General features: G+C 73.9%; 38 protein-coding genes. 26 read left to right on the top strand and 12 right to left on the bottom strand.

Annotation, left to right across the window (positions count from 1 at the left end; genetic code table 11):
• Window positions 1–1,499 (top strand): DUF11 domain-containing protein (locus G6553_RS16375; protein ID WP_166195347.1); only part of this gene is annotated, 1,499 nt, incomplete at its 5' end.
• 18 nt (window positions 1,500–1,517) lie between these two features.
• Here the strand turns inward: G6553_RS16375 and G6553_RS16370 are convergent.
• Both G6553_RS16370 and G6553_RS16365 read right to left on the bottom strand, forming a co-directional pair.
• Window positions 1,518–2,189 (bottom strand): HAD family phosphatase, encoded by a 672-nt coding sequence (locus G6553_RS16370; RefSeq protein WP_347565763.1) that lies wholly within the window; start codon window positions 2,187–2,189, stop codon window positions 1,518–1,520.
• Window positions 2,180–3,469, bottom strand: coding sequence for a citrate synthase (locus G6553_RS16365; protein ID WP_166195344.1), 1,290 nt, complete (start codon window positions 3,467–3,469; stop codon window positions 2,180–2,182). The genes G6553_RS16370 and G6553_RS16365 overlap by 10 nt, the downstream gene beginning before the upstream one ends.
• A gap of 297 nt (window positions 3,470–3,766) precedes the next feature.
• On the opposite strand from G6553_RS16365, the gene rplM reads away from it, so the two are divergent.
• Genes rplM through G6553_RS16345 form a run of 4 tightly spaced genes read left to right on the top strand, consistent with a single transcriptional unit; the run spans window position 3,767 to window position 7,152 of the window.
• Complete coding sequence (gene rplM, locus G6553_RS16360; RefSeq protein ID WP_166195341.1) at window positions 3,767–4,210, top strand: 50S ribosomal protein L13; 444 nt, start codon at window positions 3,767–3,769, stop codon at window positions 4,208–4,210.
• 36 nt (window positions 4,211–4,246) lie between these two features.
• Entirely contained in the window at window positions 4,247–4,756 is a 510-nt protein-coding gene (rpsI, locus tag G6553_RS16355; protein WP_229707102.1) for a 30S ribosomal protein S9, read from the top strand.
• Window positions 4,757–4,764: 8 nt separating this feature from the next.
• Complete coding sequence (gene glmM / locus G6553_RS16350; protein WP_166195338.1) at window positions 4,765–6,108, top strand: phosphoglucosamine mutase; 1,344 nt, start codon at window positions 4,765–4,767, stop codon at window positions 6,106–6,108.
• A gap of 9 nt (window positions 6,109–6,117) precedes the next feature.
• The gene (locus G6553_RS16345) at window positions 6,118–7,152 is read left to right on the top strand and encodes a GNAT family N-acetyltransferase (RefSeq protein ID WP_166195335.1); all 1,035 of its coding nucleotides are present in this window, start codon (window positions 6,118–6,120) and stop codon (window positions 7,150–7,152) included.
• On the opposite strand, the gene coaA is transcribed toward G6553_RS16345, so the two are convergent.
• Window positions 7,139–8,149, bottom strand: coding sequence for a type I pantothenate kinase (gene coaA / locus G6553_RS16340; protein WP_166195332.1), 1,011 nt, complete (start codon window positions 8,147–8,149; stop codon window positions 7,139–7,141). The genes G6553_RS16345 and coaA overlap by 14 nt on opposite strands.
• Before the next feature lie 65 nt (window positions 8,150–8,214).
• Between coaA and glmS the strand changes: the two genes are divergently transcribed.
• Together glmS and G6553_RS16330 are read left to right on the top strand one after the other, a co-directional pair.
• A complete protein-coding gene (glmS, locus tag G6553_RS16335) occupies window positions 8,215–10,059 on the top strand; it encodes a glutamine--fructose-6-phosphate transaminase (isomerizing) (RefSeq protein ID WP_166195329.1) in 1,845 nt (614 codons plus the stop codon).
• A 40-nt stretch (window positions 10,060–10,099) separates the two neighbouring features.
• Complete coding sequence (locus tag G6553_RS16330; RefSeq protein ID WP_166195326.1) at window positions 10,100–10,453, top strand: holo-ACP synthase; 354 nt, start codon at window positions 10,100–10,102, stop codon at window positions 10,451–10,453.
• A gap of 186 nt (window positions 10,454–10,639) precedes the next feature.
• Here the strand turns inward: G6553_RS16330 and G6553_RS16325 are convergent, their stop codons facing one another.
• Window positions 10,640–11,566, bottom strand: coding sequence for a hypothetical protein (locus G6553_RS16325; RefSeq protein ID WP_166195323.1), 927 nt, complete (start codon window positions 11,564–11,566; stop codon window positions 10,640–10,642).
• 376 nt (window positions 11,567–11,942) lie between these two features.
• Here G6553_RS16325 and G6553_RS16320 point away from each other — a divergent pair, with 376 nt between their 5' ends.
• Genes G6553_RS16320 through G6553_RS16295 form a run of 6 tightly spaced genes read left to right on the top strand, consistent with a single transcriptional unit; the run spans window position 11,943 to window position 17,652 of the window.
• Window positions 11,943–13,319, top strand: coding sequence for an NAD(P)H-hydrate dehydratase (locus G6553_RS16320; protein WP_166195320.1), 1,377 nt, complete (start codon window positions 11,943–11,945; stop codon window positions 13,317–13,319).
• 39 nt (window positions 13,320–13,358) lie between these two features.
• Window positions 13,359–14,504 (top strand): alanine racemase, encoded by a 1,146-nt coding sequence (gene alr, locus G6553_RS16315; protein ID WP_166195317.1) that lies wholly within the window; start codon window positions 13,359–13,361, stop codon window positions 14,502–14,504.
• Entirely contained in the window at window positions 14,501–15,583 is a 1,083-nt protein-coding gene (locus G6553_RS16310; protein ID WP_166195314.1) for an alpha/beta hydrolase, read from the top strand. Before alr ends, G6553_RS16310 begins: the two co-directional genes overlap by 4 nt.
• Window positions 15,580–16,542 (top strand): tRNA (adenosine(37)-N6)-threonylcarbamoyltransferase complex ATPase subunit type 1 TsaE, encoded by a 963-nt coding sequence (tsaE, locus tag G6553_RS16305; protein WP_166195312.1) that lies wholly within the window; start codon window positions 15,580–15,582, stop codon window positions 16,540–16,542. The genes G6553_RS16310 and tsaE overlap by 4 nt, the downstream gene beginning before the upstream one ends.
• Window positions 16,539–17,180 (top strand): tRNA (adenosine(37)-N6)-threonylcarbamoyltransferase complex dimerization subunit type 1 TsaB, encoded by a 642-nt coding sequence (gene tsaB, locus G6553_RS16300; RefSeq protein WP_166195309.1) that lies wholly within the window; start codon window positions 16,539–16,541, stop codon window positions 17,178–17,180. Before tsaE ends, tsaB begins: the two co-directional genes overlap by 4 nt.
• Before the next feature lie 10 nt (window positions 17,181–17,190).
• Complete coding sequence (locus G6553_RS16295; RefSeq protein WP_166195306.1) at window positions 17,191–17,652, top strand: N-acetyltransferase; 462 nt, start codon at window positions 17,191–17,193, stop codon at window positions 17,650–17,652.
• Here G6553_RS16295 and G6553_RS22250 read toward each other — a convergent pair.
• A complete protein-coding gene (locus G6553_RS22250; protein WP_166195303.1) occupies window positions 17,636–18,349 on the bottom strand; it encodes a GNAT family N-acetyltransferase in 714 nt (237 codons plus the stop codon). The genes G6553_RS16295 and G6553_RS22250 overlap by 17 nt on opposite strands.
• 32 nt (window positions 18,350–18,381) lie before the next feature.
• Between G6553_RS22250 and tsaD the strand changes: the two genes are divergently transcribed.
• On the top strand, window positions 18,382–19,437 hold the full coding sequence (tsaD, locus tag G6553_RS16285) for a tRNA (adenosine(37)-N6)-threonylcarbamoyltransferase complex transferase subunit TsaD (RefSeq protein WP_166195300.1): 1,056 nt from the start codon (window positions 18,382–18,384) through the stop codon (window positions 19,435–19,437).
• A gap of 169 nt (window positions 19,438–19,606) precedes the next feature.
• Here the strand turns inward: tsaD and G6553_RS16280 are convergent, their stop codons facing one another.
• The 3 genes from G6553_RS16280 to G6553_RS16270 form a co-directional block, all read right to left on the bottom strand.
• Window positions 19,607–21,799, bottom strand: coding sequence for an MMPL family transporter (locus tag G6553_RS16280; protein ID WP_166195297.1), 2,193 nt, complete (start codon window positions 21,797–21,799; stop codon window positions 19,607–19,609).
• A gap of 94 nt (window positions 21,800–21,893) precedes the next feature.
• Window positions 21,894–23,042: a hypothetical protein gene (locus G6553_RS16275; protein ID WP_166195294.1), complete on the bottom strand. Its 1,149-nt coding sequence runs from the start codon at window positions 23,040–23,042 to the stop codon at window positions 21,894–21,896.
• On the bottom strand, window positions 23,039–23,644 hold the full coding sequence (locus G6553_RS16270) for a SigE family RNA polymerase sigma factor (RefSeq protein WP_242680549.1): 606 nt from the start codon (window positions 23,642–23,644) through the stop codon (window positions 23,039–23,041). Before G6553_RS16270 ends, G6553_RS16275 begins: the two co-directional genes overlap by 4 nt.
• Window positions 23,645–23,756: 112 nt before the next feature.
• On the opposite strand from G6553_RS16270, the gene G6553_RS16265 reads away from it, so the two are divergent.
• The 3 genes from G6553_RS16265 to G6553_RS16255 all read left to right on the top strand — a co-directional run bounded on the left by G6553_RS16265 (window position 23,757) and on the right by G6553_RS16255 (window position 26,619).
• Window positions 23,757–24,857: an S-(hydroxymethyl)mycothiol dehydrogenase gene (locus G6553_RS16265; RefSeq protein ID WP_166195291.1), complete on the top strand. Its 1,101-nt coding sequence runs from the start codon at window positions 23,757–23,759 to the stop codon at window positions 24,855–24,857.
• Window positions 24,854–25,477 (top strand): MBL fold metallo-hydrolase, encoded by a 624-nt coding sequence (locus tag G6553_RS16260; RefSeq protein WP_166195288.1) that lies wholly within the window; start codon window positions 24,854–24,856, stop codon window positions 25,475–25,477. Before G6553_RS16265 ends, G6553_RS16260 begins: the two co-directional genes overlap by 4 nt.
• A 77-nt stretch (window positions 25,478–25,554) precedes the next feature.
• A complete protein-coding gene (locus tag G6553_RS16255) occupies window positions 25,555–26,619 on the top strand; it encodes a B12-binding domain-containing protein (RefSeq protein ID WP_278249622.1) in 1,065 nt (354 codons plus the stop codon).
• A 12-nt stretch (window positions 26,620–26,631) separates the two neighbouring features.
• Here G6553_RS16255 and G6553_RS16250 read toward each other — a convergent pair whose 3' ends face one another.
• Window positions 26,632–27,807, bottom strand: coding sequence for a methyltransferase domain-containing protein (locus G6553_RS16250; RefSeq protein ID WP_166195282.1), 1,176 nt, complete (start codon window positions 27,805–27,807; stop codon window positions 26,632–26,634).
• 196 nt (window positions 27,808–28,003) lie between these two features.
• Here G6553_RS16250 and groES point away from each other — a divergent pair, with 196 nt between their 5' ends.
• Both groES and groL read left to right on the top strand, forming a co-directional pair.
• Window positions 28,004–28,300: a co-chaperone GroES gene (gene groES / locus G6553_RS16245; protein ID WP_166195350.1), complete on the top strand. Its 297-nt coding sequence runs from the start codon at window positions 28,004–28,006 to the stop codon at window positions 28,298–28,300.
• A gap of 92 nt (window positions 28,301–28,392) precedes the next feature.
• Window positions 28,393–30,015 (top strand): chaperonin GroEL, encoded by a 1,623-nt coding sequence (gene groL / locus G6553_RS16240; RefSeq protein WP_166195279.1) that lies wholly within the window; start codon window positions 28,393–28,395, stop codon window positions 30,013–30,015.
• A 267-nt stretch (window positions 30,016–30,282) separates the two neighbouring features.
• Here groL and G6553_RS16235 read toward each other — a convergent pair whose 3' ends face one another.
• The gene (locus G6553_RS16235) at window positions 30,283–31,794 is read right to left on the bottom strand and encodes a glycosyltransferase family 39 protein (RefSeq protein WP_166195276.1); all 1,512 of its coding nucleotides are present in this window, start codon (window positions 31,792–31,794) and stop codon (window positions 30,283–30,285) included.
• 109 nt (window positions 31,795–31,903) lie between these two features.
• Between G6553_RS16235 and G6553_RS16230 the strand changes: the two genes are divergently transcribed.
• Complete coding sequence (locus tag G6553_RS16230; RefSeq protein WP_347565762.1) at window positions 31,904–32,794, top strand: GNAT family N-acetyltransferase; 891 nt, start codon at window positions 31,904–31,906, stop codon at window positions 32,792–32,794.
• A 382-nt stretch (window positions 32,795–33,176) separates the two neighbouring features.
• Window positions 33,177–34,679, top strand: a complete 1,503-nt coding sequence (gene guaB, locus G6553_RS16225) for an IMP dehydrogenase (RefSeq protein WP_166195270.1) — start codon at window positions 33,177–33,179, stop codon at window positions 34,677–34,679.
• On the opposite strand, the gene G6553_RS16220 is transcribed toward guaB, so the two are convergent.
• Both G6553_RS16220 and G6553_RS16215 read right to left on the bottom strand, forming a co-directional pair.
• Entirely contained in the window at window positions 34,664–35,941 is a 1,278-nt protein-coding gene (locus G6553_RS16220) for a hypothetical protein (protein ID WP_166195267.1), read from the bottom strand. The two genes, guaB and G6553_RS16220, sit on opposite strands and share 16 nt — an antisense overlap.
• The gene (locus G6553_RS16215) at window positions 35,938–36,516 is read right to left on the bottom strand and encodes a SigE family RNA polymerase sigma factor (protein ID WP_166195264.1); all 579 of its coding nucleotides are present in this window, start codon (window positions 36,514–36,516) and stop codon (window positions 35,938–35,940) included. The genes G6553_RS16220 and G6553_RS16215 overlap by 4 nt, the downstream gene beginning before the upstream one ends.
• Before the next feature lie 70 nt (window positions 36,517–36,586).
• Here G6553_RS16215 and G6553_RS16210 point away from each other — a divergent pair, with 70 nt between their 5' ends.
• From G6553_RS16210 to G6553_RS16190, 5 genes are all read left to right on the top strand, one after another.
• Window positions 36,587–37,693 carry a GuaB3 family IMP dehydrogenase-related protein gene (locus tag G6553_RS16210; RefSeq protein WP_166195261.1) on the top strand — a complete coding sequence of 369 codons (1,107 nt, stop codon included), beginning with the start codon at window positions 36,587–36,589 and terminating at the stop codon, window positions 37,691–37,693.
• A gap of 26 nt (window positions 37,694–37,719) precedes the next feature.
• Complete coding sequence (gene rnhA, locus G6553_RS16205) at window positions 37,720–38,178, top strand: ribonuclease HI (protein ID WP_166195259.1); 459 nt, start codon at window positions 37,720–37,722, stop codon at window positions 38,176–38,178.
• Window positions 38,175–38,987 (top strand): carbon-nitrogen hydrolase family protein, encoded by an 813-nt coding sequence (locus tag G6553_RS16200; RefSeq protein ID WP_166195256.1) that lies wholly within the window; start codon window positions 38,175–38,177, stop codon window positions 38,985–38,987. Before rnhA ends, G6553_RS16200 begins: the two co-directional genes overlap by 4 nt.
• A gap of 105 nt (window positions 38,988–39,092) precedes the next feature.
• Window positions 39,093–41,867, top strand: coding sequence for an alpha-amylase family glycosyl hydrolase (locus tag G6553_RS16195; protein WP_166195253.1), 2,775 nt, complete (start codon window positions 39,093–39,095; stop codon window positions 41,865–41,867).
• Window positions 41,864–43,606, top strand: a 1,743-nt coding sequence (locus G6553_RS16190) for a glycerol-3-phosphate dehydrogenase/oxidase (protein ID WP_166195250.1), incomplete at its 3' end; no start/stop codon positions are given. The genes G6553_RS16195 and G6553_RS16190, both read left to right, overlap by 4 nt.

Here is a 43,606-nt window from a genome sequence, read left to right as displayed (position 1 = left end):
TGCCCCGCCGGGTTGACCTCGACCGCCCCGCCGCGCGCGGTGGCGACGAGCTGGCCTACACCCTCACCGCGCGCAACGTCGGCGCCGCTCCGGCCACCGGCGTGACCGTCACCGACCCGCTCCCGGCCGGCGTCACGCTCGCGCCGCTGCCGACCGGCTGCACCGCAGCCGCGCGGGTCGTCACCTGCACGGCCGGGACGCTCGCGCCCGGTGCCTCCAGGTCCTGGACCGTGCGCGTCACCGTCGACCCGGTCGCGGGCGCCGGCGCGCCCGCGGACCGCTGGCTCCTGCACGAGCTCACCCCGACCAAGCAGGAGGTCCACATCGACCTCGAACCGGGGGAGACCCGCACCGTCAACGTCGCCTGCGCCGCGCCCGACGCCCTGCTCAGCGACGGCCAGGTGCGCATCGACCACGTCGACCAGGACACCGGCGAGCTGACCGACGTGCGGGTCCTGCGCTCGGAGTCGACCGGACCGGGCTCGTGGAAGGCCGTGCTCCGCAACGAGGCGACCGGCCGCGCGCAGGCCAAGGCCTTCGCGGTCTGCCTGCCCGGCTCCACCGAGGTGACCGAGGGCCACCGCCACGCGTTGTCGCTCGACCCGGCCCCGGTCACCACGACCCAGGCCTGGGGCGTCGGCCGGCAGGCCGCCACCCTCGCCTGCCCGACGGGCACCGTGCCCGTCGTGCCGGGCTTCGCGCTCGCCGGCGGCGCCGCCCGCTGGTCCGGCTCCGAGCCGGTGGCCGACGGGGGGACCGGCTGGCGGTTCACCGTCGACGTCACCGACCCCGCCACCGTCTCGCTGTCGCTGCGGTGCCTGCGCCGCGAGGTCGCCTCGGCCGGTGGGCACACCCACCTGCTCCGGCTCGACCACGTGGTCCGCACCGTCACGCTCCCGCCGGGCGACGTCGTCGAGGAGCAGGTCAGCTGCGCCGACGACGCCAAGGGCATCACCGCCACCTGGTCGCTGCCGCCCGGCGTCGTCCACCTCGGCAACGACCCGCGGCTCAAGGCCCGCGCGTTCCGCCTGCTCAACACCACCACCACGCCCGTCGACGCCGTCGTCGACCTCGAGTGCCTGGCGGACCGGCCCGGCGAGGAGGTCCGCGGGCACGCGCAGCCCGTCGCGGTCACCAACACCGCGACCGTCGGCTCGACCTCGGTCGACGCCGACCCGACCAACAACAGCGCGACCGCCACGGTGACGGTGACCCCCGGCAGCACCACCGCGGTGCCCGCCGCGGCCGCCGGCCTCGCCGGACGCACGCTCACGCTGCCGGTCGTCTCCTCGATGCCCGGCACCGCCCGCGTGGTGCTCCGGGCCGGCGGCAAGGCGGTCGGCCGCGCGCAGGTCTCGCTCCGCCCCGGCGGCGTCACCACCGCGCGCGTCACCCTGACGAAGGCCGGTCGCACGGCCGTCCGCCGCGCCGGCCGGGCCGTCGTCGTGGTCGACCCGGCCCGCGGGCCCGCCACGCGGCGTACCGTCCGGGTGCGGTGAAGCGGCGCCTGACCGGGGTCAGACGGGCAGGCCGAGCGACCGGAGCCGCAGGCGGGTGTCGTCTGCGCCGGTGAAGAGGACGCCGGCCATGCCGAGCGCGTCGGCGGCCTCGATGTTGGTGGCCCGGTCGTCGACGAAGGCCAGCGACCCCAGGGGCAGGCCCATCCGCTCCGCGACCAGCTCGTAGGCGCGTCGGTCGGGCTTGGCGACCCGCTCGGTGCCGGAGACGACCACGCCGTCGAGGAGGGCGACGACCTCGAAGCGCTCGGGCGCGTGCGGGTAGAGCTCGTCGGACCAGTTGGTCAGCCCCCACTGCGGCACGCCGGCGGCGCGCAGCTCACGGACCAGGTCGGCGGTGCCGGGCACCTCGCCGAGCAGCGAGGCGGCGAAGTTCGCGCGGTACGCCAGCGCGTGCTCCAGCCAGTGCGGGTGCGTGCGGCGTACCTCCGCCTCGGCGTCCTCCCACGTCCCGCCCGAGTCGGGCCCGTGGTTCCAGGCCAGGAAGTCGAAGTCGCTCGCGGCCAGGAACCGGCGCGCCTCGTCCTCGCCGACCCCCGCGGCGATCGCGGCGAGCGGGTCCCAGTCGATGAGGACGTTCCCGAAGTCCCACACCACGCCCCGGACGCGCACGACCCCGGACGGCGAGCCGTCCGGGGTCGTGATCGGGTCCGGGTCCTGCGTCAGGCCCACCGCTCGGAGGCCGGGGTGAACGTGAGGCCCCGGTCGCCGGTGTAGATCTGCTTGGGACGGGCGATCTTCTGCTCCTTGTCCTGGGTCAGCTCCAGCCACTGGGCCAGCCAGCCCGGGGTGCGGCCGATCGCGAACAGGACGGTGAACATCTCCGGCGGGAACTGGAAGGCCTCGTAGATCAGGCCGGAGTAGAAGTCGACGTTGGGGTAGAGCTTGCGCTTGACGAAGTACTCGTCCTCGAGCGCGATCTTCTCCAGCTCCAGCGCGATGTCGAGCAGCGGGTTGGTGCCGGTGACCTCGAAGACGTCGGTCGCGGCCTTCTTGATGATCCGGGCGCGCGGGTCGTAGTTCTTGTAGACCCGGTGGCCGAAGCCCATGAGCCGCTCGTTGCCGTTCTTCACGCCCTCGATGAAGGCGGGGATGTTCTCCTTCGAGCCGATCCGGCGCAGCATCCGCAGGACCGCCTCGTTGGCGCCGCCGTGCAGCGGGCCGAAGAGCGCGCCCACGCCGGCCGAGACCGCCGAGTAGGGGTCGACCTGCGTCGAGCCGACCGAGCGCACGGCGTTGGTCGAGGCGTTCTGCTCGTGGTCGGCGTGGAGGATGAACAGCACGTCGAGGGCCTTGACCAGCCGCTCGTCGGCCTCGTACTTCGACTCGCTCATCTTGAAGAGCATCGAGAGGAAGTTGGCGGTGTAGCCGAGGTCGTTGTCGGGGTAGACGTACGGCTTGCCCTGCGCGTGGCGGAACGCCCAGGCGCCGAGCGTCGGCATCTTCGCGATCATCCGGACGATCTGCATGTGCCGGTTGTCGCCGTCGCTGATGTTGCGCGCGTCGGGGTAGAACGTCGACAGGGCCCCCACCGACGCCATCAGCATCCCCATCGGGTGCGCGTCGTACCGGAAGCCCTGCATGAAGCTCTTGACGTTCTCGTGCACGAACGTGTGGTAGGTGATCTCGTGCACCCAGGCGTCGTACTGCGCCTTGTCGGGCAGCGAGCCGTGGATGAGCAGGTAGGCCACCTCGAGGAAGGTCGACTTCTCGGCCAGCTGCTCGATCGGGTACCCGCGGTACTCCAGGATCCCCTCGTCACCGTCGATGTAGGTGACGGAGCTGCGGCACGAGGCGGTGTTGACGAAGCCGGGGTCGTAGACGGCCAGGCCCGGAGCATCCTCCCCGGACTTGATCTTCCCGAGATCCGCGGCCTTGATGGTGCCGTCGGTGATCGGGACGTCGTACTCCTGTCCGGTGCGGTTGTCGCGGACGGTGAGAGAGTCAGTCACGTCACCAACCTAGACCGGGGACGGGAGCCGCGTTAACCCGGTGTCCCGCGACCCGGTACGGGAGGCGGTGCCGGAGCCGGGCCAGCGGCCGCGTTTTGACCCTCGGGTCCGCGCCGCCGTAGTCTTGCCGGTCGCGACTCCTGCCGCGCTCGTCCCCTCTCGTGGGGTGGGTGCAGATCCGGACGCCGAGGCCCTCCGCGGGGCTCGGGCGAGCCGGGCCGTGTTCGTCAGAAGCCGCAGCAGCATCACCCGCGCGGGACCGCCGTGCGGGCACCACGAACGAAGAGAGCCTCAGCCGTGCGTACGTACGCCCCGAAGCCCGCTGACATCCAGCGCGAGTGGCACGTCATCGACGCGACCGACATCGTCCTCGGTCGCCTTGCCGTGCAGTCCGCCAACCTCCTGCGCGGCAAGCACAAGCCGATCTTCGCGCCCAACACCGACACCGGCGACTTCGTCATCGTCATCAACGCCGAGAAGGTCGCGCTGTCGAGCAACAAGAAGACCACCAAGATGGCCTACCGCCACTCCGGCTACCCGGGCGGCCTCTCGGCCACCCCGGTCGGTGAGCTCCTCGAGAAGGACGCGCGCAAGGTCATCGAGAAGGCCGTCTGGGGCATGCTCCCCAAGAACCGCCTCGGCCGGCAGATGCTGAAGAAGCTCAAGGTCTACAGCGGCCCGAACCACCCGCACCAGGCCCAGCAGGCCGTCCCGTTCGAGATCACCCAGATCTCCCAGTAATCGACTGCCCTACCGAAAGTCTGAGTGAGGATCACCGTGGCTGAGACCACCGACACCAACACCGAGGTCGAGGAGACCTACGAGGTCAACGAGCAGGGCGTCGCCTACAGCTCGGAGAGCGCGCCGTCCGCCGACGCGCCGGCCCGTCCCGCGACCATCGCCCCCGGCGCGGCCACCGGCCGTCGCAAGGAGGCCGTCGCCCGCGTCCGCATCGTCCCCGGCACCGGCCAGTGGACCGTGAACGGCCGGACCCTGGACTCCTACTTCCCCAACAAGCTGCACCAGCAGGTCGTGAACGAGCCGTTCGCCGCCTTGCAGCTCGAGGGTCGCTTCGACGTCATCGCCCGCATCCACGGCGGCGGCATCACCGGCCAGGCCGGCGCGCTGCGTCTCGGCGTCTCGCGTGCGCTGAACGCGATCGACGTCGAGGCCAACCGCCCGACCCTGAAGAAGGCGGGCCTGCTGACCCGCGACGCTCGTGTCATCGAGCGCAAGAAGGCCGGTCTGAAGAAGGCGCGCAAGGCGCCGCAGTTCAGCAAGCGCTGACGTCCCACGTGGGTCGTCTGTTCGGCACGGACGGGGTCCGGGGCCAGGCGAACGGTGTCCTCACCGCTTCGCTGGCCCTGGACCTCTCCGTTTCTGCCGCCCGGGTCCTGGTCGACCACGGTGAGTACAAGGGTTCGCGCCCGCTCGCTGTCGTCGGTCGCGACACCCGGATCTCGGGCCAGTTCCTCGAGCACGCCGTCGTCGCCGGGCTCGCCTCGGCCGGCGTCGACGTGGTGCGCGTCCGCGTCGTGCCGACGCCCGGCGTGGCGTACCTGACCGACGCGCTCGGCGCCGACGTCGGCGTCGTGATCAGCGCCTCGCACAACCCGATGCCCGACAACGGCATCAAGTTCCTCGCCCGCGGCGGCATCAAGCTCGACGACGCGCTCGAGCGCGAGATCGAGTCGCTCATGGGCCAGCCGTGGCAGCCCCCGGTGGGCGGCGACGTCGGCCGCGTGACGCCGTACGCCACGCCCATCGAGGAGTACGTCGACCACCTGGTCGCCACCGTGCAGCCGCTCCGCGGGCTGAAGGTCGTCCTCGACTGCGCCCACGGCGCCGCCTCGGTCGCGGGCCCGCGCGCCCTCGAGGCCGCCGGTGCGACCGTCGTCGCGATCAACGCCTCGCCCGACGGGCTCAACATCAACGACGGCGTCGGCTCCACCCACCTCGGCCCGCTCCAGGCGGCTGTCGTGGAGCACGGCGCCGACGCCGGCTTCGCGCTCGACGGCGACGCGGACCGCTGCCTGGCGGTCGACGCCTCGGGGCAGGTCGTCGACGGCGACCAGATCCTGGCGATCCTCGCCCTCGGCCTGCGCACCGCCGGCCAGCTCAAGGACGACACCGTCGTCGCGACCGTGATGAGCAACCTCGGCTTCGTCAACGCGATGCGCGACGCGGGGATCGAGGTGCGCCAGACCGCGGTGGGGGACCGGTACGTCCTCGAGGAGATGAACGCCCACCACTTCTCCCTCGGCGGCGAGCAGTCCGGCCACGTGATCATGCGCGACCACGCCACCACCGGCGACGGCATCCTCACCGCGCTGCACGTGCTGGAGCAGATGTCGTCGACCGGACGGTCGCTGGCCGACCTCGCGTCGGTGATGACCCGCTTCCCGCAGGTGCTCGTCAACGTGCCGGGCGTCGACAAGACCCGCACCGACGACGAGGTGCTCACGGACGCGGTGGCCAAGGAGGAGGCCGCGCTCGGCGACTCCGGCCGCGTCCTGCTGCGGCCGTCGGGCACCGAACCGCTGGTCCGCGTGATGGTCGAGGCCGCGACCGAGCAGGGCGCCCGCGACGTGGCCGACCGGCTCGCAAATGTGGTGCGGGAGCGGCTGGCGCTCTCGTAGCGTCGTTGCGTGTCCTCCTCCGCCGGCCCCGCCGTCGTCGTACGCCCGATCGATCCCACCGACGAGCGCGCCCTGCGCGCCTGGTGGGAGGTCGGCGACGCCGCGTCGCGCGAGCGTGCGTACGACGCGTGGCCGGCCTGGGACGTCGCCCGGCTCTCGCTCCCGCGCGCCCGCCCCGACCTCGACGTCACGTTCCTGGTCGCGGTCGACGACGACGGCCGGGCCGTCGGCGCCGGACGGCTCACGCTGTTCCGCTCCGACCACCTGTACCTGGCCGAGCTGGAGGTGTACGTCGTGCCCGAGGCGCGCCGGCAGGGCGTCGGGTCGGCAGTGCTCGCCGACCTCGAGGCCCGCGCGGTCGCCGACGGGCGCACGGCGCTGTTCGGCACGGCGTACGCACCGGTCGGGGCGGAGAGCGCCGGCTCGCTCTTCTGCGCCGCCCGCGGCTATCCCGTGGCCAGCCACGAGGAGACCAAGCTCCTCGACCTGCGGACCGCTCCCGCCTCGTGGGCCGCGCTCGACGCCGACGTGGCGGCCGGCCTCGGCGACTACACGGTGGTGGGCTTCGAGCGGCACGTGCCCGAGGAGCACGTCGAGGCGTTCTGCGCGATGCTCTCGGTCTTCTCCTCGATGGTCCCCACCGGCGACCTGGAGCTGGGGCGCGCCTCCTGGACTCCCGAGCGCCTGCACGAGACCGAGCAGCGGACGCTCGAGAGCGGGCACACCTGGATCGGCGCCCTCGGCGTCGCGCCCGGCGGCACGGCCTGCGCCTTCTCCGAGCTCGACGTGCCCGACGCCGACCCGCGCACCGCCTCCGTCGGCGGCACGCTCGTGCTGCCCGAGCACCGGGGTCACCGGCTCGGCCTGGCGATGAAGCTGCACACCCACCGCCGCGTGCTCGAGCTCTACCCGGGCTGCGAGCACGTCGAGACCGGCAACGCCGGCGTCAACGCGCCCATGAACGCCGTCAACGAGGCGATGGGCTACCGCGTCGTCGAGCGGGCGCTGGACGTGCAGAAGAGGGTCGGGGCTACAGCTTCCTGAGCCGCACGTAGCGCACGGAGTGGTCGCGGTCCTTGCGCATCACGAGGGTGGCGCGGGAGCGGGTGGGCAGGATGTTCTGCACCAGGTTGGGGCCGTTGATGGTGTCCCAGATCCGCTCGGCCTCGGCGACGGCCTCGTCGTGGGTCAAGGTGGCGTACTTGCCGAAGTACGAGCCCGGGTCGCGGAACGCGGTCTCGCGCAGGCGCAGGAACCGCTCGACGTACCAGGCCCGGATCTTGTCGCGACCGGCGTCGACATACACGCTGAAGTCGAAGAAGTCGCTGACCGCGAGGCCGGTGCGGCCGTCGTCGCGGACGCGTGCCGGCTGGAGGACGTTGAGGCCCTCGACGATGACCACGTCGGGGCGCTTGACGACGACCTTCTCGTCCTCGACGACGTCGTAGACGAGGTGGGAGTAGACCGGCGCCTCGACCTCGTCCTTGCCGGACTTGATGTCGACCACGAAGCGGAGCAGCGCGCGGCGGTCGTAGGACTCGGGGAAGCCCTTGCGGTGCAGGATGCCGCGGCGCTCGAGCTCGGCGTTCGGGTAGAGGAAGCCGTCGGTGGTCACGAGCGCGACGTTCGGGTGCTCGGGCCAGTGGGCCAGCATCTGCTGGAGGACGCGGGCGGTGGTCGACTTCCCGACCGCCACCGAGCCGGCCACGCCGATGACGAACGGCGTGCGCGGCGGCGTACGCCGGTGGAGGAAGTCCTCCTGCTTGCGGTGCAGGCGGCCGGCCGACTCGACGTACAGGCTCAGCAGCCGGCTCAGCGGCAGGTAGACATCGCGCACCTCGTCGAGGTCGAGGGAGTCACCGAGGCCGCGGAGCGTGCGGATCTCCTGCGCGCTGAGCGGGCTCTCCGCGCCGGTGCCGAGGGCGGCCCAGGCGCTGCGATCGAGCTCGATGTACGGCGAGGACTCCTTGGGGTGCTCGTCGGCGGAGACGGGACCGGCCCCGGTCACGGGACCGGTCGAGCCGGACGACCCAGGCGACATGGCGCGATTGTTGCAGCCGCGCGAGGAAGCGGGGCGCGCGGTCCCACGTCGTTAGAGTGACCCCCATGTGCGGGATCGTCGGGTACGTCGGGGACAAGCAGGCCCAGGGCGTCGTCATCGAGGGCCTGCGCAGGCTGGAGTACCGCGGGTACGACTCCGCCGGGATCGCCCTCGTCGACGGCGGCACCATCGCGTCGGCGAAGAAGGCCGGGAAGCTGGCCAACCTGGAGAAGGTGATCGGCGAGGCGCCGCTGCCGGCGTCGACGACCGGCATCGGGCACACCCGGTGGGCGACGCACGGTGCGCCGAACGACGTGAACGCGCACCCGCACCTGGGCTCGACCGGGCGGGTGGCGCTGGTGCACAACGGGATCATCGAGAACTTCGCGGACCTGCGGGCCCGGCTCGAGGCCGACGACCACGTGCTCGTCTCCGAGACCGACACCGAGGTCGCCGCGCACCTGCTGGAGCTCCAGGTGGAGTCGGGCGTGGACCTGACCACCGCGATGCAGCGGGTCTGCCAGCAGCTCGAGGGTGCGTTCACCCTCGTGGCGGTCGACGGGCAGGACCCCTCGCGGGTGGTCGCCGCGCGTCGCAACTCGCCGCTGGTGGTGGGTCTGGGGGAGGGGGAGAACTTCCTGGGCTCGGACGTGGCCGCGTTCATCGAGCACACCCGTGAGGCGCTCGAGCTCGGTCAGGACCAGGTCGTGACGATCACGCGTGAGGGCGTGGAGGTGACGACGTTCGACGGTGCGCCGGCCGAGGGAACGCGCTACCACGTGGACTGGGACCTGTCGGCGGCGGAGAAGGACGGCCACGACTGGTTCATGCGCAAGGAGATCTTCGAGCAGCCCCGCGCGGTCGCGGACTCGCTGCTGGGGCGCCACGCGCGCGACGGGCTGCTGCAGCTGGACGAGATGCGCCTCTCGGACCAGGAGCTGCGCGACATCGACAAGATCATCATCATCGCGTGCGGGACGTCGTTCTACGCCGGGCTCGTGGCGAAGTACGCGATTGAGCACTGGACGCGGGTGCCGGTCGAGGTGGAGCTGGCCAGCGAGTTCCGCTACCGCGACCCGATCCTGGACTACTCCACGCTGGTGGTGGCGATCTCGCAGTCGGGGGAGACCGCGGACACGCTGCAGGCGATCCGGCACGCGCGGTTGCAGCGCTCGAAGGTGCTGGCGATCTGCAACACCAACGGGTCGACGATCCCGCGGGAGTCGGATGCGGTGATCTACACCCACGCCGGCCCGGAGATCGGGGTCGCGTCGACCAAGGGATTCCTGACCCAGCTGGTGGCCTGCTACCTGCTCGCGCTGTACCTCGCGCAGGTCAAGGGCACCCGCTACGGCGACGAGATCAGCGAGATCATGCGTCAGCTGGAGTCGATCCCGGACCAGATCGCGGCGGTGCTGTCGCGTTCGGAGGAGGTCTACGAGCTGGCGCGGGCGCACGTCGACACGAGGTCGGTGCTGTTCCTGGGCCGCCACGCCGGCTACCCGGTGGCGCTGGAGGGGGCGCTGAAGCTCAAGGAGCTGGCCTACATCCACGCCGAGGGGTTCGCGGCCGGTGAGCTCAAGCACGGCCCGATCGCGCTGGTCGAGGAGGGGCTGCCGGTGCTGTGCGTCGTACCGCCCCGGGGCCGGGACCAGCTGCACGAGAAGATGATCTCGGGCATCCAGGAGGTCCGGGCGCGGGGTGCGCGGACGATCTGCCTGGCCGAGGAGGGCGACACCTCGATCGAGCCGTACGCCGACCACCTGATCCGCCTGCCGCGGGTGCCGGTGCTGCTGCAGCCGCTGGTGGCGGTCGTGCCGCTGCAGCTGTTCGCCTGCGAGCTGGCCACCGCGATGGGCCACGACGTCGACCAGCCCCGCAACCTCGCCAAGTCCGTCACCGTCGAGTGAGGGTCGTCGTGCCTGTGGGGCTCGTGAAGGTGGTCTGCGCGTGCCGGTGATCGGCGTCGGCATCGACGTCGTCGACATCGAGCGGTTCGGCGAGTCGCTGGCCCGCACCGCCGGCCTCTCCGCCCGCCTGTTCACCCCGGGCGAGGCGTCCCGCCCGCTCGCGTCCCTCGCCGCACGGTTCGCCGCCAAGGAGGCGCTCGCCAAGGCCCTCGGCGCCCCCGTCGGGATGTCCTGGCAGGACGCCGAGGTCGTCTCGGAATCGTCCGGCCGCCCGCTGTTCGAGATGCGCGGCTCCGTCCGCGCCCGGGCCGACGAGCTTGGCGTCGCCTCCGTCCACCTCTCGCTCTCCCACGACGCCGGCGTCGCCTCGGCTGTCGTGGTGCTGGAGTCCTGAGGGTTCTCGTCGTCGGCCTCGTGCTGCTGAGCGTGCTGGGGCACGGGCCGGCGGGTGCGGGGGTCGTGTGCCTGAGGACGCGTCGGCCCGCGCCCTGAGGGACACGACCCCTGGTCCCGGCCGGGCGATGGGGCGGGCTCGAGCCCTCCGGCCACCCGACGTCGGGGTCGTGTGCCTGAGGACGCGTCAGGCCGCGGCGCCAGGCACACGACCCGGCACACCGAGCGCCATCAGGTCACGCGCGAGCTCGTCAGGCTCGTGGAGCAGCTCGTACGCCGTGCACCGCACGACGACGCGGTCTCGCGCGACCAGCCGGCGTGCCCGTCGGACGTCCTCCATCCACTGCCGGACTTCCATGTGGAACCCGCCGTCGACCTCCAGGACCAGCGTGGTCCCGTCCGGCAGCCGCCACTCGCAGTCGGTGAATCGGCGCTGGCCGGTCGAGTCGGTGCGCTCGACCTGACGGCTCGGCAGCGGCATGCCGTGTGCGCGGCACAGGCGGTTGACCGCGCGCTCCGCCGCCGAGTGCGCTCCGGCGCCGGCGTGGCTGACAGTCGCCGACAGCGGCCTGCTCCGTCGCAGCGGCCGGAGGACGTCGATCCACTCGACGAGCCGCGTCGAGGTGGTGAGCCGCTGCTGGATCGTCGCGGCGACGAGCCCGTGCGCGGCGCGTGCGTCGGCGACGTACCCCGCGTGCAGGAGGACTGCCGGCTCGAGCCGGCACGTCGGTGGGCCGACACGTGGGGAGAGCAGAAGGTCGAAGGGCCGGCGGCTGCGGAAGAACCGGACACCGCGCACCGGCTCGAAAGCGAGCTCGTCGTCGACCATCACCGTGACGACGGGCGTCTCCCAGCCGGTGAGCCCGTGCCGGGTCGCGGCGGTCAGACCCCCGAGCATGCTCCGAGGCCCGGCGTGCAGGACGGCCATCCACTGGCGCTGCTCGGTCGTCAGGGTGCCCGTGACCGTCGCAACGACCCGCGGGGTCGGCAGCGTCCACCGGCCGGCGACGACCTGGTTCCGCACGCGGTCGGCATCGATCCCGTGGGCGAGCAGCTGGCGTCGTGCGACCAGCCCGTGCTGATCGGTCAGCAGCCGCTCGAGGTCCGGATCCATGCCACGAGGGTGGTCGAACCGACCGTCGGACGTCGGCGCTCATCCACAGGCCCGCCCTCTGCATGCGGGTCGTGTGCCTGAGGACGCGCCGGAACGCGTCGACAGGCACACGACCCTCGGGTGGGCGCCGAAGGGGACGTCGGAGCCGGCCGGCCGGTGCGGTCGTGTGTCTGAGGAAGCGCCGGCACGCGTCCTGAGGCACACGACCCCGCGTCGGGACGGAGCGGCGTCGGGACGGAGCGGCGTCGGGACGGAGCGGCGGCGGGACGGAGCGGCGGCGGGACGGAGCGGGACGGAGCGGGACGGAGCGGCGGCGGGACGAGGGCAGCGGACAGGACCGGCGCAGGACGAGCACGAGGCGGATAGCGTCGCGCCCATGCGGTACGCCCACACGGTCGAGCAGGTGCGTCAGGCGGAGCGGGAGCTGATGGCGCGGGTGCCGGAGGGGACGCTCATGCAACGGGCGGCGCACGGGCTGGCACAGGCGGTGGTGGACCTGCTGGGCGGGGCGTACGGCGCGCGGGTGCTGCTGCTGGTCGGGTCGGGGGACAACGGGGGCGACGCGCTGTTCGCGGGCACGCTGCTCGCGCGGCGGGGGTGCGGGGTGGAGGCGGTGCTGCTGGGCGAGCGTGTGCACGAGGGCGGCCTCGAGGCGCTGCGACGAGCCGGCGGGCGCACCGTCGGCCAGCCGAGCAGGCGGCCGGACGTGGTGGTCGACGGGATCGTCGGCATCGGCGGCCGCCCGGGGCTCGAGCCGGAGGCGGAGCGGGCGCTCGCCCAGGTCGAGGGGGTGCCGGTGGTCGCGGTCGACGTGCCGTCAGGGGTCGACGTCGACACCGGCCGCGTGGACGGCCCGCACGTGACGGCCGACGTGACGGTCACCTTCGGCACGCACAAGGCGGCGCACCTCGTCGACCCGGCGGCGGAGGCGTGCGGGGCGGTCCACCTCGTCGACATCGGCCTCGACCTCCCGACCGCGGAGATCGAGGCTTTGCAGGCGGAGGACGTCGCGCGGCTGGTGCCGCGCCCGCGGCCTCAGGACCACAAGTACACCCGCGGGGTCGTGGGCGTCCGGGCCGGCTCGGCGGAGTACCCGGGCGCCGCCCTGCTCAGCGTCGCCGGCGCGGCCTGCGGGCTCGCCGGCATGGTGCGGTACGTCGGCGAGGCCCCGGTCGCGGACCGGGTGCGCCAGGCGCACCCCGAGGTGGTCGGCGCCGGCCGCGTCCAGGCGTGGGTGGTGGGATCCGGCGGCGGCGCGCACGCCGACGAGGCGCTCGCGGCGGCGCTGGCCGACGAGGTGCCGACCGTCGTCGACGCCGACGCCCTGAAGCACGTGCAGCCGGGGCCGGGCGACCTCGTCCTCACTCCGCACGCCGGCGAGCTCGCCGCGATGCTCGGACGTGAGCGCGCGGAGATCGAGGGCGACCCGCTGGGGTGGGCGCGGCGCGCAGCGGTGCACCACGCCGCGGTCGTGGTGCTCAAGGGCCGCCACACCGTGACCGCGCGACCCGACGGACGGGTCCGCGTGACGACGACCGGGAACCCGTGGTTGGCGACAGCGGGCGCCGGCGACGTGCTCGGCGGGCTGGTCGGCGCGCTCCTGGCGGCGGGGCTCGAGCCGTTCGACGCGGCGAGCGTGGGGTCGTGGCTGCACGGCGCCGCGGCCACGCTCGCGAGCGCGGGCGGGCCGCTGGTGGCGACCGAGGTCGCCCGCGCGCTGCCCGCCGTCGTGCGGGACCTGCCGCAGACCTGACCGCGCCGCCCACCCGGCACGGTGGGAGGATGGACGGCCATGAGCCCCTTGCCGGTCCCGCGCGCCGAGGTGGTCGTCGACCTCGCGGCGATCCGGCACAACGTGCGCACGCTGGCCGAGCACTGCGGCGTCGCGATGATGACGGTGGTCAAGGCCGACGGGTACGGCCACGGCATGGTCGAGGTCGCCCGCGCCGCGCGCGAGGCCGGCTCGAGCTGGCTGGGGGTCGCGACGATCGACGAGGCGCTCGCGCTGCGGGCGGCGGGCGACACCGGACGGGTGCTGTGCTGGCTGACCGTGCCGGGAGAGGACCAAGCCGCTGCGATCGCCGCCGGCGTCGACGTCACGGCGTACTCCCTCGCCGAGCTGGCCGAGGTCGAGGCCGCCGTCGGCCGCGTGGGCACGCCGGCCCGCCTCCAGCTGAAGATCGACACCGGCCTGTCGCGCGGCGGGTCGACGTACGCCGACTGGCCGGCGCTCGTCGAGGCCGCCCGGGCCGGCGAGGTCGCCGGCCACTGGCGCGTCACCGGCATCTGGACCCACCCGGCCTCGGCCGACGAGCCCGACGACCCGGCCAACGACAGCCAGGAGCAGGTCTTCCGCGACGCGCTCGACGTCGCGGCGGCGGCCGGCCTCGAGCCGGAGGTGCGCCACTTCGCCAACAGCGCGGCGGCGATCCTGCGGCCGAGCGCGCGCTTCGACCTGGTCCGGTGCGGCATCGCGTCCTACGGCCTCGACCCCGCGCCCGGCCACACCCCCGACCTCGGGCTGGTGCCCGCGATGACCGCCCGTGCGACGCTGGCGATGGTCAAGGACGTCGAGGCCGGCGCCGGCGTCTCCTACGGCCACACCTGGGTCGCGGACCGGGCGACGACGTTGGGCCTGGTGCCGGTGGGGTACGGCGACGGCGTGCCGCGCTCGCTCAGCAACCGCGCCTCGGTGGGGATCGCCGGGGCGCAGCGACCCGTCCGCGGCCGCGTCTGCATGGACCAGCTCGTGGTGGACCTCGACGGGGAACGGCCCGAGCCGGGCACCGACGTGGTCCTCTTCGGCACCGGCCGCGACGGGGCCCCGACCGCGCAGGACTGGGCCGAGGCGGCAGGGACGATCAGCTACGAGATCGTCACCCGGTTCGGTGGCAGCCGGGTGGTCCGCACCCACGTCGACAGCGAGGCACCCGCGTGAGCCCCCGCCGGACCCTCGGGTTCACCGCTCTCGGCGCAGCCGGAGTGGCTGCGGCCGGCACCGCGTTCGGCGTCACCCACCACCGCCGCGCACTGTCCCGTCGGCCCGGTCCGCCGCCGCAGGACCACCCGGACGTGCCCCTCGGCTCGCTGCGCGCCGCTCCGCTGACGGTCGTCGCCGACGACGGCGTGCCGCTGCACGTCGAGGTCGACGAGCCGGAGCACAGCGGGACCGGCGCCGGCTCGGACGTGACGGTCGTGCTCGTCCACGGCTACGCGCTGACCCTCGACTGCTGGCACTTCCAGCGGCTGCACCTGCGCCGCGCCGGGGTCCGCACGGTCCTCTACGACCAGCGCTCGCACGGGCGGTCCGGCCGCTCCGACGTCGAGCACGCGACCATCGACCAGCTCGGCCGCGACCTGGCCCGCATCCTCGACGAGGTCGTCCCCGACGGCCCGGTCGTGGTCGTCGGCCACTCGATGGGCGGCATGACGGTGGTCGCCCTCGCCGAGCAGCACCCGGAGCTCTTCGGCGACCGGGTGGCGGCGGTCGGCCTCATCAGCACGACGGCCGGCGGCCTCAACGTCGGGCGGCTGCTGCTGCCGGTGGTGCCGGCCAAGATCGGCCTGCCGCTGGCGCAGCGGACGGTCGCGACGCTCGCCCGCCGGCACACCAGCGTCGACCGGCTGCGACGGCTGGGCAAGGCGGTGGCGATGGTCGCCACGGACGTGTTCGCGTTCGGCGACGACGTGCCGGCGGCCTACGTCGAGTTCGTCGACGGGATGCTGTCGGCGACGCCGTACGAGGTGGTCGCGGAGTTCTTCCCGGCCTTCGGCGGGCTGGACAAGTTCGACGCCGTCGAGGTGCTCGGTCGGGTGCCGACGACGGTCGTCTGCGGCACCGCCGACCGGCTGACGTCGATCGGCCACAGCCGCAAGCTGCACTCGCGGATCCGGGGGTCGCGCCTGGTGGAGGTCGACGGAGCCGGGCACATGGTGGTGCTGGAGCGGCACGAGCAGGTCGACGCGGAGCTCGGCCGGCTGCTGGCTGCGGCAGGGGAGAAGGAGCTGGCAGGGTGAGCGACGTCCAGGTCGTGCGCGTGGGGCCGGAGTCGGCCGCGCAGGTGCTGCGGGTGGTGCAGGAGGCCTTCGCCGCCAGACCACCGCTCGACCCGCCGGCCGACGCGCTCAGCGAGACCGAGGAGTCGATCGCCGCGCTGCTCACGCCGCACGGCGGGCTGCTCGCCTGCCTCGACGGCGACCCCGTCGGCGCGCTGGTCCTCGACCCGGTCGGCAACACCGTTTACCTGCGCCGGTTCGGCGTCGTGCCGTCCGCCCAGGGCCACGGCATCGCCGGGCGGCTCATCGACGCGGTCGTCGACCACGCGGAGGGGTACGACGACGTGACGGTCGTGGCGCGCGAGGAGCTGCCCCGCACCATCCGGTTCTGGGACCGGCAGGGGTTCCGCGAGATCGACCGGCGCTCGCCGCTGGTCGAGATGCGCCGGCCGCTGCGGACCGCCGTCTTCCAGGCGCCCACCCCCGACGCGATGCACGCGCTCGGCCGCTCGCTCGCGGGCCAGCTCGCGCCGGGCGACCTGATCGTGCTCAGCGGCGAGCTCGGCGCCGGCAAGACCACGCTCACCCAGGGCATCGGCGCGGGTCTCGGCGTGCGCGGCCAGATCACCTCGCCGACGTTCGTCATCGCCCGCGTCCACCCGTCGCTGGTCGACGGACCCGCGCTCGTCCACGTCGACGCCTACCGGCTCGGCGGCATGGAGGAGCTCGACGACCTCGACCTCGACACCGACCTGGACACCGCCGTCACCGTGGTCGAGTGGGGCGAGGGGCTCGCCGAGGGGCTCACCGACTCCCGGCTCGAGGTCCGCATTGTCCGGGCCGAGGCCGACGAGGTGCCCGACGGGTCGCACAGCACGGGATCTCCCAGCGACGCCGACGACGTGCTCGACCCGCGCCGGGTCGAGATCACCCCGGTGGGCCCCCGCTGGCACGCCCTCTCCTTCCGAGGACTCGGATGACCCTGCTGCTCGCCCTCGACACCGCCACCCCCTTCGTCACCGTCGCGCTCCATGACGGCGAGGACGTCGTCGCCGAGCTCGTCTCGGAGCGCTCCATGAAGCACGGCGAGCAGCTCGCCCCGCTCGTCGCCGCCGCGCTCGAGCAGGTCGGCGCGGTCCGCCAGGACCTCACCGCGGTCGCCGCCGGCGTCGGCCCCGGCCCGTTCACCGGCCTGCGGGTCGGGCTGGTCACCGCGCGGACGCTGGGGTTCGTGCTGGACGTGCCGGTGTACGGCGTGTGCTCGCTCGACGTGCTCGCCGCCGAGGCCGCGGACGGCGGGATCGGCACGGACTTCTGCGTCGCGACCGACGCGCGCCGCAAGGAGGTCTACCTGGCGACGTACGACGCCGACGGCACGCGGCTGGACGGGCCGGTCGTCGAGCGCCCGGCCGTCGTGGCGACCGAGCGGCCGGTCGTCGGCGAGGGCGCGGTGCTCTACCCCGACGCGTTCCCGGACGCTCGTGGCCCGGTCCGGCCGAGCGCCGGGTGGCTGGCGCGGGTGGTGACCGAGGAGCGGGCCGAGCTGGTCGACCCCGAGCCGTTGTACCTGCGGCGGCCCGACGCCGAGATGCCCGGCAAGCCCAAGCCGGTCTCGTGAGGGCCCTCCGGTGAGCGTGCGCGCCGCCACGCCCGCCGACCTCGACGCGGTCGCCGCGCTCGAGGAGGAGTGCCTCGGCGCCGACGCCTGGTCGCGCGGGCTGGTCGAGGCGGGGCTGGCCGGCGAGGTGCCGACGGTGGTCTACCTGGTCGCCGAGGCCGACGGCCCCGACAGCCCGGTGGTCGGCCACGCGGTCGCGAGCATCGTCGCCGACGTCGCCGAGCTCCAGCGGATCGCGGTCACGCCGACCGCCCGGCGCGGCGGCCACGCGACCGCCTTGCTGGACGAGGTGGTCGCGCGGTCGAGGGCGGGCGGCGCGGAGCGGCTGCTGCTCGAGGTCCGCGAGGACAACGCGGGGGCGCTGGCGTTCTACGCCGCGCGCGGGTTCGTCGAGGTCGACCGGCGGCGGCGCTACTACCGCGACGGGGCGACCGCGGTCGTCCTGCGCCGCGGGCTCAGGAAGGGCTGCTGACCGGGCCCGACAGGAAGGTGTGCTCGGTCCGGTACGCCAGCCGGCCGTAGACCCGCAGCGCCGGCAGGTTGTCGGTGTACACCCCGAGCGTCGCGACGTCCGGCGGCCGGTCCATCGCCCGCCGGGTGAGCCCCTGCGACAGGGCCAGCCCGAGACCGCGGCCGGTCGCCTCCGGCAGCACCGAGACGGCCCGCAGGTGCCCGCTGCCGTCCGGGTCACGGCGTACCGCTCCCACGCCGACCAGCAGCCCGCCCTCCCGCACGCCCAGCCAGCCCTCGATCCCCGGGGTGCCGGGCCGGCCGAACGTGTCGGGCTGCGCGGCGTCGAGCACCGCGTTGATCGCTACGGGGTCGCTGACCTCCTCGAGCGGCACCGCCGGCGGGGGAGCGGGGGTGGTGCAGCGCATCCAGTGCCAGTGGCCCCGGACCCCGTGGTGCCAGGCCGCGGGCAGCGCGTCGTGCGCCGCCTCCTCGACCGTCAGCCGCTCCGGCACGAACCGCTCGGCCAGCTCGGCGAGCAGCGGGCCGAGGTCGCCCGCCGGGCCGAGGGCGACGGTGTGGCGCAGGTTGTGGACGACGACCGCGTCGCCGCGCACCCACGCGACGTCGTACGTCGCCGAGCCGACGGTGTGCCGCACGAACGGCACCTGGCTGGCCGCCGCGAGCTGCTCGAGCCCCGCCCCCGACACCTCACGCACGCCGGTCATCCTCCACCGCGCACAATGGAGCCGTGACGGACGCCCCCCTCGTGCTCGGCATCGAGACCTCCTGCGACGAGACCGGCGTCGGCATCGTCCGCGGCCACGAGCTGCTCGCCGACGCGGTGGCCAGCAGCGTCGACGAGCACGCCCGCTTCGGCGGCGTGGTGCCCGAGGTCGCCAGCCGGGCCCACCTCGAGGCGATGGTGCCGACGATCGAGCGCGCCTGCGAGACCGCCGGCATCCGCCCCTCCGACGTCGACGCGATCGCCGTCACGAGCGGACCCGGCCTCGCCGGCGCCCTGCTCGTCGGCGTCGCCGCGGCCAAGGCGCTGGCGATCGGGCTGGACAAGCCCCTGTACGGCGTCAACCACCTCGCCGCCCACGTCGCCGTCGACCAGCTCGAGCACGGCGCGCTGCCCGAGCCGTGCGTCGCGATGCTCGTCAGCGGCGGCCACTCCAGCCTGCTGCGCGTCACCGACGTGACCGGCGCCGACGGCGGCGTCGACCCCATGGGCGCGACGATCGACGACGCGGCCGGCGAGGCGTTCGACAAGGTGGCGCGGCTGCTCGGCCTGCCGTTCCCGGGCGGCCCGCACATCGACCGGGCCGCCCGCGAGGGCTCCTCGGTGTACGTCGACTTCCCGCGCGGCCTGACCTCGCGCCGCGACCTCGAGCGGCACCGGTTCGACTTCTCCTTCTCCGGCCTCAAGACCGCGGTGGCCCGGTGGGTCGAGGCGCGCGAGCGGTCCGGCGAACCGGTCCCCGTGGCCGACGTCGCGGCGTCGTTCCAGGAGGCCGTCTGCGACGTGCTGGTGCGCAAGGCGCTCGACGCCGCCTCGTCGGAGGGCATCGAGGACCTGCTCATCGGCGGCGGCGTCGCCGCCAACTCCCGCCTGCGCCACCTCGCCGAGGAGCGGGCCGCCAAGCTCGGCATCCGCGTCCGCGTGCCCCGCCCCGGCCTGTGCACCGACAACGGCGCCATGGTCGCCGCCCTCGGCGCCGAGATGGTCGCCCGCGGCCGCACCCCCTCGCCCCTCGACCTGCCCGCCGACTCCTCGCTCCCCGTCACCGAGGTGCTCGTCTAGCGCTCCGCTCCCGAGGTGCGCGGGCCGGCCCGGGCTTGTAACGGACCGTTCGCTGCTGTGTCGGCACGCTGCAACGTGCCTACACAGTGTGTAACTGTGCGTTACATGTGCCGCGGCGGCCTCGAGCACCCACCCGAGACCCCGCGGAGCACGCCGGAGCTCCGGCCGGCTACATGCCGGCCGAGACCTCGGCGCCGCGGTCGGACGGGCCGGCGTCGGAGCTCGAGCCCGAGCCCGACCGGGGGCCGCGCTTCTCGTCCGCGTGGCCGGGCCACCAAGCGGCGTGCCCGATGAGCGCGGTGAGGGCGGGGGTGAAGAACATCGACATGACGAAGGCCGCGATGATGATCCCGAACGACAGGGCGAAGCCCATCGACATCATCAGGCTGTTGCCACTGAGCATCAGCGAGGCGAACGTTCCGGCGAGGATGACGCCCGCGGCGGCGATGGTCGGGCCGGCGTGCTTGAGCGCCTCGGCCGCGGCCGCCCGGGGGTCCTTGCCCTCGCGGGCCTCCTCGCGGAGGCGGGCGATCATCAAGATGTTGTAGTCGGTGCCGAGCGCGGTGACGAACAGGTAGATGTAGATCGGCAGCATGAAGATCAGGCCGCTCTCGCCGCCGAGGTGCTGGAAGACGATGACCGTCGCACCGAGGGTCGCCGCGAAGCTCAGCCCGACCGCGGCCATGAGGTACAGCGGGGCGACCAGGCTGCGCAGCAGCAGGGCGAGGATCAGCATGATGACGAGCGCCGCGACCGGGAAGACGACCGTGTAGTCGCGGACCATCGCGTCCTGGAGGTCGGCGAAGATGCCCGGCGTGCCGCCGACGAACGCCTCGGTGCCCTCGGGTGCGGACTCGTGCGCCTGGTCGCGGATGGGGCCCTTGACGTCCTGGAGCGCCGCGTCGGAGACGGGGTCGTTGTCGAGCACCATCATGAACTGCGCGGTCGTGCCGTCCTCCGACGGCGTGCCCGGGTAGACCTGTGCGACGCCCTCGGCCCCCTCGAGGTCGGTGCGGAACTGCTCGAGCGCGTCCGGCGCCAGCTGTCCGTCGGAGGACTGCAGCAGCACCGGCACCGGCTCGCTCGCACCGGCGGCGAAGTGGTCCTGGAACGTCTCCAGCGCCTGGGTCGACTCGACGTCGTCGGGGAGGCTGGAGTTGAAGTCGAACGACGGGTTGAACCCGAACGCGAAGACCGCGAGCGCCGCCAGCACCGCGCCCGACCCGAGCGCGAAGGAGCCCGGCCGCCGGCCCAGGCTCGTGCCGGCGCGGGCGAAGCGGGCCGCCTCCGGCTCCTCGCGCCACTTCCTCGACGGCCAGAAGAGCGCGCGCCCGAGGACCGTGACGACGGCCGGCACGAGGGTGAGGGCGGCGACCAGGGTGACCGCGACGGCGATCGCCAGCGCGGGGCCGATCGCCTGGAAGACCCCGAGCGAGCTGAGCAGCAGCGCGAGGAACGCGACGATGACCGCGCCGCCGGCGGAGGCGATCGCCTCGCCGGCCCGCTCCAGCGCGTGCACGACGGCGGCCCGGGTGTCGGCGCCCTGGCGCAGGCGCTCGCGGTAGCGGAAGAGGAAGAACAGGATGTAGTCGGTGCCGATGCCGTAGAGGACGACGACCAGGATCGTCTCGATCGAGGCGTCGGCCTTGAGGTCGAAGGCCTCGTTGGCCCAGCCGATCAGGCCGGTGGCCACCATCGACACGAGCGTCACGACAACGATCGGCAGCAGGCAGATGATCACGCTGCGGAAGATGATCGCGAGCAGCGCGACGATGAGCACGATGGTCGCGATGCCGACGATCGCGAGCGCGCGCTCGCCCGACTCCTGGGAGTCCAGGCCCTGCGGCACGGAGCCGGTCGTGGTGACCTCCAGGCCGGTGCCGTCGGCGAGCTCGGCGAGGTCGGTCCGCAGCTCCTCGGCGTCCTCGAACGCGGCGGGGTCGAAGCCGGTCGCATCCTCGGCCAGGCCGACGATCCCGAGCAGCAGCTCGCCGTCCTCGGAGACGTTGGGCTCGCCGTCCGGACCGACGACCACGACCTGCTGGACGAACGTCTCCGCGCCGAGCCGCGGCCCGAGCTCCTCGGCGATCCGCCCGGCGGCCGCCTGGTCCTCGGCGGTCAGCTGCCCACCGCCCTCACGCTGGAAGACCAGTAGCGCGGCGGGCGACGTCGCGCCCGGGAACTTCTCCTCCTGCAGCTCCACCGCCTTGATCGACTCGTAGTGGTCGGGCAGGAACTCCGACTCCTCCTGCGTGGTCTCGAGCGTCGGCGCCAGGGAGACGACGGCGACGGCGAGCACCACCCAGGCGGCGATCACGAACCAGGGACGACGGGAGGCGAGTCTGCCGAGCGCGCTGAACACGGCCAACAACGTAGTGCTGCGCGCCGACGCCGCGCCTCTCCTTTCCGCGCATCCCGGGGGAACACCAGGGGAACACCAGGGGCGCGGGGGGACGTCAGGGTCCGGTCGGCAGGAGGTACGGCGAGGACACCTCCGCGATGTCGCCCGGCACCGGCGGAAGCGGCCGACCGAGGACCTCCTCCTGCCCGTCGACTCCGATCCGGACGACCGACCAGCGCCCGTCCCGCAGCACGGCGACCAGGACGTGCTGCTCGTCGGCCCACACCACCCGGTCCAGCGCGTCGGCGATCGGCATCTCGTGCAGCAGCACCCCCGTCGCGGCGTCCTTGAGCCGCAGCTCCCGCATCCCAGCGCCCTCGGCGAAGCTCGTCGCGACGTGGCGACCGTCGGGGGAGAACCGGTAGAGGTTGTCGACGCAGTCCTCCCACGCCGGCTCGGTGGACCCACCGCTGCTCGCGAGCCAGACGCCCCCACAGGCGTGGATGTCGTCCGGCGCCGGGCCGGTGAGGCCGGCGACGAGCGAGTCGTCCGGGGCGAGCGCGAGGACCTGCGGGACGCCGGGCAGGAACGGCTCGACCGCCCCGTCGCGGGACACGAGGTACGTCGACCCGGACCCGCCGGCCAGGACCACCCCGCACTCGTCCGGGCAGCTCCCGGTGATGCCGACCAGGCGCGGCCTCCGGCCGAGGCCGTCCGACGACAGCCGCTCGATCTCCCCGGACGCGCCGTCGAGGAGCACCGGTTCGCCGGTGTCGAGGACCCAGGCCACGTGCCGGCCGTCGTCGTCGACCACGAACGAGCCGGCGTCCGAGACCGGCCACGTCGTCTCGAGCGCGCCGCCGCGGTCGTGGAACGACACGACCGGCCGGCCCTGGCGCATGCCGGCGGCGACGTACCCCTCGACCAGCGGCGCCCATGCCCGGACCTCGGAGACGCCGCCGAGGGGGACCTCGGTGCCGTCGAGCAGGTGCACGGTCCCGTCCGTGAGCCACCCCGCAGGCGCCACGGCGGGCTGCGGAGCCGGTACGACGGCGGTGTCGTCGCCGTCGCCGAGGCCCAGGCCGAGGGGCAGCAGGACCGCCGCGACGAGGGCGGCGGCGACGCCGGCGCCCGCGGAGCGTCGCCGGCGGCGGATCGTGCGGGCGGTGGCCTTGACGTCGGCGAGCGTCAGCGGCGCCTCGGTCAGGGCGTCGGCGCGGGAGCGGAGGCCCTGCTCGAGGCGCTCCTCGGTGCGGTCGGTCATCGCTCCTCCTCCCGGGAGGTCGGGTCCGGGCTCGGGGCCAGGTGGGACGGGGTGCGCTCGCGCAGCGCGGCGAGCGCCCGGCTGCACTGGGACTTGACGGTGCCGACGGAGATGCCGAGCACGTCGGCGGTCTCGGCCTCGGTCAGCTGCTCGTAGTAGCGCAGGACGACGACGGCGCGCGCCCGGCGCGGGAGGCCCTGGACGAGCTCCCAGACCTGTGCGGCCGTGCCGTCGTCGTACGACTCCAGCACCGGCTCCGGCTCGGGCACCATGTCGGTGGCGTGCTCGCGCCGCTTCCAGCCGCGTCGCCACAGCGAGGTGTGCTCGTTGACGAGGATCCGGCGGGCGTAGGCGTCGATCGCGCCGCGGTCGCGGATCTTGTCCCAGGACAGGTACAGCTTGGCCAGGGACGTCTGCAGCAGGTCCTCGGCGGCGTGCCGATCGCCGGTGAGGAGGTACGCCGTGCGCAGCAGCGCGGGCTGCCGCGCCACGAGCCACGCGGTCAGCTCGGCGTCGCGGGTCGCCTCGCGCGTCGCCCCGCGGTCGGTCATGTGCCCAGTGTCGGCGTCGGTCGCCGCGGGCAGCTCCCGGGTGGGTGGCATGCGCCCTCCGTCCTTCGTCTCCTGCCCTCAGGACGCGAAGCGCCGACGGATGGTTGCAGCCGCGGTCCTAGGGTGGCCACGGACCAACCCCACGAAGGAGCAGGAGCAGCACATGCAGCAGGTCAAGGCGGTCGTCGCACGAGCCGAGGGAGCGCCCGTCGAGGTGGTCACGATCAACGTGCCGGACCCGGGCCCGGGCGAGGCGGTCGTGAAGATCCAGGCCTGCGGGGTCTGCCACACCGACCTGCACTACCGGCAGGGCGGGATCAACGACGAGTTCCCGTTCCTGCTCGGTCACGAGGCGTCGGGGATCGTCGAGGCGGTCGGCGAGGGCGTGACCGGCGTGGCGCCGGGCGACTTCGTCGTCCTCAACTGGCGCGCGGTGTGCGGTGAGTGCCGGGCGTGCAAGCGCGGCGAGCTGCAGTACTGCTTCAACACCCACAACGCGAAGCAGAAGATGACCCTCGAGGACGGCACCGAGCTGTCCCCGGCGCTGGGCATCGGCGCGTTCGCGGAGAAGACGCTGGTCGCCGCCGGGCAGTGCACGAAGGTCGACCCGTCGGCCCGCCCCGCCGCCGTCGGCCTGCTCGGCTGCGGCGTGATGGCCGGCATCGGCGCGGCGATCAACACCGGCGCGGTCACCCGGGGCAAGTCCGTCGCGGTCATCGGCTGCGGCGGCGTCGGCGTCGCCGCGATCGCCGGCTCCGCGCTGGCCGGCGCCAGCCCGATCATCGCCGTCGACATCGACGCCCAGAAGCTCGAGGCCGCCCAGAAGCTCGGCGCCACCCACACGATCGACTCCTCGAAGGAGGACGTCGTCGCGCGGGTCAAGGAGATCTGCGGCGAGGTGTACGACGGCGCGGAGGGCGCCGACGTCGTCATCGAGGCCGTGGGCCGTCCGGAGACCTGGGAGCAGGCGTTCTACGCCCGCGACCTCGCCGGCACCGTCGTCCTGGTCGGCGTGCCGACCCCCGACATGAAGGTGCCGCAGCTGCCGCTGATCGACGTCTTCGGCCGCGGCGGCTCGCTGAAGTCCAGCTGGTACGGCGACTGCCTGCCGACCCGCGACTTCCCGATGCTCGTCGACCTCTACCAGCAGGGCCGGCTCGACCTGGATGCGTTCGTGACCGAGGAGATCGGCATCGACGACGTCGAGGCGGCCTTCGAGAAGATGCACCACGGCAACGTGCTCCGCTCGGTGGTGGTCCTGTGAGCGTGCGGGTCGACCACGCGGTCGTCAGCGGCACCTTCAGCCTCGACGGCGAGACCTTCGACGTCGACAACAACATCTGGGTCGTCGGCGACGACACCGAGTGCGTCGTCATCGACGCCCCGCACTCGGTCGACGCGATCCTCGACGTGGTCGGCGACCGCACGGTCAAGGCGATCCTGCTGACCCACGCCCACGACGACCACTGCCGGGTGGCCCCGGAGCTGCGCGAGCGGGTCAACGGCGGGTCGGGCGCGCCGATCCTGCTGCACCCCGACGAGCGGCCGCTGTGGGAGCTCACCCACACCGACCGGCTGTGGGACGTCGACCTCGCCGACGGCTTCGAGATCTCCGTCGGCGGCACGACGCTGCGGGCGCTGCACACCCCCGGCCACGCGCCCGGTGCAATCTGCTTCGCAGCCCCGGACCTCGGGTGCGTCTTCACCGGGGACACGCTGTTCAACGGCGGGCCCGGCGCGACCGGCCGCTCGTTCAGCGACCGGCCCACGCTCGAGGCGTCGATCCGCGCGAAGCTCTTCGCGCTGCCCGACGAGACGATCGTCCACACCGGCCACGGCGACGACACCACCATCGGTGCGGAGAAGCAGGCCCTCGGCGCCTGACCCGCCCCGCACACCCGGCCCGACCCGACGCCGGCCCCGGAGGACCACCCCGGGGCCGGCGTTGGATCGCTCCAAGCATGAGCGCCCCCGGTCCGGGGGAATCGGGACGTGTGGACACACCTCGGGAGCAGTACTGGGTGGCCCTGCGGAACGGTGACCGGGCGAGCGCGCTCGAGGCCGTCAAGCGGATGCACGAGGACGGCCGGACCCACCTCGAGATCATCGACGAGGTCCTCGTCCCCGCCCAGGAGCGGGTGTCCGGCCTGTGGCTGGCGGGGGAGTGGAGCGCCGCCCAGCAGCAGCTCGCCACCTCGATCAACGAGGGGCTCGTCCACTGGCTGTGCTCCTTCAGCCCGCCGCCGTCCTCGGACCACCCGCTCGTCGTGGTCGCGACCGTCGAGCGCGAGGAGCTGCCGGCGCTGGTGCTCGCCGAGGCGCTGGGCGCCGCCGGCTACCGCACCACCTTCGCCGGCGGTGACGCCGCCGCCGAAGACCTCCTGCGCCAGGTGCTCACCCGCAAGCCCCGTGCCCTGCTGGTCAGCGTCGCCCGCACGTCGTCCCTGGCGCGGCTCAAGCCGCTGCTCGGCCACGTCCGCGCGACCGGCATCCCGGTCATCGCCGTCGGCGCGGCCTTCGGCGGCGACCCGCAACGCGCCACGGCGATCGGCGCGGCGGCGTACGCCGCGTCGGTCGGCGACGTCCTCACCCTGCTCGAGCAGCTGCCGCGCCGGCTGCCTCCGGCCACACCCGAGCCGCCGGTCCCGGCCGACCTCGAGGCGGCCTGGCTGACCGACTTCCGTCACGAGATCACGCCGTACGTCCTGCGCGCCCTCGCCGCCCGCCACCCCGCTCCGCGCCGGGCGCGCTGGTGGGCGGAGCTGGAGGACCTGGTCGACCACGTGCTCGGCTGCCTGGCCGCCTCGCTCGTCACCGGCGACGAGACGATCATGGTCGAGGTGCGCGACTGGCTCACGCGCGTGCTGGAGGCGCGTGGTGCCGGCGCGGGCCTCGTCGCGGAGGTCTGGGAGCTCCTGGCCGTGCCGCTGCGCGGCCACCCCTTCGCCCGGGTGCACCTGGCCGGCTCCGCGGCGCCGGGCGGCGCCACCGACGGCGGTCAGACCGACGGCCTCACGACCGTCTGAGGCTCGCTCGCGTCAGGCCAGCGGCCGGACGAGCAGCGCGGTGCCGGCGCCGGCGACGCGCGTGAGCACGAGCGTGCCCTCCTCGTCGCCGCCGAGCGACAGCCGCTTGCGCAGCTGCTCGGGCACGACGTCCACGCCGCGCTTCTTGATCGTCAGCGTGCCGATGCGTCGCTCGCGCAGCGCGGCTCGCAGCGCCTTCTCGCGGTACGGCAGCTCCTCGAGCACCTCGTAGCCGCGGGCGAGCGGCGAGCGGTGCGCCGCGTCGCCGGTGACGTAGGCGATGTGCTCGTCGACGAGCCCGCCCTGCACGGCCGCCGCGACGGCGGTGACCAGCCCGGCGCGGACGACCGCCCCGTCGGGCTCGTAGAGGTACTGGCCCACCGGGCGCACGTCGACGCCGTCGCCCAGCGCGGGCGCGTCCTCGTCGGTGACCGTGGCGAGGCCGCCGTCCCCGATCACCGTCGCGCGGCGGGCGGTCGTGGCCAGCCCGCCGGACCACAGCGCCGCCTCCTTCACCTCGCCGCGGTCGCTGACCCACTCGGCCTCGACGCCGGCCGGGACCAGGTCGTGCGGGATCCCGGGGGCGACCTTGACGCAGGAGTCGCGGCGCAGGAGCCGCTCGACGAACGACCACGGCGGCGTCCAGTCGTCGACGTCGAACGTGCGGCCGCGCGCGCCCCGGCGGGCCGGGTCGGCGAACGCCACGTCGAAGGGGAAGGGGTCGACGGTCGTCGCGTCCGCGACCACCACCGCGCCGGGCAGGTCGAGCGCGGCGAGGTTGGCCTCGGCCACCGCGACCCGGACCGGGTCGAGGTCGACGCCGGCGCACGTCAGGCCGGCCCGGGCCGCGGCGACCAGGTCCCCGCCCACGCCGCAGCCGAGGTCGACGAGCGTCCGCGCGGCGTACGCCTGGAGCCGGGCGGCGCGGTGGGTGGCGACGGCGAGCCGGGTGGCCTGCTCGAGGCCGTCGGGGGTGAAGTACATCCGCGCGGCCAGGTCGCCGAACTTCGCCTCGGCCCGCACCCGCAGCCGGGCCTGGGTGAGCGCGGCGGCCGCGTGCTCGGCGTCGGCCTCGCGCCGCAGGGTGGTCTGCGCGAGCAGCGGGTCGACGTCGACCAGCCCGCCGGCCCGGTCGAGCAGGCGCTGCCCGGCGTCGGTCAGCAGCCAGCGGAAGGCGTCGAGGTCCACAGTCGGATCCTCGCAGGGCAGGGGTCCCTGGCACTCGCGCGAGGTGAGTGCTAGTTTCTGTCCTGGCACTCTCCCCGTGAGTGTGCCAGCGCTTGCGCACCACGCACGACCCCCGCGACGGCGTGCGAGGGACCGCAGGCACCAGACGTGCACCACCCACCTGAGACACCTGAGTTTGAAAGTGGAGGTCGACATCGTGTCGGTCAACATCAAGCCCCTCGAGGACCGCATCGTCGTCAAGCCGCTCGACGCCGAGCAGACCACGGCCTCCGGCCTGGTCATCCCGGACACCGCCAAGGAGAAGCCCCAGGAGGGCGAGGTCGTGGCCGTGGGCCCGGGCCGCTTCAACGACGACGGCGACGAGCGCGTCCCCATGGACATCTCCGTGGGCGACAAGGTCATCTACAGCAAGTACGGCGGCACCGAGGTCAAGTACTCCGGCGAGGAGTTCCTGATCCTCTCCGCCCGCGACGTCCTCGCGATCGTTTCCTGATCTCTCCCGGGTCGTGTGCCTGACGACGCGCTTCGGCGCGTCCGACGGCACACGACCCGGTCCTCTTTCCCGCACCACCTGCTAGGAGAGTCATGCCCAAGATCCTGGAGTTCGACGAGAACGCCCGCCGCGCGCTCGAGCGCGGCGTCGACGCGCTCGCCAACGCCGTCAAGGTGACACTCGGCCCCAAGGGCCGCTACGTCGTCCTCGACAAGAAGTGGGGCGCCCCGACGATCACCAACGACGGCGTGACCGTCGCCCGTGAGATCGAGCTGGACGACCCGTTCGAGAACCTCGGCGCCCAGCTCACCAAGGAGGTCGCCACCAAGACGAACGACGTCGCCGGTGACGGCACCACCACCGCGACGGTCCTGGCCCAGGCGATGGTCCACGAGGGTCTCAAGGCCGTCGCGGCCGGCGCGAACCCGATGGGCCTCAAGCGCGGCATGGACGCCGCTGCCGAGGCCGTCGGCAACGCGCTGCGCGACGCCGCCCGCGAGGTCGAGACCCGCGAGGACATGGCCTCGGTGGCCACGATCTCCTCGCGCGACAGCCACATCGGCGACCTGCTCGCGCAGGCCTTCGACAAGGTCGGCAAGGACGGTGTCATCACCGTCGAGGAGTCCAACACCATGGGCACCGAGCTCGACTTCACCGAGGGCATGCAGTTCGACAAGGGCTACATCAGCCAGTACTTCGTGACCGACCCCGAGCGGATGGAGGCCGTCCTCGACGACCCCTACATCCTGCTGCACCAGGGGAAGATCTCGTCCGTCTCCGAGCTGCTCCCGCTGCTGGAGAAGGTCATCCAGGCCGGCAAGCCGCTGTTCATCCTCGCCGAGGACGTCGAGGGCGAGGCGCTCTCGACCCTGGTCGTCAACAAGATCCGCGGCACGTTCAACGCCGTCGCGGTCAAGAGCCCGGCGTTCGGCGACCGCCGCAAGGCGATGATGCAGGACATCGCGACCCTGACCGGCGGTCAGGTCGTCGCGCCCGAGGTCGGCCTCAAGCTCGACCAGGTCGGCCTCGAGGTGCTGGGTCAGGCCCGCCGCGTCGTGATCACCAAGGACAACACCACGATCGTCGACGGCGCCGGTGACGCCGCCGAGGTCGAGGGCCGGGTCAACCAGATCAAGGCCGAGATCGAGTCCACCGACTCCGACTGGGACCGCGAGAAGCTCCAGGAGCGCCTCGCGAAGCTGGCCGGCGGCGTGTGCGTGATCAAGGTCGGCGCCGCCACCGAGGTGGAGCTGAAGGAGAAGAAGCACCGCATCGAGGACGCCGTCTCCGCGACGCGCGCCGCGATCGAGGAGGGCATCGTCCCCGGCGGCGGCTCCGCGATCATCCACGCGGTCTCCGTCCTCGAGGGCGACCTCGGCCTCACCGGCGACGAGGCCGTCGGCGTCCGCGTCGTCCGCAAGGCCGCCGACGAGCCTCTGCGCTGGATCGCCGAGAACGGTGGCGAGAACGGCTACGTCGTCACCACCAAGGTCCGCGAGCTCGGCGTCGGCAACGGCTACAACGCCGCCACCGGTGAGTACGGCGACCTGGTCGCCCAGGGCGTCCTCGACCCGGTCAAGGTCACCCGCTCCGCGCTGGTCAACGCCACCTCGATCGCCGCGATGCTGCTGACGACCGAGACGCTCGTCGTCGACAAGCCTGAGGAGGAGGACGAGACCGCGGCCGCCGGCCACGGTCACGGCCACGGCCACTGAGTGACCAGCCCGGTCCGAGGAACGAGGACCGGGCGTGGGGTCACGAAGGTCGAGCAAGCGCGGCCTGAGCCTGCGAAGGCCCGAACCGCGTGTCGAGACCAGTCACCGCTCCTCTCGAGCACCCGAGCGCCACCCGGCCGGCGCCGGTCCCCAGCAGGGGGCCGGCGCCGTTCGGCGTTCCCGGGACGCGCCTCCGCCCCGAACCGGCCTCGTGCTGCTGAGCGTGCGGCGGGTCGCACGCTGGGCAGCACGAGGCACGTGGGTGGTTCAGCAGGCCGGCTCGAGCGGCGGCCGGTCCAGCCCCTTGAGCAGGTAGACCGGCCGGTCCGAGCAGCCGGTGCCGTGCCGCTCGTAGCGCGCCCGCACGGCGTCGTACAGCTCCTCGGCGCCAGGGGCTCCCCAGGCGCCCCACGGCACCCACTGGACCAGCCAGGTCGGGGCGTCCGGTCCCGCCACGAGTGAGCGCAGGTCGTCGTAGCCGCGGTCGAGGGTGCGCATCGGCAGGCTCCACAGGTGGGGGTACGGCGTGGGCAGGCCGCTGCGCAGCTGGAGGTCGGCGCGGCCGCCGAAGACGACCAGGGTGTCGCCGGGCTCGGCCACCGCCGCGACCGCGGTGCCGGTGTCGGCCTCGTCGAACTCCTGGAAGTCCAGCGCGTTCCAGCCGACCCAGCCCAGCAGGCACACCAGCGAGGACACCGCGCTGAGCCCGATCACGGCGCGCATCGCCCGCCCGCGGCCGGTCCGGTGGCGGGCCAGCAGGGCGGCGCACAACGCGGTCGCCGGCACCAGTCCGAAGAGGTAGTCGCGCCAGTAGCTCCCGCCCATGACCAGCGCGGCCCCGTCGGCGAGCACGATCGCCAGCGTCGCCGCGGTCAGCACCGGGTCGGCGCGCCACTCGCGCCGGACGTGGACGAGGAACCCGCCGACCACCGCGACCATGCCGGCCGCCAGCGCGGCGAACGCGAGCGTCACCGCGCGTGAGGCCGGCGCGTCTGAGGAGCTCTCGCTCAGCACGTCGTTGGCGTCGAGCCGGAAGCCGTACACGGCGTACCAGACCTCGGCCAGGTCCACGCCCGCCGCCCGTGCCCAGAGGACGGTCGCGAGGACGGGTACGGCGGCGCCGGCGACCGCGGCCGCGGCGAGCCGGAGCATCGTGCGGCGGTCGACCCGTCCGGCGAGGTGGCCGGCCAGGAGGAGGACGGCGCCGAAGACGAGCGCGCCGACGAGGTTCTGCTTCATGCCGAGCGCGGTGGTCGCGAGCAGGCCGGCCCCCGCGGCGAGCGGGGCCGAGCGGCGGGCCAGCGCGTCCAGCGAGAGCAGGATCGACCCGAGCAGGAACGGCAGCGCGAGGATCTCGCCCTTGACGGCCACCGCGTCGATGACGGTGTTGGTCAGCAGCGCCGCCACGGCGACGGCCGTCCAGCGGGCGCTGCGCTCGCTGCCGACGCGGCGCGCGACCGCCGCGGCGCCGAGCACCGCGAGCGCGCACGCGAGCGCGCCCACCAGACGGATCGCGTGCTCGCCGCCGATGCGGTCGCTGAGGCCGAACACCGCCACGACGAGCGGGTGCCGGTCGACGAAGAGGTCGCCGTACACGCTGTCGGGTCGCGGGTCCCAGCCCCGCGCGACCAGCGTGAACCCCGCCTCGTCGGCGCGCAGCGGGCGGGTCAGCCCTGGCAGCCGCAGCAGGAACGCGAGCGCCGCCGCCAGCGGGACGGTCCACCGCGTGTCCACCACGCCCTCGACCCGCTGGGTCAGGGCGTGCCGGCGCTCGAGCATGCGCCCAGGTTCCCAGACCGCTCGGGGGCGGCCGCCGTAGCACCGGCGAAACACCACGGACCCTGATGGGCAACGTCGGACGTCCACGCTGGGCCGCATGTTGTGGCGAGTGCGGACGACCCTTCCCGATCGACCCGGTGCGCTGGCGGTGCTCGCCGAGCACTGCGGGCGGGCGGGCGTGAACATCCTCGGCCTGCAGATCTTCCCGGGGATCGAGGCCGTCACCGACGAGCTGGTGCTCAGCACGCCGGCCGGGTGGGGCGCCTCCGGGACCGCGCACCTGGTCGAGCGTGCCGGGGGGCGGAACGTCGTCGTCCAGTCGTGCACCGAGGCGGCGCTCGGCGACCAGCCCACGCGCTACGTCCAGGCCGCCCGCACCATCCTCGCCTCGCCCATGTCCTTCCCCGAGGTGGTCGCCGTCCTCTTCGACGCCGAGGCGGACCCGGTCGACCCCGACGGCCCGCCGCAGGACGTCATGGAGCTGACGGTGGGCGACGTGCAGGTGCAGGTACGTCGGACCGCCGCGTTCACCGCCACCGAGCACGCCCGCGGGTCGGCGCTGGCCGATCTCGTGAGCGACGTCCTGCAGCGGACGAGGACGGACTCCGCGATCGCGGTGTCGCCGGGCCGCCGGCTCGGCGGTGGCACCACCCCCGAGCACGTCGTCGACGGCGACTCGATCTCGGCGGTGGTCGACGGCGTCGTCGTGGGCCTGGCCACGGTGCAGGCGTCCCTCACCGAGGACCCCGCTGCCCGGCCGGTCGTGCTGCGGGTCGACCCCGCCTGGCAGCGTCGCGGCATCGGTTCGCGGCTGCTCGTCGACGTCGCCCGGCTCGCGCACTCGCGGGGGGCGCAGGAGATCGTCCTCACCACCCGCTCCGACAACCAGGCGGTCCTCCCGATGGTGCTCGCCGCCGGCATGCGGGGCCGGATCCGCCTCGCCGGCGACGTCCTCACCGTCCGCGTCCCCGTGCGCGACCTCCGCCCCCTCCCCGCCTGACCCGGCCGGCCAGGCGGCTGGTTGCCCCGGCTGGTTGGTGGCTCCCACGTCGCACTGCGGCCGACCCGTGGGTGCGGGTACGCCGGGGGTGGGGTCGGGGCCTGCGGCTCCCGCCGGACGGCAGGCCCGGTCTACCAGGCCTGCGCTCGTTCCTCGCTCCGGCCCGCCAGACCCAACCACGACCGGGCCTGCCCGCCCGTCGTCCGCCTCCGGCCCCGACCCGCGCGGCGTACCCGTCCTGCGGCCCGTCCTCCGGCTCGGCGGCGGCCCGGGGGGACGTCGTCCGGGCCGGGGCGCCTCCCTGCTCGACCGGAGGCGTGGTGTCCGCCACGGTCGCCGCGGTCGGGACCGCCGGCCGGGTGGGCGCCAGTAGGCTGGTGGGGTGGAGCTCCCGGACAAGTTCGCCGCCCTCGGTCTCACCTACGACGACGTCCTGCTGCTGCCGGGGTACTCCGACCTGGCGCCGTCGGACATCGACACGACGAGCCGGTTGACCCGCGAGATCAGCCTCAGGGTGCCCCTGGTCAGCGCCGCGATGGACACCGTCACCGAGTCGCGCATGGCGATCGCCATGGCGCGCCAGGGCGGCCTGGGCGTGCTGCACCGCAACCTGTCGATCGAGGACCAGGCCTACCAGGTGGACCTGGTCAAGCGGACCCAGACGGGGATCATCTCCAACCCGGTGACGATCGGCCCGGACGCGACGCTGGAGGAGCTGGACCGGCTGGCGGGGGAGTACCGCGTGTCGGGCTTCCCGGTGGTCGACGGCGACCAGCGGCTGCTGGGCATCATCACCAACCGCGACCTGCGGTTCACCCCGGTCGCGGAGTGGGCCACGACGAAGGTCGACGAGGTCATGACGACCGAGGGCCTGGTGACCGGTCCGGCCGGCATCTCGCGTGAGGACGCGACGGTGCTGCTGCGCCGGCACAAGAAGGAGCGGCTGCCGCTGGTCGACGACCAGGGCCGCCTGGTCGGGCTGATCACGGTCAAGGACTTCGTGAAGTCCGAGCAGTTCCCGCACGCGTCGAACGACGCCTCGGGCCGGCTGATGGTGGGCGCGGCGATCGGCTACTTCGGTGACGCCTGGGAGCGGGCGACGACGCTGATCGACGCCGGCGTCGACGTGCTGGTCGCGGACACCGCGCACGGGCACGTCCGGCTGCTGCTCGACATGGTCCGCCGGCTCAAGACCGACCCCGCGACCAAGCACGTGCAGGTCATCGGCGGCAACGTCGCCACGCGGGACGGCGCGCAGGCGTTCGTCGACGCGGGCGCGGACGCGGTCAAGGTCGGCTTCGGCCCCGGCTCGATCTGCACGACGCGGGTCGTGACCGGCGCCGGCGTACCGCAGGTCACCGCGGTCTACGAGGCGTCGCTGGCGTGCCGGCCGGCCGGTGTGCCGGTCATCGCCGACGGCGGCCTCCAGCAGTCCGGCGACATCGCCAAGGCGCTCGTCGCCGGCGCCGACAGCGTGATGATCGGGTCGCTGCTGGCCGGGTGCGACGAGTCGCCGGGCGAGCTGATCTTCGTCAACGGCAAGCAGTACAAAGCCTACCGCGGCATGGGCTCGCTCGCCGCGATGAGCAGCCGTGGCAAGAAGTCCTACTCCAAGGACCGTTACTTCCAGGCCGAGGTCGTCAGCGACGACCTGATCGTGCCGGAGGGCGTCGAGGGCCAGGTCGCCTACCGCGGCCCGCTGGCCGCCGTCGCCCACCAGCTGATCGGCGGCCTGGCCCAGTCGATGTTCTACATCGGCGCCCGGACGGTGCCCGAGCTGCAGGAGAAGGGCAAGTTCGTGCGGATCACCTCGGCCTCGCTCAAGGAGAGCCACCCGCACGACGTGCAGATGACCGCCGAGGCGCCCAACTACAACGGTCGGTAGACCAGCACGGCGGCGCGGAACGGCGCGTCGCCGTCGCTGCGGACGGCCACGTCGTACCGCTCGCCGGCCAGCAGCAGCGTGTCGACACCCGTGCCCGGACCGACGGACCCCTCGCCGGTGTAGCGGGTGGACTCGCCGCGGTCGCGCCCGCCCGACCACCTCAGGTGGACCCGGTCGCCCTGCGAGACGAGACCCAGCAGGACGTCCTCGTCGGCCTCGACCTCGGTGGTGAACGGCTCGCCGGGCTCGGGCTGGCGGACCACCTCGGCGAGGCCCCAGCGGCGTCCGTCGTGCTCGACGACCTCGGCGACCTCCCCGCCGAGCGCACGCACCTCCGCCGGACGACGCTCGTACGCCGCCAGGCCGACCACCACGTCGGCGGACCCGACCAGCGGGCCGTCGGCCCCGTCGGTCACCCACGCGCGCACGGTGTGCTCCGCGGGCCGGTCGTCGGTGTGGGCCCAGGTGCCGCCGCGGCCGGCGTCCGGGCCGTCGTCGCAGCCGCCGCTGCTCCAGCCCTCGCCGTCGACCTCGATGTGGAGCACCGGGTCGTCGCCGGCGCCCCGGCAGTGATGGGTGAACCGGAGGTCTCCGAGCGCGCCGGTCACGGTCAGCTCGACCTCGGCCACGCCGGGCTCGGAGAAGGCGCCCGCGAGCAACGGCTCGCCCGCGACGTCGTCGCGGAAGACCGCGGTGCCGTCGGTGACGCCCGGCGCGAGCCCACCGGTCGCGGCGTAGAGCGCGACGCTCACGCGGGCGGACTCGGCGGCGCCGTCGAGCCGGACCTGGAGGCGGGCGGGGCCGTGGACCAGGGACGGCGCGGACAGCCCGTCGTCGAGGACCCGCGCCACCGGCTCGCCGTCGGCGAGCAGGGTCGCGGTGCCGGAGCCGAGGTCGCGGGCGACCAGGGTGACGGCGCGCTGCTCCTGGTCGTCCGGCAGGTCGACCCGTTCCCCCGGGGTGACGCCGTCGGCCTCGACCAGCTCGTAGGGGAACCCGTCGAGGCGCAGCTCCTGCGGCACGTCCAGGCCCAGCACGACCGGCCCCGCGACGTCGGGCGTCGGGTAGGGGCGCAGGCCGGAGACACCCGCGACGCCGCCGACGAGCACGACGACCGCCGCGACGGACGCGACCGCGGTGCGGCGACGGCGTACCGCCTCGACCCGCCGGTGGACGGCCGCCGACCGCAGGTGGGCGTCAGGGTCGTCGACCTCGTCGCGGTGGGCGAGCAGGGTCGCGCGCAGGTCGTCCAGGGTGCTCATGCCGGGTCCTCCGTGGTGCTCGCAGGGGCGGTGGTCGGGGAGGCGAGCGCGGGGTCGATCCGCAGCTTCGCCAGGGCCTTGCTGGTCTGGCTCTTGACGGTGCCGGTGCTGATGCCGAGCAGCCGCGCGGTCTCGGCCTCGGAGAGGTCCTCGACGAAGCGCAGGACCACGACGGCGCGCTGGCGGCGCGGCAGACGGCCCATCGCCGCCCACAGGTCGTGGCGCTGGTCGACCCCGGCCTCCCCGCCGGTGGCCGGCGGCGGCTCCGGCGGCTCGGCCCAGGGGTGCTCGCCGTTCCAGCGGCGCCGCCACCACGACGCGAAGGTGTTGACGAGGATCCTGCGGACGTAGGGCTCGGGGTTGCCCTCGATGCGCGACCACGCGAACCACGCCTTGGTCAGCGCGGTCTGCAGGAGGTCCTCGGCCAGCGCGGCGTCGCGGGTCAGCAGGTACGCCGTGCGCAGCAGGTCGGTCGAGCGGGCCGCGACGAACGCGTCGAAGTCCGGCGCTGCGCCGGGGTGTGCGCCCACGTCTGCTCCCGAGGTCGTCGACCGCTCGCCGGTCAGGGTGTCCATGACCACCTCTACCGGGCGGCACCGACGAACGGTTGCCCGGGCTGTCGGACTTCCTCGGTAGGGTTCGACGGTGACCGAGATCGAGATCGGCCGGGCCAAGCGGGCGCGGCGCGCCTACTCCTTCGACGACGTGGCGATCGTGCCCTCCCGGCGCACCCGCGACCCCGAGGAGGTCAGCACCGACTGGCAGATCGACGCCTACCGGTTCGACATCCCGGTGCTCGCGGCGCCGATGGACTCGGTGATGTCGCCGGAGACCGCGATCGCCTTCGGCCGGCACGGCGGGCTGGGCGTGCTCAACCTCGAGGGCATCTGGACGCGGTACGACGACCCGGCGCCGCTGCTGGAGGAGGTCGCCGGCCTCGAGGGGCACGACGCGACCCGCCGCCTCCAGGAGATCTACACCGAGCCGGTGAAGGCCGAGCTGATCACCGAGCGGCTGCGCCAGGTCCGCGAGGCCGGCGTGACCGTCGCGGGCTCGCTGTCCCCGCAGCGGACCAAGGAGTTCGCGAAGACGGTGGTGGACGCGGGCGTCGACATGTTCGTCATCCGCGGCACGACCGTCTCGGCCGAGCACGTCTCCTCCCAGGCCGAGCCGCTGAACCTCAAGGAGTTCATCTACGAGCTCGACGTCCCCGTCATCGTCGGCGGCTGCGCGACCCACCAGGCGGCGCTGCACCTGATGCGCACCGGTGCGGCCGGCGTGCTGGTCGGCTTCGGCGGCGGCGCGGCCCACACGACCCGCACCGTGCTGGGCGTCGCCGTGCCGATGGCCTCGGCCGTGGCCGACGTGGCCGCGGCCCGCCGCGACTACCTCGACGAGTCCGGCGGCCGCTACGTCCACGTCATCGCCGACGGCTCCATCGGCCAGTCCGGCGACCTGGCGAAGGCGATCGCCTGCGGCGCCGACGCGGTCATGGTCGGGTCGCCGTTCGCGCGGGCCACCGACGCGCCCGGCCACGGCTTCCACTGGGGCACCGAGGCCCACCACGCGGACCTGCCGCGCGGCCAGCGCGTCCACCTCGACACCGTCGGCACGCTCGAGGAGATCCTCTTCGGCCCCTCCCGCGTCGCCGACGGCACGATGAACCTCATCGGTGCGCTCAAGCGCTCCATGGCCACGACCGGCTACACCGAGGTCAAGGAGTTCCAGCGGGTCGAGGTCGTCGTCGTCTGACGCCGGTCGCCGACTACCCTCGGCCCGTGAGCGAGCAGCCCGTCACCATCCACACCGACGGCGCCTGCGTGCCCAACCCGGGCCCCGGTGGCTGGGGAGCGCTGCTGCGGCAGGGCGTCCACGAGCTGGAGCTCTGCGGCGGCCTGGCCGAGCAGACCACGAACAACCGGATGGAGCTCACCGCGCCGATCGAGGCGCTCGAAGCCCTCAAGCGACGCTCGATCGTGCACCTCTACACCGACAGCACCTACGTGCGGAACGGCATCACCTCCTGGGTCATCGGCTGGCAGCGCAACGGCTGGCAGACCAAGGCCAAGGAGCCGGTGAAGAACGCCGACCTCTGGCGCCGGCTCGTCGCCGCCTGCGCCGAGCACGACGTCGAGTGGCACTGGGTCAAGGGCCACAACGGCGACGAGGGCAACGAGCGCGCCGACCGGCTGGCCGCCCGCGGCCTCGCCGAGGCGGTCGCGGCGGCCCGGGCATGACCGGGCAGCCGGCCCCGCTGCTGGTGGCCGCCGGGCAGGCCGAGGCGGCAGCCGGCGACCTCGCCGCGAACGTCGCCACCGCGGTCCGGCTCGCCTCCGACGCCGGCGACCGCGGCGTGCGGGTGCTGGTGCTGCCCGAGGCGTTCCTGACGGGGTACGACGCCTCCGCGTTCGACGGCCCGCTCCCGACCGCCGAGCGGCTGGCCGGCCCCGAGCTCGACCCGCTCCGGGAGGTCGCCCGGGCGGCCGACCTCGTCGTCGTCGCCGGGACCGCCCTGCAGCGAGCGGACCGTCGTACGTTGTCCTCGGTCGTGGTCCGCCCCACCGGCGAGGTGACCGTGCCCTACGACAAGCAGCACGTCGACCGCTCCGAGCGCCCGTGGTTCGAGCCCGGCGACCACGGCTGCTCGATCACCGTCGACGGCGTCGAGCTGGGGCTGAGCATCTGCTACGACGGCTGCTTCCCCGAGCACGCCCGGGCCGCGGCGGTCGACGGCGCGCTCGGCTACCTCAGCTCCGCGGCGTACTTCCCGGGTGGCGAGCACCGGCGCGACCTCTACTACGCCGCGCGGGCGGTGGAGAACTCCTTCTACGTCGTCTTCTCCGGTCTCACCGGGCGGTGCGGCGGCAGCTCCTTCATCGGCGGCTCGGCGGTCTACGACCCCGAGGGCCGGCCGCTCGAGAGGCTCGGTGAGGATGAGGGGCTGGCCGTCGGCGTGCTCGACCCGGCGCTCGTCGAGGCGACCCGCGCGCGGCACTCGATGCACGACGACCACCTGGCCTCGCTGGGCGCCCGGGTCCGCGGCTGAGGCTCCGCGACCTTCCCCCACCTGGTGGTTGTCGGCTGTCGGCGGCCCGCCCTAGGGTTCCGGCTCTCACCAGTTCGCGTGAGCGCCATCACTCGGGAGGCTGTCGTGCGTCGTACCGTCCCATCCACCCTCGTCGCCGGCGCCGCCGCGCTGGCGCTGCTCTGGCCGACCGCGCCGGTCTCCGCGGCCCCCGCTCCTCCGGCCGAGGGCGACCGGCGCGACCTCGGGCGTGGCATCGCCCAGCCCGCGCTGCGGGCGGGGATCACCGACGACAGCTTCTACTTCGTCATGGCCGACCGGTTCGCCAACGGCGACCCCGCCAACGACACCGGCGGGATCGACGGCGGCAAGGACGAGCACGGCTTCGACCCGACGGCGAAGGGCTACTTCAACGGCGGCGACCTCGACGGCCTGCGCGAGCAGCTGGACTACATCGAGGGTCTCGGCACCGACGCGATCTGGCTGACCCCGGTGTTCAAGAACAAGGCGGTCCAGCTCGAGGACGGCCCCTCGGCCGGCTACCACGGCTACTGGATCACCGACTTCACCCGCATCGACCCGCACCTGGGCACCAACGCCGACCTCACCGAGCTCGTCGAGGCCGCGCACGACCGTGGCATCAAGGTCTTCTTCGACATCATCACCAACCACACCGCCGACGTCATCGGCTACGAGGAGGGCGCGCGGACGGCGTACGTCCCCAAGGACGTCGAGCCCTACCGCACGGCCGACGGCACGCCGTTCGACGACCGCGACCACACCGGCGGGCGCACGTTCCCCGAGCTCGACCCGGCCACGTCGTTCCCCTACACGCCGGTGCTCGAGCCGGGGGAGGAGGACCTCAAGGTCCCGGCCTGGCTCAACGACCCGACGCTCTACCACAACCGCGGCAACACGACCTTCACCGGCGAGGACAGCCAGTACGGCGACTTCTTCGGCCTCGACGACCTGTTCACCGAGCACCCGCGGGTGGTCGACGGGATGGTCGACATCTACCGGACCTGGGTCGAGGACTTCGGCATCGACGGCTTCCGCATCGACACGATGAAGCACGTCGACGACGCCTTCTGGCAGGAGTTCGGGCCAGGCATCCTCGACTTCGCCCGCAGCCACGGCAAGCCGGACTTCTTCATGTTCGGCGAGGTCGCGCTCGACGGCAGCGACGCCGCGGCCAAGGCGTTCACCTCGCACTACACGACGCACAACGGGATGCAGGCGATCCTCGACTTCCCCTTCCAGTGGGCCGCGCGCGACTTCGTGTCCAAGGAGGGGAGCGGCCGGAAGCTGGCGCGGTTCTTCCGCGACGACGACTGGTACACCGACGCCGACAGCAACGTGCACTCCCTGCCGACCTTCCTCGGCAACCACGACATGGGCCGGTTCGGCCACTTCCTCGCCGCCGACGACCCCGAGCGGACGCCGGAGGAGATGCTGCGGCGCGACCTGCTCGCGCACGAGCTGATGTACCTCTCCCGCGGCAACCCGGTCGTCTACTACGGCGACGAGCAGGGCTTCACCGGCACCGGCGGCGACCAGCTGGCCCGGCAGACGATGTTCGCCAGCCAGGTGCCGGAGTACGTCGACGACGACCAGCTCGGCTCCGAGGAGACCCCGGCCACTGACAGCTTCGACACCGACCACCCGCTCTACCGCGCGGTCGCGGACCTCGACCGGCTGGTCGAGCAGCACCCGGCCCTGCGCCGCGGCGCCCAGCAGGTGCGCGTGGCCGACGAGGACGTCGTCGCCTTCTCGCGCATCGACCGCCGCCAGCAGCGGGAGCACGTCGTCGTCCTCAACACCGCCGAGCAGCGCCGGTCCGTCCGGGTGCCGACGTGGGTCAGCGCCGGCCGCTTCCGGAAGATCCACGGGGAGGGCCCGGCGACCCTGCGCAGCGCCCGTGACGGCGACCTCCGCGTGGCCGTGCCGGCGCTCGGCGCGGTCGTCTACGCCTCGAGCGAGCGCATCCCGGCCTCGCGCAAGGCGCCGTCGATGCGCCTGGTGGAGCCCGCGCCGACGAAGGTCGCCCGCAGCCGCACGAAGGTGACCGCGAAGGTCGGCGGCGACTCCTTCTACGAGGTGACCTTCCAGGCGAAGGTCGGGAAGGGGCGCTGGCGCGACATCGGCACCGACGACTCCGCGCCCTACCGCGTCTTCCACGACACCCGCGACCTCGCCACGGGCACGAAGGTGACCTACCGCGCGGCCGTCCTCGACAACCGCGGCCACAGCCGGACCAGCGCGGTCCGCACGACCCGGGTGGCGCCGCCGACGGTCGACGTCACGACCTCGGGCGAGGACGGCACGGTGAGCAACGTCGACCCGGTCACGGTCACCGCGACGGTCGACCCGGAGCGGCCGGGCCAGTCGGTGCGGTTCGAGCGGCGCGTCGGGGACGGCGCGTGGCAGGTCCTCGGCACCGACACCAGCTCGCCGGCGTACACCTTCCGCGACGACGTCTCCGGCCTGCCGCTCGGCACGCGGGTCCGTTACCGCGCCGTGCTGCTCGAGCCCGGCACGCCGCGGGTCGTCGGCGGTCCCGTCGCCGTCACGACCGCGGCGCCGACGCCGGCCCGCGAGAGCGTGACGGTCGCCGGCAGCCTCCAGGACGAGATCGGGTGCGCCGCCGACTGGGACCCCGCGTGCGAGGAGAGCCGGCTGGCCTTCGACCCGAGCGACGGCCGGTGGCACGCGACCTTCGAGCTGCCTGCCGGCAGCTACGAGTGGAAGATCGCGGTCGACGGATCCTGGGACGAGAACTACGGCGCGGGCGGAGCGGCCGGCGGCGACAACCTGGTGCTCGTGGTTCCCGAGGGCGGAGCGACCTACCGCTTCACCTGGGACCAGGTCAGTCACGAGCCGTCGGCCACACTGGAGCCATGAGCTCGCCCGGCGCGCCCGTCCGTCCCGACCCGAGCGCGCTGGGCCCCGCCGCCCGCGAGGCGGCCCTCGACCGGCTGGCCGCCCCCGACCACGAGCTCGACGTGCTCGTGGTCGGGGGCGGTGTCGTCGGCGCCGGGGTCGCCCTGGACGCCGTCACCCGCGGTCTCTCCACCGCCCTGGTCGAGCAGCGGGACCTCGCGAGCGGGACCAGCAGCCGCTCCTCGAAGCTCGTGCACGGCGGCCTGCGCTACCTCGAGATGCTCGACTTCGGGCTCGTCCGCGAGGCGCTGCACGAGCGGGGGCTGTTGCTCACCCGGCTCGCGCCGCACCTGGTCCGGCCGGTGCCGTTCCTCTACCCGCTGACCCACCGTGGCTGGGAGCGGCCGTACGTCGGCGCGGGGCTCGCGCTGTACGACGGCATGGCGGCGCTCGCGCCCGGCGGCGCCGGCCTGCCGCGGCACCGGCACCTCACCCGGCGGCAGGTCGCCCGGATGGCGCCGGACTTCCGCGCCGAGACCGTCACCGGCGCGATCCGGTACTTCGACTGCCAGGTCGACGACGCCCGGCTGGTGCTCACCCTCGCCCGGACGGCGGCCGCCCACGGAGCGGCCGTCGCGACGCGCACCAAGGTGACCGGCTTCCTCCGCGAGGGCGAGCGGGTCGTCGGGGTCCGCGCGACCGACCTCGAGACCGGCCGCGAGCTCGAGGTCCGGGCGAGGGCGGTCGTCAACGCCGCCGGCGTCTGGACCGACGAGGTGCAGGAGATGGTCGGCGGCCGCGGTGCGCTGCACGTCCAGGCCTCGAAGGGCATCCACCTCGTCGTGCCGCGCGACCGCATCCGCTCCGAGGCCGGGTTCATCGTCCGCACCGAGACCTCGGTGCTGTTCGTCATCCCGTGGGGCCGGCACTGGGTCATCGGCACCACCGACACCGCCTGGGACCTCGACAAGGCCCACCCGGCCGCGAGCCGCACCGACATCGAGTACGTCCTCGACCGGGTCAACGCGATCCTGCGCGAGCCGCTCGACCACGACGACGTCGAGGGGGTGTACGCCGGCCTGCGGCCGCTCCTCCGCGGGGAGTCGGAGACGACCTCGAAGATCTCGCGCGAGCACACCGTGGTCACGCCCGTCCCGGGGCTGGTGATGATCGCCGGCGGCAAGCTGACGACGTACCGCGTCATGGCGCAGGACGCCGTCGACGCCGCCGCCCACTCGCTGCGCACCACCGGCAACCTGGCGGTGCGGCCCTCGATCACCGACCGCGTCCCGTTGCTCGGCGCCGACGGCTGGGAGGCGCGGACCAACCAGCGGGTGCTGCTCGCGCGGCGGTCCGGGCTGCACGTCGCGCGGATCGACGCGCTGCTGGGACGGTACGGCGCGCTCGTCGACGACCTGCTCGCGCTGGTCGCCGAGCGGCCGGAGCTCGGGCAGCCGCTCGAGGCTGCGGACGAGCACCTCGCGGCCGAGGTCGTGTACGCCGTCACCCACGAGGGCGCCCGCCACCTCGACGACGTCCTCACCCGCCGCACCCGCATCTCCATCGAGACCTTCGACCGGGGCACCCGCGCCGCCTCCGGTGTCGCCACGCTGATGGCCGCCGAGCTCGGCTGGGACGACGCCCGCACCGCCGACGAGGTCGACCACTACCTCCGTCGCGTCGAGGCGGAGCGCCAGAGCCAGCTCCAGCTCACCGACCAGGAGGCCGACGAGGCCCGCGTGAAGGCCCCCGACATCGTC

This window comes from Nocardioides sp. IC4_145, assembly GCF_011250565.1.
Classification (GTDB): Bacteria; Actinomycetota; Actinomycetes; order Propionibacteriales; family Nocardioidaceae; genus Nocardioides.
This window is presented reverse-complemented; position numbering and strand designations above follow the sequence as displayed.

Bases quoted from the DNA above. Each gene is read 5' to 3' on its own strand.
- G6553_RS16270 (WP_242680549.1), bottom strand. From the start codon at position 23,644: ATGCCACCCACCCGGGAGCTGCCCGCGGCGACCGACGCCGACACTGGG.
- G6553_RS16220 (WP_166195267.1), bottom strand. From the start codon at position 35,941: ATGAGCACCCTGGACGACCTGCGCGCGACCCTGCTCGCCCACCGCGAC.
- G6553_RS16320 (WP_166195320.1), top strand. From the start codon at position 11,943: ATGCGGTACGCCCACACGGTCGAGCAGGTGCGTCAGGCGGAGCGGGAG.
- G6553_RS16200 (WP_166195256.1), top strand. From the start codon at position 38,175: ATGACCGGGCAGCCGGCCCCGCTGCTGGTGGCCGCCGGGCAGGCCGAG.
- glmS (WP_166195329.1), top strand. From the start codon at position 8,215: ATGTGCGGGATCGTCGGGTACGTCGGGGACAAGCAGGCCCAGGGCGTC.
- G6553_RS16325 (WP_166195323.1), bottom strand. From the start codon at position 11,566: ATGGATCCGGACCTCGAGCGGCTGCTGACCGATCAGCACGGGCTGGTC.
- G6553_RS16275 (WP_166195294.1), bottom strand. From the start codon at position 23,042: ATGACCGACCGCACCGAGGAGCGCCTCGAGCAGGGCCTCCGCTCCCGC.
- alr (WP_166195317.1), top strand. From the start codon at position 13,359: ATGAGCCCCTTGCCGGTCCCGCGCGCCGAGGTGGTCGTCGACCTCGCG.
- tsaB (WP_166195309.1), top strand. From the start codon at position 16,539: ATGACCCTGCTGCTCGCCCTCGACACCGCCACCCCCTTCGTCACCGTC.
- G6553_RS16265 (WP_166195291.1), top strand. From the start codon at position 23,757: ATGCAGCAGGTCAAGGCGGTCGTCGCACGAGCCGAGGGAGCGCCCGTC.
- coaA (WP_166195332.1), bottom strand. From the start codon at position 8,149: ATGTCGCCTGGGTCGTCCGGCTCGACCGGTCCCGTGACCGGGGCCGGT.
- G6553_RS16235 (WP_166195276.1), bottom strand. From the start codon at position 31,794: ATGCTCGAGCGCCGGCACGCCCTGACCCAGCGGGTCGAGGGCGTGGTG.
- G6553_RS16215 (WP_166195264.1), bottom strand. From the start codon at position 36,516: ATGGACACCCTGACCGGCGAGCGGTCGACGACCTCGGGAGCAGACGTG.
- G6553_RS16255 (WP_278249622.1), top strand. From the start codon at position 25,555: ATGAGCGCCCCCGGTCCGGGGGAATCGGGACGTGTGGACACACCTCGG.
- groL (WP_166195279.1), top strand. From the start codon at position 28,393: ATGCCCAAGATCCTGGAGTTCGACGAGAACGCCCGCCGCGCGCTCGAG.